Raw genomic sequence first — 57671 nt, 5'->3', positions numbered from 1 at the left:
TCAACTGCTGGACGATTACCGGCTCAACAGCATCAGCCGCGAATTGACGCACAACGGGTGCCCGATGCGCCCCGATTCGCTATATCGGCTGCTGGCTTCCGAATTCACTCCTCGCGTGGACCCGTTACACCAGTATTTTACTAGCCTAGGGCCGGCTCCAGCAACCGGTTTTATTGCTCAATTGGCAGCTACGGTAACGGTTGCGGACCCTGCCGTATTCGCTAATTACTTAACCAAGTGGCTTGTGGCTGTGGCGGCTAATGCCTTGACTGATAACGGCTGCCAAAACCATACATGTCTGGTGCTTACTGGTGGACAGGGCCAATTCAAAACCACATTTCTAGAACTGATATGCCCACCGGTTTTAGCCAAACAGTACTTGTTCACTGGGAAAATCCATGTTGAAAGTAAGGACACTCAGCTCTTGTTGTCGGAGTACCTGTTTATCAACATCGACGATCAGTTGCGCACGTTGAACAAGCAGGATGAGAACTCGCTCAAAACGCTGATTACGCAGCCCTCTGTGAAAGTGCGCCGGCCGTATGCTCGGCTGATTGCAGAGTTGCCACGCCGTGCTTCATTTATGGGCAGTGTAAATGGGGCCGATTTTCTGACGGACCCAACTGGCTCACGGCGCTTCCTGCCATTCGAGGTAGAGGCCATTGATATCAAAGCGGCTAAGCAGGTCGATATTGATGGGGTGTGGCGTGAGGCTTACCAACTCTGGAAAAATGATTACCAGTATTGGTTTGACGAAAGCGAGCTGGAAGTGGTGCACACCCGGAATCGTCAATTTCAGCACGATACGCCGGAATACGATTTGGTTGCTGCCCACTTCAAGCCGGGCGATACTTTCCTCACCCTGGCGCAGATTAAAGACCATCTGCAAGCACGCTCAACTACGCGTACCCTTCAGAATAAGGCTCTGGGTGAAGCACTAACTCGACTGGGGATGCCCCGAAAAGTCCAGCGCTTTGGTAAAGATCTCCGCGTTGGGGGATACCACGTGGAGGAACTGATGCAGGCCGAGTGGGCTCGCGCATCCTCCTCGGTTCTGCCATAGTCCGGCGAATACCCTTATTTCTTCTCGTGACAGCCGTGCCATTAGCGCACGCTAATCCTTATGCCCTTTTACGGCGGTGGATGGCATGTGTGTCATGTGCTAACCCAGACCTAGGATTGGGGCAAACGCGCTATCCAAGCTATGGCACGGCTGGCACGGGAAGAACCGATGAAATCATTGGAATTGCCAACACAGCACTTCTCCAACCATGCAACTTTAAAATCTCTGCCTTATGAAAACCCCAGCAAAAACCTGCGTCATCTGCGACTCTCCGCTGTATGGCCGCGCCGATAAAACCACCTGTAGCGATGCCTGCCGGGTAAGACTTCACCGCCAACGTCAAAATGAAGATATTCAGGAACCCAACGAAGAGGGCAATGGGCTATCTACTGGGCACGATGCCCCGTTGGATTTGCCTTGGCTAAGGAAGCAGCCTATTACCAGCACCGAACGCGATTACCTGAACCGAAGGGATGAGCCAGAAGACTATGAGGATGCTGCCGAGCAAAAGCGCTCCAACGAAGCGGCATTGGCTAAACAGCTGCAGGGGTATTACGTGAAAGTGGTAGAATCCTTCTTGCAAAAAGAACAGCAGCGCCTTCAGTCACGCCAATTGAGGCAAATGCTTAGAACGAGTATGGACGCTTATGAAAGTTATAAGCTCCATCCTCAGTTGACCCAGGCCGGTAGCATTGCCCAAAAGTGTCAGAAGGATTTGCGTGAGATTATCATAATAATCCAAGAAACGCATCAAGATGCGCAAGATGGCTGGCTTAGCCATACCAGCCAGTACGAGCTGACAAAGAAATGGAGAAGACAATTGCAGGAACGCCTGTTGGGATGAACTAATGCTGTTACAGTAACGGCTTTTGTCACGGTTATGTCTTGAATCGTTACGCATGTAACAGTTGGTAACACTTAACGGTAACATAACGAAGGCCGCCTAGCGATAGCTAGGTGGCCTTCTGTATTCCATAATCTGTATTCCATAACATGATGTCCTTTAAGATGAAGAATATTAATAATATAAGGAATATTGATTTTGTATTGAGAAGTTTTCAAAATTCCTTCCACATTATTGTTTTATATTGTCCCTCTCTTTTCCATTGTAAATACAGGTTCTACCAAGTATCATGAATGTTTTTACGCTTCATAAAAAATTAATATCTGAATATCAAGCCTATATCAAAGGCTTCATTAATATTAAGGATGAGGCAATCCGCAACCAGGTCACGGCTGCGCTATCTGAGAATAAGCTGTGGCCAGAGCCGCTGCTACAATTTAACCCGGCGTTTAAACCGGGACAATCAATTTCTTCGCTCTGTGACGAGGGTACATTACACCCGGCCATGGCGAAAGTCTTTCATGACTACTCGCTCTATGAACACCAGGTGCAGGCTATCAAGCGGGGTAGCGCGGGCAAAGGATTCATCGTGACCTCCGGCACGGGTTCCGGAAAGTCTCTGACCTACATGGCTACCATTTTCAACGACTTGTTGAAAAACCCACCCACGGAGCCAGGTATTCGAGCTATCATCGTGTACCCGATGAACGCGCTTATCAATTCCCAGCACGAGGAAATTAAGCGTTACGCCAAACAGTATACTGAGCAGACGGGCAACCCTTTTCCCATCAACTTCGCGCAATACACTGGCCAGGAGAAGACGGACGATAAAGAAAGCATCCGCAAAGAGCAGCCGCACATTCTGCTTACTAACTACATGATGCTGGAGCTGCTGCTGACAAGGTCGCAGGAACAGCCCATGCGCGAAAACCTCTACCGTAACCTTCGCTACCTGGTTTTTGACGAATTGCACACCTACCGTGGGCGCCAAGGGGCCGATGTATCCCTGCTGATTCGTCGCCTGCATGCTCATGCGCAGAACCCACTGATTTGCATTGGTACGTCAGCTACCATGGTTTCGGGCGACAACCTCACGCTTCTCGAGCAGCGAACCAAAGTGGCCGAAGTCGCTGAACAGATATTCGGTACTGCTTACTCAGAAGCTGATGTGGTGATGGAGCAGCTAGTGCCCTCTCTCAGCACGCTGGTAAAGGAAAGTACAGCCAGCGAGTTAGCGGATTCACTGCAAACCCCAATCACACCAGATGGCCAGGAGGAAAATCTGCGCTTGCATCCATTAGCAACGTGGTTAGAAGGCCGCGTGGCACTCGCCAAACAAGAAGGTGTTTGGGTACGCAACAAGCCTTCCAGCTTGGAGACAATTATTACCCAATTGCACGATGAAACGAACGTCTCTCGCAGTATCTGTGAAAGCCGCCTCGTAGAGGTTCTGGATTGGATTAACAACGTAAATACCGCCCGGCAAGCCCGGGAAGAGCGGGGTACTTATCTCCCGTTCAAGCTGCATCAGTTCATCTCCCAGACGGGCTCAGTCTACGTTAGCCTAACTCCCGGACCGGACCGCATCATCACTCTGGAACCCGGAGTACGCCGTGCCGACCCCACCACGCAGGAGCTGAAGCCCATCTATCCAGTGGTATTTAGCCGGCAATCTGGCCACGAATTCATCTGCGTTACCCTTCGGCAGGGTGTATCTAGGCTCGACCCCCGGGAGTTTCGCCAGAAGCCAGCGGGCGACCAAGGTGCCAAACCCGGCTACTTGTTGTTGGGTGCTGACATTTGGGACCCCATCAGAGATACCGAAGAGCTGCCTAGTGCTTGGTGGAAGCGCCGCAAGGATGATACTATCGTAGTCGAGAAGAAATACCAGGACCGAATGCCGCTCAAGCTGTGGTGCGATGAAGCCGGCAACTACTCCACAAATCCTGCTCCCCATCTGCCTCTGGAAGGGTGGTTTATGTCAGAAAAGCTACTTTTCGACCCAACCAGTGGTACTTTCTACGACCCTAAAACCAATGAGGGGACCAAACTTACCAATCTAGGCAGCGAGGGCCGTAGCACTTCCACGACGGTACTATCTTATGCCCTGCTCCAAAATTTGGGGGCTGTCGTAAAAACGCCGGCCGAACGAAAGCTATTGAGCTTTACTGACAACCGGCAAGATGCCGCCCTGCAGTCAGGGCACTTCAACGATTTTGTGCAGGTAGCCCAGCTTCGTGCAGGTATCTACCGTGCCGTAGCGCAGGAGCCATCGGCTCAACTAAGTCATAGCCAGTTGCCAGATGCTATTTTCAAAGCATTGGCCCTGCCCGCTAGCGCTTACGTCAATTCAGACATCGTGCCCACGTTCGCGGCCCAGATTAAAGGCTACCAGGAAGCACTGAAAGATTTCCTGATGTACCGTGCGCTTTACGACCTACGCCGTTCCTGGCGGGTCATAATGCCGAACCTAGAGCAGAGCGGGCTACTCCAAATTGAGTATGGGTATGTTGAGGAAAACTGTGCTGATGATGCAGCTTGGCAGGATACGCCCATCTTTAATCAACTCAAACCCAAACAACGCGAGAAGGTAACGCGGCAGCTTCTGGATTATTTCCGTAGCTCCTACGCCCTCTATAGCGACGAATACCTCACGCCCGACAGCATGCGCAGTAAGGGTACGGTCATTCGCGAAAAGCTGAAGAATCCATATCGCATCGAAAAGGACGAAATGGAGGAGCCGGCCTACATGTGCATTACGCCACCGCCCGCCGGCGGCCGCTTTTTCACCGTAAGCGCCGGCCGTCAAAGCGCTGTTGGTAAGTACCTCAATAGAATTGTTGGGAATCATTGTGAAGGCCTTGACATGAAGGCTGCTTCCTACAATGAGATAGCTAAAGCCCTGTTTGATAAGTTTTGCGAAGCTGGCTGGCTGCAACCAACATCAGTAGGAAAGGACGACCACGGCGATGCCATTTATGTCTACCAATTGCGCGCCGACCAATTGCTTTGGCAGGTAGCGGCTGGTACGCCTCGCCGTGACGAAGTGCGCTTGTATAGCTACAAGGAAGCCAGCGCCCCTCATCCGAGCGAGTTCTTTCGCGACCTCTACCAGACCAATTTCAGCGCCCAAAAGCAGTTGATTGGCTCAGAGCACACCGGCCAGCTCAATACCGAACAGCGCCAGGACCGTGAAACTAAGTTCCGTGCCGGGGATATTAGCGCCCTTTATTGCAGCCCTACCATGGAGTTGGGTATTGATATCTCGTCACTGAATGTTGTGCATATGCGCAACGTGCCCCCAAATCCGGCCAACTATACCCAGCGCAGCGGGCGGGCCGGCCGGAGCGGGCAAGCTGCCTTAGTCGTCACATACTGTTCTTTCTATTCACCTCACGACCGGCATTATTTTGCCCGGTCTACTGAAATGGTGGCCGGCCAAGTCGCCCCACCGCGCCTCGACCTCACGCAGGAAGAACTGCTCATATCCCACCTCAACGCCCTTTACTTGGCGGAAGTAGGGGCCCAGGCATTTGAAAACTCGCTGACGGATGTTATCGAAATGTCTAACCCGGAACTGCCTATTAAAGAAGCAGTCAAAGCATCTATGGAGGCTGCCGATGCGTCCAAATTGCGGATTAGAACGGCCTTTCAGCGCATCGTTCAGCGGCTGCCAGTGGCTGTTCATGCCAAGTATTCTCTCTCGTGGATTGACCTGCATATCGACCAGGTGCCCAGCAACCTCAATCGGGCACTCAACCGGTGGCGCCGGCTGTACCAGGCTGCCGAATTGCAGTTGCGCGACGCACAAAACATCATCAGCCAGAACATTTACAAAGACAACACCCCCGAGCGCAAGCGCGCTTTCCGCCTCGAGCGTCAAGCCACCAAGCAGCGCGACTTATTGCGGAATGACTTGGGCCGCCAAACCAATGCGGCTTCGGAGTTTTATCCATTCCGCTACCTGGCCTCCGAAGGGTTCTTGCCCGGATACAATTTCACTCGTCTACCCATCCGCACCTTCTTACCCAAAGGTGACTTCGACGGTGAATTCATCTCCCGGCCTCGTTTCGTGGCCTTGCGCGAATTTGGCCCCCGCAACATTGTCTACCACAACGGCAACAAGTTCCGCATCGACCAGCTCCAGATTTCGAACTTGGAGCAAAGCTTACAGTCCGCTCGGGTAAGCCGGGCCGCCGGCTATTTCCTCACCGGTGCCGAGTTGACCCGCAACGTCTGCCCGTTCAGCAACACTCCGCTCGATAATAACAGCTCGAAGGAGGAGTTCGGCGAGGTGCTGGTGGAGATGACCGAAACCCGTTGCGAGGAGATTGAACGCATTTCCTGTGAGGAAGAAGAGCGCCGTTCCGAAGGCTTCCAGATAGAAACATACTTCAACGTGCCCGGCGGCATGCACACCGTAGTGCGGGCCGAAGCACGCGCCGCTGAAGACCCCTTCCTACACATTCGCTACATTCCCTCCGCTCAGCTGGTTCAGGTTAACCGGAAGTGGCGTTCAGCTCGGGAGCAGGGTTTCCTGGTCGATATGGTTTTCGGTCAGTGGATGCGCGAAACGGCCGCCCAAATGCCTAACCCGGCTGCTAACCCCGGGCAGCCGGTGCCCCGCCGCATTCAGCTCTTCACCACCGACACTGCCGACGCGCTGTACCTGGAGCCAGTAGCCGCCCTGGCCCTGAACGATAATGGCGTAGTTACGCTCCAGTACGCCATCAAGCGGGCCATCGAAAATGTGTTCCAGGTCGAGTCTAACGAAATCGGCGTCACGTTGATGGGGGAGGGCCGCAACATCTTCCTGTATGAAAGCGCCGAGGGCAGCTTGGGTGTTTTATCGCAGTTCGTCCACGACAAAGACGTTTTCCATCAGGTAATGGTGGAAGCCTATCGACTCTGCCGATTTGATGACGATTCCTACAAAGAACCTGCTTCCTACAACGACCTGCTGAGTTACTACAATCAGCGCGACCACTTGCTTATCAATCGTTTCGATATCCGTGACGCGCTAGAAAAGCTCATCGCCGCCGATATCCACCTGCTCACCAATTCCGATTTCGATAGCTACGAGCAGCAGTTTGAGCATCTCTGGCAGGCCCACGACAAGAGTTCTAGCACGGAACGTAAATTCTTGGATTACCTCAAAAAGAACAAGCTTCGCTTACCCGACAAAGCCCAGCATCGGGTCGAGGGCATCTATTGTCAGCCTGACTTCTATTATGAACCCGGCATTTGGGTATTCTGCGATGGAACGCCCCACGATGAGCCCGGCCAAAAGGCCCATGACAAATTGCAGCGCGAAGCCATTGAAAATAGGGGAGAGGAAGTCTTTGTCTACCACTATTCCGAATCTCTGGAGGAGCTAACTGCTAAGCGTCCGGACATCTTCTTTGCCGTCAGCTAAACCCGCTGCATATCACCCAGCAACCCCGGCACACCGGTCCACCCAGCCTTTATAGTTCCTTCCTTTTTCTGCTATGAGCTACGCTCCAGGTTCCCTCGTTCATGTTCGCCACCGTGATTGGGTCGTTATGCCCTCTCCCGACGCTGATTTGCTGCTCATCCGCCCCTTGGGTGGCAGCGAAGAAGAAACTACTGGCATCTACCTGCCACTAGCCTTCGCCGAAGACAAACCAACTTCTGCCGAATTCCCCAAGCCCGTCCCCGCCGACCTCGGCGACTTCGCCTCGGCCCGCTTACTCTACAACGCCGCCCGGCTTTCGTTTCGCAGCGGAGCGGGACCGTTTAGGTCCCTGGCCAAGCTGTCCTTCCGGCCCCGGCCTTACCAGATGGTGCCCCTCATCATGGCGCTGCGCCAGGGCCCCGACCCGGTGCGCCTACTCGTAGCTGACGACGTGGGCGTTGGTAAAACCGTCGAAGCCATTCTGATTCTAAAAGAGCTGCTGGAGCGCCGCGAGATTGACCGGTTTGCCGTCATCTGCCTCCCGCACTTGTGCGAGCAGTGGCAGGCCGAGCTACGCGACAAAGCGGGCATTGAAGCCGTCATTATCCGCTCCAACACCCAGGCCCGGCTCGACCGCGAAGTGCCTGGCCACGTCACCAGCGTATATCAGCATTACCCTTATCAGGTCATTTCCATCGACTACATCAAGGGCGACCGCCGGGATGTGTTTCTGCGCGAGTGCCCCGAGTTCGTGATTGTCGATGAGGCTCACACTGCTACCAAGCCCGCCGGCGCGCAAAAAAGCCAACAGCAGCGCTACCACCTGCTGCATAAGCTGGCAGCTAATCCCAAGCAGCATTTGCTCCTGCTCACTGCTACGCCCCACAGCGGCAAAGCCGAAGAATTTAGCTCCCTGTTAGGCTTGGTAAAGTCTTCTTTCGAAACGCTCGACATTCCCAATGCCACCAAACCTCAGCGTGAAGAGCTAGCCCGCCATTTCGTGCAGCGTCGTCGCGCCGACGTGGAGCAATGGTTGGGTGAGGACACCCCATTCCCGACCCGCGAGCCCGACGAGCGCAGCTACTCGCTGGCACCGGCCTACCGCGAGGTGTATATCGCCGTTCTGGAGCTGGCCCGTCACCTCACCAAGTCAGCGCAGGGCCTCGGTGGTGGCCAACAGAAATTCCATTACTGGACTGCTCTTGCCCTGCTACGTGGCGTAATGTCCAGCCCTGCGGCCGGCGTTGAAATGCTGCGTAACCGCCAACGAAACGAGCGTCCAGCCGCTGTCGAATCTGAAGCCACCACGGTACCCGATGCCGACTTGGCCGCCGACCAAGCTAACCCTGTGCTGGACTCCGACTTCGGCTTCGAAGGAGATTACACCCCTACGCAAGTCATCAGCCGCACCGACTTCACCAGTTCGCAGCAGGTCAAGCTGCGGGAGCTGGTCGAAAAGCTCGAAGGCCTGCATGGCATCGCCAAAGACCAGAAGGCTGCCGAAACCGTCACGCTCATCACCCAGTGGTTGCGCGAAGGCTTTCACCCGGTCATTTTCTGCCGCTATATCGCCACCGCCAAGTACTTGGGTGATATTCTTCAAAAGCACCTCAGCAAGGTCGACCGCCTGCCGGTGCGCGTCGAAACCGTCACCAGCGAAGACCCCGACGAAGTGCGCCGCCTGCGCATTGCCGACATGGCCGATGCTCCTCTGCGTGTACTGGTGGCCACCGACTGCCTGAGCGAAGGCATCAACCTGCAGCACTTGTTTTCCGCAGTCCTGCACTACGACCTGCCCTGGAACCCCAACCGCCTTGAACAACGCGAAGGCCGCGTCGACCGCTATGGCCAGGCTGCTCCCCGCGTGAAGGCCTATTTGCTGTATGGCAAGGACAACCCCATCGACGGCGTTGTGCTGCGTGTCATCCTGCAAAAAGTCCGGGAAATCCGGAAGGCTACCGGCATCACGGTACCTTTCCCCGAAGACAGCAAGACGGTGATGGACGCCGTGCTCACCGCTGTGCTACTCAACCCCCAGCCGGCTTCGCCCACTGCCGTGCAGCTCGGCATCGACTTCGGCGAGTCCGACGTAGTGCGTCGCCAAGAGCAGAAGGTAGACAGCGAATACAAAGCCGCCGTTGAGCTCGAGAAAAAGTCCCGTTCCATTTTTGCGCAGAATGCCATCAAGCCCGACGAGGTAGCCGACGACCTGCGCCTGGCCGATGAGGCCATCGGCAACCCCGCCGCCGTCGAAGCCTTCGTCACCCAGGCCCTGCCGGCCCTGCTAGGAGCCCAGATTACTCCCCACGCAACCCGCACCGGTGAGGGCAAGGGTTACACGCTCTACACCACCAACCTACCCGTCGAACTGCAGGTGTACTTTCCTGGCCAAACGGCCGTGCCCGTAAGCTTTGTGTCGCCTACGCCCTCCGGACACCATTACTTGGGTCGTAACCATCCGTTTGTCGAGCAGCTGTGCCAGTCAATGCTGGCCAATGCTGTGTACCGCAAAGGCAAAGCTCCCGCTCGCGCCGCCGTATTGCGCACCGGTTCTGTAACCGTCAAAACCACCTTGCTGCTGTTCCGCGTCCGCAACGTCATTGCCGAGCGGGCCACGCGCCGCCAGCTGGTAGCCGAAGAAATGCTGCTGTGGGGTTACCGGGGCAGCCCTTCCGATGCCAATTTTCTCACGCACGACGAAGCCCGCGACCTCCTCTTCGAAGCCATTGCCGGCCGCGACCCCAGCTCCCCGGAGGCGCACGCCAATTTCCTCACCCGGGAGCTCGACCGCCTATCTGACCTGGAAACGGCCTTCAACCACGTAGCCGAAGAGCGCGCCGAAAACCTGGTGGCCGCCCACGACCGGTTTAGCCAGATGGTGAAAGGCAACCGCTACCAGATTGTTACGCCCGTCTTGCCAATGGATGTGATGGGCCTCTACATTCTGCTACCCTTGCTGCAAGGCGGCTAATGTTCATCCAATACCTTGTCATAGGCTCCCAGAGTTAGCTCGGTTTTAGTGTTTTGTACTTCCGCGCCCGCAGCCTGTTTCTCTCCCTTACTATTACTCGAAATAATCCCGCTAACTCCCATTTTAACCACCCTGGAGGCTAAACTACCTCTTGCTCTCCAGCGCAATGCGTTGAAGAAGGTGCTTAAAGTCTCTTGGGGCACGGCCGGAACCACCAGCATATGCGCTTTCCTACCATTCGCATCGAAGGGTCCATCCTCTCGGCCGACATTCTCGACAAGCTCGAAAACGCCGACCTGAGCGGCCAGCGTCCCACCGATTTTGGCCTACCCACCAACGCCAAGGTAAAAGATGAAATAGTCCGGGCCTGGACCGATGCCCAGGGCTTATGGCGCATGTTCAAGCGCCAGATGGAAAACGTGGCCCTCGACAAAACGGGTACCACCGAAACGCGCCGCTATTGGATGGTGCCCTTACTCGGCCTGCTCGGATACAACCCCGAGCTGCTGCGCGACACCCCGCGCATTGACGACAAAACCTACCCCATCAGCCACGCCGATACCAGCCGCGGCAACCTGCCCCTGCACATCATGGGCTTTCGGGATTCGCTTGACAAAAAGCGCGAAACCGGTGGCCCGCGTCTGTCGCCTCACGCCCTGGTGCAGGAATACATCAACCTGCACGAGCACCTCTACGGCTTGGTCACTAATGGCCTGCGCCTGCGCCTACTGCGCGACAGCAGCCGCCTAGTGCGCCTCAGCTTCGTGGAATTCGACCTCGAGCGCATGTTCGACGACGACCACTTCGCCGACTTCGCCGTGCTCTTCCGCCTTCTGCATGCCTCGCGTATGCCGGCCGCCGAAGCCGAAGGCGCCAGCTCGCTCATCGAGCACTACCACCAGGAAGCGCTGGAATCCGGCTCCCGCATCCGCGAAGGCCTCAGCAATGCCGTGTACCATTGCCTCAACGCTTTTGGCACCGGCTTTCTGCAACACCCCGACAACGAGGCCCTGCGCGAGCTAATAGAGCAGGAAAAGCTCAGCCCTAAGGAGTACCATCACGCCCTGCTGCGCCTCATCTACCGGCTGCTGTTCCTGCTGGTTACCGAAGAGCGCCACCTCTTGTTCCCGGCATTGCCCAAACCCGCCGACGAAGCCGCCCGCAAGGCCGCTGCCACCCAGCAAGCTCACGAACAGGTGTACCAGCAGTACTATAGCCTAGCCCGCCTGCGGCGCTTGTGCGAGCAGTCCCACGTATCCCACGACACCCGCTTTGCCGACCTCTGGCAGGGCCTCATGCGCACCTTCCGCCTGTTCGAGAGAGAAAGCCAGGGAGCTCCCCTCAGCATCAAGCCGCTGGCCGGTGAGCTATTCAGCTCCCGCGCCGTGGGCAGCCTCCCGGAGTGCCAGCTCGCCAACCATGTGCTGCTTAGCTGCATTAAGTCCCTCAACGAATTCCGCAACCCCAACACCAACCAAACCACCCGCGTTAACTACGGCGCCCTCGATGTCGAAGAGTTTGGCTCCGTGTACGAAGGCCTGCTCGACTACAACGCCGTCATTACCCAGGGCCCCGGCCGCTGGTCCTACAGCCTGCAAGCCGGCTCCGACCGCGCTTCCAGCGGCTCGCACTACACGCCCGAGCAACTGGTTCAGCCCCTCATCCGGCATTCCCTCGAGCACGTCATTGCCGACAAGCTAACCACTGCCAAAGCCACCGTGCTGGAAAAAGCCGGCCTAACCAAGTCCTCTGGCTCCTCCTCACTTTTGGAGCGAGGGTTGGGGGGCGAGGTGGCGCAGGCCCAGGCGGCCGCGCTACTGTCCATCCGCGTCTGCGATGTAGCCTGTGGCAGCGGCCACATGCTGCTTTCCGCCGCCCGCCGCTTGGCCGTGGAAGTAGCCCGCGTCCGTACCCAGGAAGACCAGCCCAGCCCCACAGCCCAGCGGCAAGCCATGCGCGATGTCATCAGCCAATGCATCTACGGGGTCGACTACAATCCTCTGGCCGTCGAACTATGCAAGGTGGCCCTTTGGCTCGAAGCCCACAACCCCGGCGAACCCCTCAACTTCCTCGACCACCACATTCGCTGCGGCAATGCCATCGTGGGCCTGGCCCGCGCCGAAGACCTGGAACGCGGCATCGCCGACGAAGCCTTCAAAAACCTGCCTAACGACGATAAAGCCGCTTCTGCCGCCCTGCGCAAACGCAACAAAGCCGAGAAGGCCATCCCCAACCAAACCAACCTTTTCCACGAGGCCACCAATGGCGACCTCTCCAACCTAGGCCGCGCCGCCGAGCAGGTGCGCCGCATGCCCGACCACTCCACCGCCGAAATCGAAGCCAAAGCAGCTGCCTACCAGCGCCTCTCCCGCGGGGCAGCCCGCCACCGTCTCGAGCAGCTGGCCAACCTGCAGGTTGCGCCATTCTTCATCCCCAAAACCCTCGCTACTGCCGACCACGTCCTCACTGATGCTGCCTACCGCCGCCACCTCACCGGTAAGCACGCCATCCAAGACCCAGCCGCCGCTTACGCTGCTGAAATAGCCACTGAGAAGCGGTTTTTCCATTGGTTTCTAGAGTTTCCTGATGTGATGGAAGTCAATGGGGGATTCGATTGTATCATAGGCAATCCACCCTTTTTGGGCGGCCTAAAACTGTCGACCAAATATGGCCATCAAATGCTTCATTGGCTTTATTCAGAATATGCGCCAATGGGAGGGACAGCCGATTTAGTTGGCTATTTTTTCCGCAGAGTATTTTCGCTACTTAAGCCTGGAGCATTTTTGTCGCTTATTTCAACAAAAACTATTTCACAAGGGGATACCCGTGTGGGCGCTTTAGAGGTAATTATTAATCAAGGAGGCACTATTAATCATGCTGTGCGCAGTATAAAATGGCCGGGAGAGGCAGCCGTTGATGTATCGTTACTTACAATTGTCAAGCGTACTTGGAACGGCCCTTTTATTTTAGACGAGAATGTTGTAGAAGAAATTACTCATCACTTAGATAGTGAGAGGGCAGCAAGTAGTCCACAACAGCTTCGATACAACGCGGGCAAAAGTTTTATTGGCTCATATGTATTGGGCAGCGGGTTTGTACTCACTCAGGCAGAAGTTGACGTTCTAATTAAACGTAATCATGCTAATGCTAACGTATTGCAACCTTATATAAATGGAGATGACTTAAATAATAATGCAGACCAGAGTCCCAGTCGTTGGGTAATTAATTTTCGGAATTGGCCATTACGCAGATATGATTATGCTGAGTGGAATGAATTAGATGCCAAGGAGCGCCAACGAATTGAGGAACGGTTAAAAGATGGAAGTTCAGAGGCTATTGCTCCGCCGGACTACGAGTTAGAAGTGGCTTCTGATTACCCCGACTGTTTATCTATCGTTGAAGAAAAAGTCAAGCCAGAAAGAACTAGACTAGGGGAGAATGGAGAGTATGCCCTACGTAAACCACTTCCACAGTTATGGTGGATTTACAGCGAAAAACGACCAGGTCTTTATTCTGCTCTAGCTAAACATGGCCATGCACTTGTAATAAATAGGTATTGTAAATACTTAGGGTTTTTTCCAAAATCCGAGGGGTTGGTTTTTACTGATTCTATAATTGTATTGACTGACATATCAGAAGAAGAAAATCTGATTTTAAATTCCACGTTTTTTGACAATTGGCTTTGGAAATATTGCTCAACAATGGGTTCGGTTACTTTGCGTTTTACTCCTACTTCTGGCTTTGAAACTTTCCCTTTTCTCTTGAATATCACAGATGAGAATCGGGTTGCTCTTCGGTCACTAAACAAAATATATATCGAGCACCGTCGTCAGCTTATGATAGACCTGAACCTCGGATTAACTAAAACCTATAACCTCTTACACACTTCCGACCTTTCGTTAACAGACATTACCAAAGCTGCCAAGCTTCCTGAGTTTTCTAACGTCGTAGACCTATACGAGCGGGTTTTGCACTTACGCGAGCTTCACCGCCAGATTGACGAAGCAGTAGCTGCTGCCTACGGCTGGTCGGACTTCGCCCTTGAACACGGCTTCCACGAACAGGAATACCTGCCCGAAAACGACCGGGTGCGCTATACCATCTCGCCTGCCGCCCGTCGTGAGGTGCTGCGCCGACTCCTGCAGCTCAACCACGAAATCCACGCCCGCGAAGTAGAAGAGCAGGCTGCCCTGGCCCTGGCCACCAAAGCCGCCAAGCCTGTACGTAAGAGCAAAGCCGGAGCTGTCCCCCAGTTGGCCCTTACTACCGCAACTCAGCATCTCGAAATCACTTCTGCTAAGCCTGCGGTAGAGAAGCCAGCCAAAGTCATCGACTTCTCCGATATTTTCCCCGATGAGGAGCTAGCAACTGCCACCCCCGTCGTTGCTTCGCCGCGCCCTTCGCGCCGCGCCGCGCCCTTCGAGCGCACCGTATTGGGCGGAGAAGTAATCCACCAGCTATATGGCTCCCCCGGCTTCGGCCACGTCAAGCTGATGAAAGCCATGGTGCTGCTCGACTTGCACGTCCTGCCCGAAGTAGACCTCGACACCCATTACTACCGCCAGGCCGCCGGCCCCTACGACAACGCCCTAATCCGCTCCCTCGACAGCCAGTTCGAGCAGCAGAAGTGGTACAAGGCCGTGCCCATCCCCGGTGGTGGCGCCCGCTACGATCGCCTCCCCAAAGCCGGCAGCCACCAGAAGTACTTCCCCGGCTATTGGGCCCCGCACCAACCCGAAATCAACCGCGTGCTCGACCTGCTGCGCCCGCTATCCATGCGCCAGTCCGAAATCGTCGCCACCCTCTACGTCGCCTGGAACGACCTGCTCCTCGATGGCAAAACCACCCCGCCCGACGCCCGCATCATCGAAGAGTCCACCACCGCCTGGAACGAAAGCAAACTAGGCATCAGCTCCGAAGAGTGGGAGTGGGGCTTCAACTTCATACGCCAAAACGACCTAGTTCCCCGCGGCCAGGGCCAGCACTCCCGCGTCGCCCCCGCCAAACGCTAATTCCATTTCTCGGTATGCCTACTCTTCCTAAAACTGCCTCCACTATTGTTACAGGCCATTCAGTCAAGCCCTACCTAAGCCTTGACCATATGGTAGCGTTTGCTTTAAGTGCTGCTTACAAGGCATTGCACGGCTGGTTACGTGGCCAACCTCATGATGAACTAGCGCTTCTCAATCGGCTGACGGAGGAACTTAGATATGGCACTTGCCCTGAATGGCCCGAAACAGCCAGGAGCCTAATTTATGACTTGCGACGACAGCTGTTTGTTTTGCACAAGAGAGGCGGTAAACAAAGTGGCGATGATGGGGGCACGGACGCTTACGGTGCAGACCTCGCCATAACTCTCAACATATTCAGCAGGCCTTTATCCATTGATGGGCCAGCCGGGCCCAGTGTATTTTCTAAGACAGCCTTATTTCAATTAAAAACGGATGAAAATTTCCGTACCAAGTTGGAGCGGAGACAATTACTGCAGCCGAGAGGGCTTGCTGGTCATAGCTTCGTGCTTTATGCTGATGAAACCAAAGCAGAATTTCGTGTACAAAGCACTAGGGAAACCATAAAACAGCTTGGACCTGAACCTGCAGAGTTAAAGGGAGAGAAGCCTCATGATGTTTTCACTCATGATTGGCAGACTTTAGCTGAATGGCTTGTCAGCTGGTTGACCTGCCAAGTAGGAGAATTCAGTACGGACGGGCAAAGACAAATTATCGAGCAGGCGCTGGACCGGTTTGGTATATGGAGAGAGGATGCCTCCTCACCATTAATTCGATTTAGACAAAATGCTAAGCGTCCAACTCCGGCAGATTATGAAAGCCTTGCAGGAGTTGGCAATACAGATTTGCCACTGACAGCGTCATGGCTAGTCATTGACATATACTCTTTTGCTTCGCCAAACGATTTCCAGTAATTGCACAATCTGATACATTTCCAGCATTTTTCTGTCAACACCTTCATTCTGCTAACCACTCGCTTCTTATATGGACATTTCGCCCGATAAACAAAATATTGACAAGGTTTTCTCTAACACAACCTACTACATTGATTTCTATCAGCGTCAGTACAAGTGGACAAAGGAGCCAGTGCTACGTTTGCTTGAGGATGTATATCACCGCTTCAGCGAAGAGTATAAGCGTCACGGTAATACATCAAATGATTTAGAAAAGGAGATTAGTAAATACGCTTGGTACTATCTCAATACCTATGTTACAAACAAGATTGATAACAAACTTTATGTAGTTGATGGCCAGCAGCGTCTCACCACGCTCACGCTTATTCTGATATACCTCCATCACCAAGCTGGCGAGTACAAATCGGTGCTACAGAATTGGCTGAGTAACAAAATCATTGGCCAGTCAGGGTTCAGTACTACCTTCTGGATGAATCATGAGGCGCACCTGTCTACCCTCAAAGCCCTCTATGACAAAAGTGCCCCTCTTGATAAGGTTGATGTAAGCTCGGGCATTACAGCTCGTAACCTAGTAGCCAACTACGAGGAAATAGAAAAGTGGCTGCGTCCGCGCTTAGAAAACCAGCACAAGTTCGAGCTATTCACGCTCTACTTCCTCCGCCGCCTGGTGCTCATCAACTTGGAAGTAGCCCAGACAGATGTACCGATGGTTTTTGAAGTTATCAATGACCGTGGCGTACGCCTGAAGCCTTATGAAATCCTGAAAGGGAAACTGTTGGGCCAGCTTGACAAAGAAGAGTTGGACCGCCTGGAATTGAATGAACTGTGGGAAGACCAAGTTGGCAAAATCAATGATTTTTGGGAAGATGCCATCGATGAATTCTTCTTCTATTACCTACGGTCAAAGCTGGCAAACACCATCGGCGAGGCGAAAAAATATGGCCAGGACGATTACCACCGGGTCATGTTTGAAGATGGTGCTGACCGATACTTTAAGCTCAGCCACAATCCCAAGGGTGTAACCGAATTTCTCCTTAAAGATTTTCAGTATTTCACCAATCTATTTGCTCGATTGCTGGAATACACAACAGAGTATAATGAGCAGCAGCCATACGTCTTCTTCAACAGCCTGAACGAAATTGATTCGCAATTTTTGCTCCTGATGTCTTCCTGCAGTCGCAACGACCCTGAAGAGGCAGCTAAAATTAAGGAAGTTTCTTATCAGACAGACCGATTGTTTTGCATGCTGCAACTCCAGCGGAGCTATGATAGCAATACTTGGGCACAGGCCACCTTCCGCATCAGCGCACGCATTAGGGAACAGCCGCTAGCAAGCATCCGGCCTGCTTTCGAGGATGAGCTGCGCGAGTTGCTCAGCACCAACCGCGGTGCGCCAGCTGATAATCTCTTCTCCTACGGCCTGTTCAAGGAAACTGGAATAGAGCTAAACAGGCGTTTCAAACGCTATTTTTTCGCTCGCATCGATGGCTTCATCGCCGACAATACCAATGTCAATATGAAGCACAATTACCAAGACCTAGTACTCAAAACTGGCTCGGTTAACGGCTTTCACATCGAGCACATTCTCTCCTACAATCGCCCAAACCAAGCCCTTTTCGGTAATGACGAAGAAGTGTTCGAGCGTGAGCGTAACCGCCTCGGTGGCCTTCTCCTATTAAAAGGCAAAGACAATATTTCGAGCAATAACGAGTCGTACACCAAGAAGCTCAAAAGCTACGCCAATACCCTCTATTGGAATGAGACGTTGCGCGAAGATGCCTACAAGTCGAAAAAGGATTTCCAGCATATGATGAGCACATATGGACTCAAATTCCAACCTCTCCCTGCCTTTGGCCCGGATGAATTGGAGGAACGACATAAACTGTTGTTTGACATCGCTTCTATAATCTGGAAGTAACCTGATTGGAAATTTGGATTACATCCTAACCACTTATTCAACATGAGCAAGCAAGCGTTTATCGACAGTCTCTTTACAAAGCGGGCCACTTACACCGACCCTGACCAGGCTGAAATGGCTGCTAATATGCTCGAAACACTTTCGAGTGATATTTATACCGAAAGCCAGCGCTTTGTCTTTGAGCTAATACAAAATGCAGACGATGCCGCGCACGAAGCCGGCAACGAGGTGCGCTTTGACTTTTTTGAGAACTACCTTCTCGTTTCGCACAATGGGTCTCCTTTCACTGTAACCGATATAGAGTCCATAACTGGAGCTGGTTCCAGCAGTAAGAAGAATGACCCCACCAAAACTGGCTACAAAGGCATTGGTTTTAAGTCTGTGTTCGGTAAGTCTGATTGGGTTGGCATTTTCTCCGATGGTTACCATTTTCGCTTTGAGAAGGAGTTTCATACCGCCCTCTTACCCTGGCAAGTCATTCCCATCTGGACGGAAGCCAGCGCCCTAGCTAGTGAGGTTCGTCGCTTTGTTGAAACCAGCGACTATCATGTCACTACAGCTATTCAACTGCCCGATGCAGCAGCCCTTGAACATGAATTAGCCGAATTGCTTCACAATGGCCAGATTCTGTTGTTTTTGCGCCAAGTCAATATAATCAAAGTTGCCCGGCAAGGACAGGTACAGTACACGATTTCCAAAACCGTAGAGCCGGCTACCTCCGCCTATCAGCCCACAACGCTGTGGAAGGACCGAAAAGTCACCAGCAATTGGCTAGTGCAACGCTTCGACCAGTTACCAGTTGATGCCGATACGCAAAAGGCATTGCGTGCCGATAAGAAAACCCCGGCGAAGCTCCGCAACTGTAGCCATACTGAACTCGCTTTTGCGGCCCGTGTCGATAGCGGCCGCATTCGGGCACTCACCGCCGAGGAGAGTTTGCTGTTTACCTACCTTCCGACCAAGGTTGCCGACTTCAGCTTTCCATTTCTGGTGAATGGCAGTTTCCTTACTAGTGCCGCCCGCGAAGGCCTACACGAAGACCGGGTATGGAACCAGTGGCTCTTGGGACTGGTAGCCGACAACCTATTCACCTGGCTGGCTCAGCTTGCGCAGACACCGCACCGATACGAGGTACTACACTTGCTGCCGACGCTATTTCCAACCTCCGGCAACGAGTTAAAGATAGCCTTTACCGAAAAAGCCAAGCAGGCAATTGCAACGTGCGCCTTCGTTCCAACCCAAAGCCAGACGCTGGCCCGCGTTAGCGAAGTGGTTATTGACGATACCGGCCTGGCGAGTCAGGCTTTCATCTCGAAGGAAGCCCTGGTAGAGTTCATGAATGCCAAAACAGGCAGCCATTTCTCCCCCTCATCTTTCGCTCACGTCGACCTACAACGCCCCCAGAAGCTGCAGGCCCTCGGGGCTACGCTGTTTGAAGCCAGCAACTTGGAAGAATTCTTTCTTTCTGATGTGTTTGCAGCCAGTCACCAGCTCGACCAGAACTATTCGCTGCTCGAATACTTCTTTCGCAAAGCCACCAAGTACGACACCACCGGCGAGTGGAAGCATAAGCTCAAGCTCATCCCATTCATTTACAGTTCCGACCAGCAGCTAAAAGCACCTGCTACTATCTGCTTCCCCTCACTTGCCTATAAAACAGAATCTGGCCAGACCGTTACTGTTATCCATCCCACCGTCTATGCCAAACTCAACCAGCACGCTGACCTCAAAAGCTGGCTCGAGTCTTTGGGAGTCAAAGAGCCGTCCGATGAAGCCTATCTAGAGAACGAAATCCTCGGCAACATTGAAAAGTGCATTACCCCTGAAAACTATCAGCAGCTTACTCGTTACCTTTTTAGTCAATTCAAGAAAGGAAAGCTGACTTCCATTCACTTGGAAAAGCTACAGGACTTACGCTTGCTCTGCTCAAACGGCAAAATGCTTGCGGCCAAAGAATGCTACCTGGCTGATGCGTATGAGCCCGTACTTAAGCTCCAGGAAAGAAATAAGTTGGGGGACTTCGTTGGTTTCGAATACAAGCAAGAAAAAGACTTAACCAGCGAATGGAAGTCATTTCTTATCAAACTTGGTGTAAGCGAAAATATCTCTTTGTCAAGCTTTAGATGCAAGAAAATTGTTACTAAAGGTATAGAGCCGGAATACTTTGATTTAGTGATAGAGCAAGCCAAGAAAAGCAATGGATATCCCCACCTTATAGGTGCTGATAACATAGTAATTCTTGATAAAATAAGGTTTTCGCAATTCGCCGTTAATTATCAATTTTCTAAGCTTTTTTGGGAACAAGCTTTTAGCAATATCAACCCCACAGACGCGAAAAAGTACGCCCGAATGCCGTGGGGTTATTATGGCAGTGCAGAAGCGGTAACCAACTACCTGCACTGGTACTTAGAAAACTGCACTGTTTTTCCAACCAGCCAGAAGACCTGCCGCAAAGCAGTTGATGTATTCTCCAACCGTAAGGATATTGCTGAAGTCGCTGGCGCACACCTACCGGTCTTCGACTATGATGAGCCAATTCCCGAAGTTTGGAAGTCACTCCTAAAGTTTCGGCAGCAATTGGAGGTAGAAGACTATCTGAAAGTCTTAGCAAGTATTGCGAAAACTTCTGTTGAACGAAATGGGGCAGTAAGCGACACTGAGCGTGGCCGGATTGGATTGGTTTATAATCAACTGGCCACACGAATGCCTCAGTTTTCGTCAACTGAGAAAGCTGCCTTGTTTACCTGGTCAGGTAATAACCGCTTGCTGGCCGCCAACGGTGGCTTCGAACCGGCCGGGGAGTTAAAATGGATTACTGAGGAAGGATTTAATTCCGTATCAGGGGGCAGCCTAAAAGCTCTCTACATTCCAAAAAACTGCCAGACGGACACCCCCGAGTTTGCCCAATTATTGGAAATGTTGCAGATACAGTGCATCCGGGAGTTTACGCCTCAAATTAAGGACCACAGCCCCAACCCTGCACTTAAAAACAAGCTGCTCCAGATTCTGCCCTATCTGGCACTTATCATTCACAAGCGGCAGTATAAGTCAGCCGAAGGCGAGTTCAATCGCATGAATAAGATTGTAGAAGCAACTACCTTCTACTCGGCATCCTCCATTTGTCTCTCCTTCACGTACCGGGGCGAAACGTTCAATGGGCAGCCCTTACCCATCTTCCGTGGTGCTGATAGCAGTTTCTACTTGAAAGGTAACTGGCGTAGTCCCCTCACTGCGTACCACCTACTCCGTGAGCTCAGCGCGTTGCTAGAGGTGAAGAAGACTGATAATGAGTTACGCTTACTTCTAGAACTGCCAAGCGCTGAGATAGAACAATGGCTGTTGGAGGATGTGGGTGTAGCGCCTGCTGATTTAAACGCCGCCCTCGATTGGTTACCCAAAGCGACTAGTCCGGAATCAGCCCCAGTTGTGCCAACCCCTGAGAGCCTTGCTTCGGTGCAGCCCAAAACCAGCCTCGATACGAATGGTTTTGAAGAATCGCCCGATAGTTCTGATTGGGGAGATGAGAGTTTTGAGCCCAGCGTCTCAGCTGATGAAATTGACCCGGCCTCGATTAGTGTTAGTAACCGAACCTTAACTGCAGCCACCATCACTCAGCAAGGCACCTACGGTACAATTAGCAACCCGGAAGTCCGGCTCAACATCGGGCGCTGGTGCGAAGAACTAGTTTATAAAATGCTGTGTGCCGCTTCAACTGAGTTTACTAACGTAAAGTGGATGAACCAGCACGCTGAGAGCAGTCTGCCGTATGACTTCAAAGTTATTCAGAAAGGACAAGAACGTTTTCTGGAAGTAAAAGGGACACCATCCCGTCTCAAAGACAGTATCTACCTTTCTCCCGCCGAGTGGCGCGTTATGTTTGACCAAGGAGTAAATTATTCTATATATCGGGTCCTAGGTGCCGGAAATTCTGATCCTACAGTTATAGTTACTGACCATCCCAGCATTCAAATTGAAAAAGGTCAACTTCTGCCTGCTAAAATTGAATTGATACTTTCCTAGTGATAAACGTCTAGCCCCACGCTTTATCCATCTGCTGTCTTTTCTGCTCATCGGCTACCTTTGCATAGCGCATTAATGTTTTGATATCCTTATGAGTAGTAAACTTCTGTACTACTTCCAGAGACATACCACGCTCCAAACTCTGGGTCACAAATGTGCGCCGTCCAGTATGGGAAGAGAGTAAGGTATATTTCGGTACCCGCTTTTCAATCCGTTTGCTGCCTTGATAGTGTACCACAAGCGTTGATTTATCGATTCCGCAGTACTGGCCGAGTTCTTTTACATACTCGTTAAGCTTCTGTTGGGATAACTTTGGCAACCCATCGGGATATCGCTCCAAGATAGTGCGAGAGTATTGGTTCAGATCCACTCGGAGCCAATCCCCAGTTTTGACAGTACGTAACACGAGTTGGTCGTTATCAATGCTTTCGGGATGTATTTTACTGAAATCAGAATGGCGTAGGCCAGTGGTGCACCCTAAGACGAACAGGTCCCGCACTTTGGATAATTTTGGCTTAGTAGACAAATCAGCCTCGAAGAGCGTTTGTAATTCACTTTGAGTTAGGTAAGTAATATCTGCTTCCGTATGCTTTAGGAGCTTAAACTTCCGGAATGTGGTATTTTCCGTCAGGCCCTTGTCTAGCGCATAGCTCATAACCACTTTGACCCGTTTGATTTGGTTGTTAGCGGTGCCATTTGTTAGCTCTAATTCCTTAGTCAGAAACTTCACCCAATCGTGGTAAAAGTTGGTATCCAGCTGAGCTAAGGTCAGATTAAGGCTTCTTGCTGCTGCGTATGCTTTAAGATGATTTAACGTGCTCTTATAATGCTTGACTGTTCCGTGCGCTTTGGAAGCACTGGTAGCGTCAATATATTCTGCGAACAGCTGGAGAAAGTCTTTCTGTATGTGCTGTTCCGACTTTGTCAATTCAGGCGTCTGTTCAGCGGAAGGAAGGAGTTTTTTCAGCCGTTCTTCGACAAGGGCAAAAGAAGGATCCTCGCCAGCTAGGATAGCCGCTTGGGCAATCTTGTCTATGCGCCCTTTGATAACCTGTAGCCGGGTATAGAACTCTTGTATTTCTTTGGTGTTACCAATCGGTTTGCCTGCGGCACTATTCCAGCGTTCAGGTTCAATACTGAAACCAGTGCTAAATTTCTTTTTAGCGCTCTTATGAGTGTACTGAACGTAAATCGTAGTCTTATCAAAGTTTTTCCGGTCGCTGCGGATAACCAGTTTTGTAGAGGCCATGGGTGGGGGATATCATGCTTTTTTGATGGGCTAATCAAAGGTAAGTAAAAATTTGAGTGGGGCCGCTAGTGGGACCGTGAACTTAAATAAAAGGAGGTAAAGTATAATAAACGGCTTCTGATAATGTTGTTTTAGGGCCTGCTGAGAAGGTTTAATAGATAAATTGAAGTAATATCATGTGATTCCAGCGGGATCACAGCAAAAAGCCCCATTCTGGAAACAGGATGGGGCTTTTTCATTGGCGTTGGTCCAGTTGCGGCTGCTTTGGGGGTGTGGGATTCCCTACGTGTGGGAACGATACGAAAAGGCCCATAGCCATTAGCGTTGAGCTAATAACCATAGGCCTTTACTTGGACTAATAACAGATTGCCGCGCAGCGGGGAACCGTTTTCTCCACAATATCTACCGCTTGCTGAGGCATTCCTGCTACTTTAGCAGCTCGTGCAGCACGGTTTGCATGGAAATAGTGCGGTTGCCGGCTTCCTGGATGATGAGCGAACCAGGCGCGTCGAGCACGGCGTCGGATACCTCCACGTTGCGGCGCACGGGCAGGCAGTGCAGGAATTTGGCACCGTCGGTGAGGGCCATGTGCTCGGGGGTGAGCATCCAAGAGGGGTCGTTCCCGAGTACCTGACCGTAATTGAGGTAGCTGCTCCAGTTTTTGGCCTGCACGTAGTCGGCCCCTTCGAGAGCTTTCTTTTGGTCGTATTCGATGCGGGCGCCTTTGGTGAATTTGGGTTCCAGCTCGTAGCCCTCGGGGTGGGTGATGACGAAATCAATCCAGTCGATTTCCGAAAACCAATCGCAGAAGGAATTGGGCACGCACTGGGGCAAGGCGCGCACGTGCGGGGCCCAGGTGAGCACCACTTTCACGCGCTCCTTCTGCTTGGTTTCGGCTACCGTGATGAGGTCGGCGAACGACTGCAGGGGGTGCAGCGTGGCGCTTTCCAGGCTGATGACGGGCACGGTGGCGTATTGCAGAATCTTGTTGAACACGACTTCGCCGTAGTCCTCGGCCTTGTCCTTGAGGGTGGGGAAGGTGCGCACGCCCAGCACGTCGCAGTACTGGCTCATCACCGCAATGGCGTCCTTGATGTGTTCCTGGGTGCCGCCGTTCATCACCGCGCCGTCGGCCATTTCCAGCGTCCAGGAGTCGGCACCGGCGTTGAGCACCCAGGCTTGCGCGCCCAGGTTGTAGGCCGCCTTCACCGAGCTGAGCCGGGTGCGCAGGCTGGGGTTGAAGAAAATGAGCCCGACGGTTTTGTTGCGCCCAATGTGCTGGTAGCCGTAGGGGTTGGCCTTGATATCCAAGGCTTGCTGCAACAGGGCTTTGTAGTCGCCCGCATCAGCGAAGGAGGTGAAGTTTTTCATAGGAGTTTAGTGTCAAAAAGAACGTCATGCTGAGCGAAGTCGAAGCATCTCTACTGCGCAAGTAATTTGATTTACTACTGCAGTAGAGATGCTTCGACTTCGCTCAGCATGACGTTCTATATAAAATGACGTTCTATATAAAAGTTGCTTTTGCTGTGATTCTGCTGAGCTACATCGCCTTATACTCGTTCCAGCTCTTAATCTTCAAGTCCTTCATTTCCAGCGTGCAGAAGGCTTGGATAAACGCCTTCGCCAGCCGCGCATTCGTTAGCAGCGGGATGCCAAAATCCACGGCCGTGCGGCGGATTTTGTAGTCGTTGTCCAACTCGCCTTTCGACAGGTTTTTGGGGATATTAATAACCAGGTCAATTTTCTTCTCCTTCAAATACGTCAGCACGTTGGGCTCCACGTGGTCGTCGGGCCAGAAGAGGAGGCTGCTGGGCACGTTGTTTTCGGCGAAGAATCGGTGCGTGCCTTGGGTGGCGTAAATCTGGTAGCCCTTTTTCACGAGTAGCTCCACGGCCGATAGCAGGGCCAATTTCGACTTAATGGGGCCGCCGGAAATGAGCACTGATTTTTGCGGGATTTTGTAGCCCACGCTCAGCATCGATTTCAGCAGGGCCTCCTCGGCGGTGTCGCCCAGGCAGCCTACTTCGCCGGTGCTCACCATGTCCACGCGCATCACCGGGTCGGCACCGGGCAGGCGGGTGAAGGAGAACTGCGGGGCCTTCACGCCCACGAAGGGCAGGTCGTAGACTCGCTCGCTCTCGTCACGCTCCACTTTCTTGCCCAGCAGGATTTGCGTGGCTTTTTTGATGAGGTTGTTGCCCGATATTTTCGACACGAAGGGGTAGCTACGCGAGGCGCGCAAGTTGCACTCAATCACGCGGATGACACCGTTTTTTTCCAGGAACTGGATGTTGAACGGGCCGCTGATTTCGTAGCGCTTGGCAATCTTTTCGGCGATGATTTTCAGCTTGCGGATGGTGCCTACGTACACCCGTTGAGGCGGGTAATACATGGTGGCGTCGCCAGAGTGCACGCCGGCAAACTCCACGTGCTCGGAAATGGCGTAGCTCACGATTTCGCCGTGGTCGGCCACCGCATCCAGCTCAATCTCCTTGGCTTCCTGGATGAACTCGGATACCACTACCGGGTATTCGTCGCTCACTTCGGCGGCGGTTTGCAGAAATAATTCCAGCTCGAAGTTGTTGGAAACCACATTCATGGCCGCGCCCGACAGTACGTAGCTAGGACGAATGAGCACCGGAAAACCAACTTCCTTCACGAACTCCTGCATGGCGGCCAGCGAGGTCAGCTCCTTCCAGCGCGGCTGGGCAATGCCCAACTCGTCCATGATGCTGCTGAATTTGTGACGGTTCTCGGCCTCGTCGATGCGGGCGGCCGAAGTGCCTAGGATGGGCGCGTGGGCTTCTTCGAGGCGGGTGGCGAGGTTGTTGGGAATCTGGCCGCCAGTACTCAGAATCACGCCGCCGGGCTGCTCAAAATCCAGGATGTCCATCACCCGCTCGAAGCTCAACTCCTCGAAATACAGCCGGTCCGACACATCGTAGTCGGTCGAAACGGTTTCGGGATTGTAGTTGATAATGATGGTTTTGTAGCCCTCAGCCGCTGCCGTTTGCACGGCCTGCACGCCGCACCAGTCAAACTCCACCGACGAGCCGATGCGGTATACGCCCGAGCCCAGCACCACCACTGACTTCTCGGTTTCGCGCGCCAGGTCGTTTTCGGTGCCGTGGTAAGTGGTGTAGAGGTAGTTGGTTTTGGCCGGAAACTCGGCCGCCAGCGTGTCAATCTGCTTCACCACGGGCAGCACGCCCAAGGCCTTACGGCGGGCGCGCACCAGTAGCTCGTCGGCCTTCACGTCGCCCTCGCCCAACAGCTTCACGGCAATCTGCTGGTCGGAGAAACCGGCCTTCTTTACGTCGCGCAGGAGCTTGGTTTCCAGGCCATCAATACCGGTCGCACGACCGGCGGCCAGCTGCTTGCCCAGCTCGAAAATGGTGTGCAAACGCTGCAAAAACCAGTGGTCAATCTTAGTCAGCTCATGCACCTGCTCCAGCGTGTAGCCGGCTTCAAACGCGCTGTTGATGGCGAAGATGCGCTCCTCGTTCGGCTCGCTCAGGAGCTGGTCGATGGCGGCGTTGTCCAGCTCGTCCTCGGGCCGGTTGGCCACGAAGCCGCGCTTGCCGGTGTCCAGCATCCGCAGGCCTTTCTGGATGGCTTCCTCGAAGGATTTGCCGATGGCCATGACCTCGCCTACGCTCTTCATGGCGCTGCCAATCTGGCGGTTAACGCCCGCAAACTTGCCCAAATCCCAGCGCGGCAGCTTCACCACCACGTAGTCGAGCGCCGGCTCGAAGAAGGCCGAAGTCGTCTGCGTCACGCTGTTTTTCAGCTCGGCCAGCGAGTAGCCCAGGCTCAGCTTGGCGGCCACGAAGGCCAGCGGGTAGCCCGTGGCCTTGGAGGCCAGCGCCGAGGAGCGCGACAGGCGCGCGTTCACCTCAATCACGCGGTAATCCTCCGACACGGGGTCCAGCGCGTACTGAATGTTGCACTCGCCCACGATGCCCAGGTGGCGAATGGTCTTGATGCCGATGCTGCGCAGCTTGTGGTACTCGCGGTTGCTCAGCGTCTGCGACGGGGCTACCACGATGCTCTCACCGGTATGAATGCCGATGGGGTCGAAGTTCTCCATGTTGCAGACCGTGATGCAGTTATCATAAGCATCGCGCACCACTTCGTACTCCACTTCCTTCCAGCCCTTCAGCGATTCTTCCACCAGAATCTGGTCGGACGTAGTGAAGGATTTTTGGGCCAGCGCCCGCAGCTCGTCTATGTTGTTGGCGAAGCCGCTGCCCAGTCCGCCCAGCGCAAACGCCGCCCGCACGATGATGGGGAAACCGATTTTTTCGGCCGCCGCCAGTGCGTCGTCCATGGTCGTCACGGCCACGCTGCGGGCCGAGAGCACGCCAATCTGCTCCAGCTTCTCCTTGAAAATATCCCGGTCCTCGGTGTCGATGATGCTCTGCACGGGCGTGCCCAGCACCTTCACGTTATACTTCTCGAACACGCCGGCGCGGTACAGGGCCACGGCGCAGTTCAGCGCCGTCTGGCCGCCGAAGGCCACCAGAATGCCATCGGGCTGCTCTTTTTTGATGACTTCCTCCACGAAGTAGGGCGTCACGGGCAGGAAGTACACGTCGTCGGCAATGTTGTCCGACGTCTGCACGGTGGCAATATTGGGGTTAATGAGGATGGTGCGGATGCCTTCCTCCTTCAGCGCCTTGAGGGCCTGCGAGCCGGAATAATCGAACTCCCCGGCCTCGCCAATTTTCAGCGCGCCGGAACCAAGGATGAGAACTTTGTTGGGTTTGTTCATTCTAAAGGGTGTGTTCTTTTTATGCTCTGGCGGAATAGAAAGCCCGTCATGTTGAGCGAAGCGCAGCGAAGTCGAAACATCTCTACTGCTTCGTTACTTTTTCAAATAAATCGACCCAAATACTACGCGGGTCTTCTTTGGTTTCAACTAGCTTTTCTCCAGGCAACAAATCAGTTTGATTTGGGTAGATGAGGAGATGTCGCTGACATTCTTTAATGTTGTAAAAGCGTGTGTTTCCTGGAAAATAAACTCCGATGAAGTACGCCATGCCATGCGAAGGCGCGCTATCTGGAATTTCCATTTTGGGTAAGTCAGCAATCCGCTGTTTTCGATAGAATGAAAACAGCGTATCAGCGTGTGGATATTTTACCGAAATGGACGGTTTGCAATTTTGAAGGGACTTAGAATAGGTCTTGCCTGATGCTTGCCAAAATACTGTTGCAGACTCTGGTACTCCATTGTCGTAGTAGTATTGAAACGTCATGACAGCATCTGCTTTGTGTTGCAGGGAAGCCAGTATTTGCTTTAGTGAATCGGCTAAACAAAAATTAGAGCCGACGGCTACTTTTTTCAAATGCCGAGTGTTTTGACCTACACAAGTATAGGCCGAACAAACAATCAGCGAGAGAAGCAATAGCTGCTTAAGTTTCATGGAGAATCAGGCTTAAAAGTCGTTAACGACAAGACGCAATTATGCGTCTCTACTTCGCCTTATACTCCGCCACCGCTTTCAAAAAGTCGTCAAACAGGAACCCTGTATCCTCCGGACCGCCTGCGGCTTCGGGATGGAATTGCGTTGAGAAGAACGGCTTGGTTTTGTGCTTGATGCCTTCGCAGGTGCCGTCATTCAGGTTTTCAAACAACATTTCCCACTCAGCGGGCAGCGTGGCGGTGTCTACTGCGAAGCCGTGGTTTTGGCTGGTGATGTAGCAGTGCTGCGTGCCGGTGAGCTTCACGGGCTGGTTGTGGCTGCGGTGGCCATATTTCAGCTTGAAGGTGTCGCCGCCCGCGGCCAGGCCCATGAGCTGGCTGCCCAGGCAGATGCCGAAAATTGGCTTGTCCTGCTGAAGGGCTTTTTTCAGATGGGCGATGGTGGCCTCGCACATTTTGGGGTCGCCGGGGCCGTTGCTCAGGAACAGGCCGTCGTAGTCCAGAGTCGTGAAATCGTAGTCCCAGGGCACCCGAATCAGCTCCACGTCGCGCTCCAGGAAGCAGCGGATGATGTTGGTTTTGGTGCCGCAGTCTACCAGTGCGATTTTATACTTGCCGTGGCCATAGTGCTGCACCCCGGGCTGGCTCACCTGGGCCACCAGATTGTCGAGGTTAGGGTCGTGCAGGGGCACGTCGGTTTCGGCCACGATTTTGCCCAGCATGGCGCCTTTCTCGCGCAGCTTCTTGGTGAGCATGCGGGTATCGACGCCGAAAATGCCGGGGATGTTGTACTCCTTAAGCCAGTCGCCGAGGCTTTTGGCGGCGTTCCAGTGGCTGTGCTCCTCGGAGTAATAGTTCACCACCAGCCCGGCAATGTGAATTTTGTCGGACTCGAAAATGGTGGAAATCGACTCGTACAATTCTTCGCCGGGCACGCCGTAGTTGCCCACCATGGGGTAGGTGAGCACCAGAATCTGGCCGGCGAAGGACGGGTCGGTGAGGTTTTCGGGATAGCCGGTCATGGCCGTGCTGAATACCACTTCGCCCGCCGATGAGGTGAACGCGCCGAAGGAAGTGCCCTCGATTTCGGTGCCGTCTTCGAGGATGAGTTTGACCTGTTTCGTATTTTCCAAGGTAGGGTTTATATTAAAAAAACGGCTGAATGCGAAGCGCTTCAGCCGTTTTCCTATTGTTGATATTTTACTGACCGTACGCTGTCGTTAAGCAGCTTTACTAGTATCATGCTGCCATCGGTATCAGGCAGCTGATAGGCCATTACCAGCAAGGAATCGGCCTTTGATTTTTCCCAATAGGTAGAATCAGGCGTTGATAGCGTATTCAAAACTTGCTGCCGCGTCATGCCTTTTTTAGCTTGGCTCACCCGGCTTATGCGATTGAACGTGTTGTAAGCCCCGACGAAGTATTTCAAATAAAGCCCGTATCCGACCGACAAGCAGCAGCAGATAATGATGACCATAGTTGAAGGTTTCATCGGGGCAGGTGGCTAAGTCAGATTCGACTTCGCACCACAAAGATGCGGCGGCGCAGCAAAAAAATTAGTCGAGTGCTGAGGCTTGTTGGATAATTTCTACCGATTTTTCCGTCAGCGCATACAGCGCCTGCAGGAACCGGTCGACCTCTACCTTGCTGATATTCAGCGGTGGTAGCAGTCGCAGTACGGTGGGGTCGGAGGCGTTGCCCACGAAAATGTGGTGTTCCAAGAGCAGCTTGTCGCGCACCTCCTTGATGGGGAAGTCGTACTTGATGCCCACCATCAGGCCGCGGCCGCGGATTTCCTCGGCGCCGGCGTGGGCCAGCAGCTCGGTGCGGAGGTAGTCGCCCATTTCGGCGGCGTGGGCCAGCAGGTTTTCCTGCTCAATGACTTCAAGCACGGCCAGAGCGGCGGCGCAGGCCAAGTGGTTGCCGCCGAAGGTGGTGCCCAGCAGGCCGTAGGAGGCTTTCAGCTCCGGCGCAATCAGGATGCCGCCGATGGGGAAGCCGTTGCCCATGCCCTTGGCCACGGAAATGATATCGGGCCTGATGCCGGCGTGCTGGTGGGCGAAAAACTTGCCGCTACGGCCGTAGCCGCTCTGCACCTCATCGGCAATCAGGATGACGCCGTACTGCTTGCACAGCGTCGCCAGCCCCTGCAGGAACTCATCGGAAGGCATGATGATGCCGCCCACGCCCTGAATTGGCTCGATGATGACGGCGCACACGTCGCCGCCTTGAAGCGTGGTTTTTACCGCCGCCAAGTCGTATTCCAGGAAGCTGATAGCGTGGCCCGCGTTGAAGGGCGCGACGATTTTCGGGTTATCCGTGGCGGCCACCGCACCCGAGGTGCGGCCGTGAAACGCACCTTTAAACGCCACCACGCGGGTTTTGCCGGTGTGGAAGGAGGCCAGCTTCAGCGCATTCTCGTTGGCCTCGGCCCCCGAGTTGCACAGAAACAGTGCGTAGTCCTCGTAGCCCGATACCTGGCCCAGCTTGTGCGCCAGCTGCGTCTGAATCGGAATCTGCACCGAGTTGGAATAGAAGCCGATGTTTTGCAGTTGCTCGGTGAGGCGCTGCACGTAATGCGGGTGGCTGTGGCCGATGGAAATAACGGCGTGGCCGCCGTAGAAATCCAGGTATTCCTGGCCCTGGTCGTCCCACAGCTTGGCGCCGAGCGCCTTTACTGGCGTGATGTTGACGAGCGGATAAACGTTGAAAAGCTCCATTAGAAAAGCACCGATTTGAGGTTGAGGCCTGTTGTTTCGGGCAGGCCAAAAATCAGGTTCATATTCTGCACTGCCTGGCCCGAAGCGCCCTTTACCAGATTATCAATAACCGAGGTAATGAGCAGTTGCTTGCCTTGCTTCTGCACGTGCAGCAAGCATTTGTTGGTATTCACCACCTGCTTGAGGTGAATTTCCTTATCCGAAACCGTGGTAAACGGTGCGTCAGCATAAAATTGCTTATAAAGTTCCCGCGCCTCGTCCTGCGTTAAATCCGAGGGCGTGTAGACGCTGGCGAAAATGCCCCGCGAGAAATTGCCGCGGTATGGGATGAAATGAATCTCGGCTTCCGACTGCGGCTGCAGTTGCACCAGGCTCTCGCCGATTTCGCCGAGGTGCTGGTGCGTGAAGGGCTTGTAGATGGACACGTTGTTGGTGCGCCACGAGAAATGCACCGTTTCCGACAGGCTCTGGCCCGCGCCGGTCGAGCCGGTGATAGCGGAGACGTGGATGTCGTCAGTGAGCTTGCCGGCCTTGGCCAGCGGCAGCAGTGCCAACTGGATGGCTGTGGCGAAGCAGCCGGGATTGGCAATGCTCTGGGCCTGCTGGATGCGGCTTTTGTTCAACTCGGGCAGGCCGTACACGAACTCGCGGCCTTCGAACTCGGTATCCGCGTTCAGGCGGAAATCGTTGCTCAGGTCGATGATGTGCGTGGTTTCTGGCAGGGAGTTTTTTTGCAGCCAGGCTTTAGAATTGCCGTGGCCCAGGCACAGAAACACTACGTCTTCATCGCCGGCTAGCTCCGATGTGAAAGCCAAGTCGGTTTCGCCCACCAAATCGTCGTGCACTTGGTGCACGGGGTTGCCCGCGTTCGAGGAGCTGACAATGCCGCCCAATTCCACGAACTCGTGGTGCAGCAGAATGCGGATGAGCTCGCCGGCCGTGTAGCCGGCCCCGCCCACGATGCCGGCCTTAATTTTCATCGTGCAGGCTGGCGCTAATTTTCAGCTGGTTGCCGAAAATCTTGATGAAACCACGGGCGTCGCGGGCATCCCAGGCGTTGTTTTCCTCGCCGTAGGTCGCCACTTTCGACTGCATCATATCATACTTGGACTCGATGCCGAGCAGGTCGAATTGATAAGGCTTGAGCTGCACGAACACCTTGCCCGAAACGTGGTTCTGAGACGATTCCAAGAAGGCTTCCATGTCGCGCATAACCGGGTCGAGGTATTGAGCTTCATGGAGCAAGGTGCCGTACCAATTGGCGATGTAATCCTTGTGCAGCAGCTGCCAGCGGGTGCTGGTGTGCTTTTCCAGCAAGTGGTGTGCTTTGATAAGAATAAGCGGCGCGGGGGCCTCGAAACCCACGCGGCCCTTGATGCCCAGAATGGTATCGCCCACATGTATGTCGCGGCCGATGGCGAAGGCCGAGCCCAACTCGTTCAGCTTCTGAATCAGGGCCACCGGTTCCAGCGTTTCACCATTCAGGGCCACCGGCTCGCCTTTTTCGAAGGTGATTTCCACGCGTTCCGAATCCTGCCGCTGCAATTGCGAGGGGTATGCGCTTTCGGGCAGGGCTTCGTGCGAAGTCAGCGTTTCGACGCCGCCCACGCTGGTGCCCCAGATGCCTTTATTGATGGAATATTTTGCCTTTTCCCAGCTCATTTCGAATCCCTGTTTTTGCAGGTATTCAATCTCGGCCTGGCGCGAGAGTTTCAGGTCGCGGATGGGCGTCAGAATCTCCGTTTTGGGGGCAATAACCGAAAAAGCCACGTCGAAACGCACCTGGTCGTTGCCGGCACCGGTGCTGCCGTGCACGATGTAATCGGCTTCGTTGGCGCGGGCGTATTCGGCAATGGCCAGTGACTGGAACATGCGCTCGGCGCTGACGCTCAGCGGGTAGGTGTCGTTTTTCAGCACGTTGCCGAACAGCAGGTAGCGCAGGCAGTCGTGGTAGAAACGCGTGGTCACGTCAATCACCTCGTGCTTCACCGAACCCAATTCGTAGGCGCGCTTCTCGATGGCGGCCAGTTCCTCGGCCGTAAAGCCGCCGGAATTGACGATTACCGTGTGCACTTCCAAATCAAGGTCGCGCGACAAATACACGGCGCAAAACGAGGTGTCGAGGCCGCCGCTATAGGCGAGAATGGCTTTTTTCTTCATTATTACAGTGCAGAATCGGTTTCAGTAGCGGGGTTTTGGGGCAGGGGCAGAGTAGGAGTGAGGGCGGCAAAATCAGGAACCTGGACCTGTACCAACTGCTTCTCGGGCGTATCGTAAAGCATGCCGGTACAGAGGCACATTTTGCGCTCGTTCTCCATCAGGATGCTGTAGTTTTTGCAGCTTTTGCAGCCTTTCCAGAAGTCTTCGCTGGTCGTGAGCTCCGAGAAAGTAACGGGCTCATAGCCCAGGTCCGTGTTGATTTTCATCACGGCCAGGCTGGTTGTGATGCCGAAAATCTTGGCCTGCGGGTACTTGGTGCGCGACAGGTCAAATACGGCCTGCTTGATGGCCCGGCCCACGCCACCCTTGCGGATTTCAGCGTTCACAATCAGACCCGAGTTGACGACAAAGGTCTTGTCATCAAAGGTTTCGATATAGCAAAAGCCCGCCAACTCGCCATCAACGAAAGCAATGATGCCGTCGCCACTGGCCATTTTTTTGGCCACGTAGGCTGGCTCACGCTTGGCGATACCCGTCCCGCGCGTTTTGGCCGACTCGACGTACCATTGGCATAATTGTTCAGCGTACTGAGCGTCCGCTTCCGTTGCAACCCGAATTGTCATTGATTATAAGATACTTAGGGATAGATGCGTGGCTGTCCGGAAAATCCGTTCGTAGTTTATACGTGGAATTCCTGCTAAAGCCCAAACCTGTCTGTAGGTTGAGCGGATACTAGCCCGGCTCAATAGGGGCTGGCCAAGGGGCCAACATGCGGCTGCTGAAGCCGCTAGGGTCGTCGCACCAGAGCGCACGTCGTTTGGCACACGCCGGCCACCGCTGGCCGATTGGCCAGAGCGAGCATCGAAGACGTGGAAACGGGGAGGGGCATGGCGGAAACTAAGTTGATTCGGCGCTTTAACGAAGCAGCGAACCAAGTGGTTCAATTCTGCCGCAAAGGTAAAAGCCCCTACTTTTGCCTGCAACATTTTCCGTGGTTTTTTTGAAATAGCGCTGGCCCTACTCCTGGGTTTGCGCGTATGTGAAGCAGTGATGAAGCCCGAGTTAAAAATATTTAAAATAGGCGGTGGTATAATTGACAGCGAGGCTGACTTGCTGGAATTCGTGCGGCTATTTTCCGAAGTAAGCGGACCCAAAATCCTCGTACATGGCGGCGGAAAAGGAGCCAGCGAAATGATGGCCAATCTGGGCATTGCGCCGCGCATGATAAATGGCCGCCGAATCACAGATGCCGCGACGCTGGAAATTGTAACCATGTTTTACGCGGGCAAAACCAACAAACAGCTGGTGGCCGCGCTGCAAAGCCGGGATGTCAACGCTCTGGGCCTCAGCGGAGCCGATGGCAATGTGATTCAGGCCACGAAACGCCCCGTGCGCGATGTGGACTATGGCTTCGTGGGCGATTTGAGCGAGGCCAGTGTTAATTCGACGCTGATTCATCAGTTCCTGGAGATGGGTTTGACGCCGGTTTTCTGCGCGATTAACCACGATGGCCACGGGCAATTATTAAATACGAATGCTGATACTATTGCGGCATCTGTAGCCAAAGCGTTGAGTGCTAAATATGCGGTGGCGCTGCATTTTTGCTTCGAGAAAAGAGGTGTGCTAACGGATGTGACTGACGATAAATCAGTAATTGCTAAAATTAATCTGGCAGATTATGCCGAATTAAAGGAAAGCGGAATTATTGCCGATGGGATGCTGCCGAAACTCGAAAATGCGTTCGATGCCTTGCAGTTTGGCGTTGATAAAGTCATTATCGAGCACGCACTGTATATCAATGAAGTATTGAAAACGACGCTATGTCTGAATTAGTAGAGCAGCTGAGCAATGATGCCGTTGATTTATTAATCCGGTTAATTAAAACGCCTTCATTTTCGAGGGAAGAAGCCGGGACGGCGACGTTGATTCAGGAGTTTCTGATAGCTCATGGTATAGCCGCGCAACGCCAACAGAATAACGTGTGGGCCGTTTCCTCGCATTTTGATGCTGATAAACCGACGATTCTGCTCAACTCTCACCACGACACTGTGAAAGCCGGTGCCGGGTGGAATTACGACCCATTTGGTGCGGTGCTGGAAGGCGATAAATTGACTGGCTTAGGGAGTAATGATGCGGGAGCTTCGGCGGTTAGTTTGCTGGCTGCGTTCCTGTATTTTCAGGGTAAAGCGAATGCGTTTAATTTGATTTGCGCGATTACGGCAGAAGAAGAAGTTTCAGGTGCGAATGGAATCCGAAGCGTGCTGCCGGAATTTGGTAAAATAGATTTGGGAATTGTGGGCGAGCCTACGGGAATGAATCTGGCAATCGCCGAAAAAGGCTTGATTGTGCTGGATGCTACTGCCCACGGCAAAACTGGCCATGCTGCCCGTGAGGAAGGCGAAAATGCCCTTTACAAGGCAGTGGATGATATTCAGTGGCTGCGGCAGTTCCAGTTTCCGGAGGTGTCGCCGCTGCTGGGGCCGGTGAAGATGACAGTGACCCAGATAAGCGCCGGCACGCAGCACAATGTGGTGCCCGACCGCTGCCAATTTGTAGTTGACGTGCGGACAAACGAGCTGTACCAAAACCAGGAAATAGTTGATTTTTTGCGTTCGAAATTGCAGTCGGAAATTGTGCCGCGCTCCACGCATTTAAATTCCTCGCGCATCAGCGAAAATCATCCGTTAATTAGGAAAGGCGTGGCAATGGGGAAGACAATTTATGGCTCTCCCACGCTGTCGGACCAGTCGATGATGCCGTTTGAAACCCTAAAAATGGGGCCGGGCGAAAGTGCCCGCTCGCATACGCCGGATGAATTTATTCTCGTGAGTGAAATACGAGCGGGTATTCGGGATTACATTGAGTTGCTGACTGATTTTAGATTTTAATTACCGGAGTACGCTATGAAAATTTGGGAAAAAGGATTTTCGGTCAACGATACCATCGAAAAATTCACCGTGGGCCAGGACCGGGTGCTGGATATGTACCTCGCGCCGTTCGATATGCGGGCCTCGAAAGCCCAGGCCAATATGCTGGCCAAAGTGGGGCTGATTTCGGAAGCAGAACGGCAGCAGCTGATTACCGGCCTGGATGAACTGTTGGCGCAGGTGGCGGCGGGTACTTTTCAGATTGAGGAGGATTTTGAGGATGTGCACTCCAAAATAGAGTCTTACCTGACGGAAAAATTTGGCGACGCGGGCAAAAAAATCCACACGGCGCGCTCGCGCAATGACCAGGTTTTGACGGCCATTCAGCTTTTTCTGAAGGACTATACCGAGCAGATTTCGGCCAAAATGCTGGCGCTGACGGAGGTGCTGCTGCAAAAGGCCGAGGCGCACAAAAATGACCTACTGCCGGGCTACACGCACTTTCAGGCAGCCATGCCGAGCAGCTTCGGGCTGTGGTTTTCGGCATATGCCGAGCATTTGCTGCTGGATTTGGCCCTGTTTGAGGCAGCGCATAAGGTGGCCGACCAGAACCCGCTGGGCTCGGGCGCGGGCTTCGGCAGCAGCTTCCCGATTGACCGCGAGATGACGACCCGGGAAATGGGGTTCGGCAGCGTGGCGGTGAGCAGCGTGGGCGCGCAGATGCTGCGCGGCAAAACCGAGAAAACGCTGGCCTTTGCCATCGCCGGCGCGGCGGGTACGCTGGGCAAGCTGGCGTATGATTTGGTGATGTACAACAGCCAGGATTTGGGCTTTGTGACGCTGCCGAAGGAGTTCACGACGGGCTCCAGCATCATGCCGCACAAGAAAAACCCCGACGTGTTTGAGCTGGTGCGCGGCCACGCCAACCGCCTCCAGGCCCTGCCCAATGATATTATGCTGGCCACCAGCAACCTGCCCAGCGGCTACCACCGCGACTTCCAGTTGCTGAAAGAGCTGCTGTTTGGGCCGATGATGCAGTTTGCCGATTTGCTGGACATGCTGCTGTTTGCGCTGCCCGAAATCAAGATTAAGCCCGGTGTAATTGAGCAGGCGAAATACGACCCGATTTTCTCGGTCGAAAATATTAACCAGCTTATTATTGCCGGCGTGCCGTTCCGGGATGCGTACCAGCAGGTGGGGCGGGCCGTGGAAGACGGCAGCTACGTGCCGCACCGTGAGTTTCAGACCACGCACTTAGGCAGCATTCACAACCTGGGGCTGGCCGAAATTACGGCCAAAGTGCGGCAGTGGCAGGAGGGCAGCGAGCTGTTTGGGAAGTAGAAAGCGGTTGCTTGCAAGACTTTATTAGATTGGGAATTAGCTGTTGCTACCCTGTACTTTTACAGGCTAAGTAACTACGAGTTTTTCTATGCCCTTTCGTTATTGGCCTTGTGCCGGCCGCGTTTTTCTTCTGGGAGTGATGGGCGGGCTGCTGCCAAAATTGGCGTGGGCCCAGCATCCGGCCCCGCCGGTTATGTTGCGCGACACACTAAGCGAAGAAGTGCTGGTGACGGCCACCCGTACCAATTCGCGCATCGACGACCTGCCTACGCGGGTGGAGGTGCTGGGGGCCGAGGAAATGGAGGAGGAAAGCAGCATCAAGCCGGCCAGCATCGCCAGCTTGTTTGGCGACATCGCGGGGACGCAGATTCAGCCTACTTCGCCCACCACCGGCAATCTGGATTTGCGCCTGCAAGGCCTGCCGGGCCAGTACACGCAGATTTTGCGCGACGGCGTGCCGCTCTACGGCGGTTTTGCGGGCTCATTCGGGCTGCTCACGGTGCCGCCGCTCGATTTGCGCCAAGTGGAATTAATTAAGGGCTCGAACTCGACGCTGTACGGTGGTGGGGCCATTGCCGGGCTGGTGAACCTAGTGAGCAAAACGCCCACGCTGGGCACGCCGCAGTACGCCGCCAGCCTCAACCAGACCACTTTGCGCGAGACGGATTTGAACGGTTTCGCGGCCCGGCGGGGGCGGCGCTGGGGCTATTCGGCCTTTGTGGGGCTCGTCAATCAGAAGGAAAAGGACGTGGACGGCGACGGCTTCGTGGACGTGCCCCGCGTGCGCAATCTCAACCTGCATCCGCGCCTGTTTTTCTACCCCAATGCCCACAGCCAGGTGGCGCTGGGCTACACCGGCACCCTGGAAAGCCGCCGGGCCGGCGATTTGGAAGTTCTCAAAAAAGGCTTCGACCCCGTGGGCGGCCACGTATTCTACGTCGACAACACCAGCCTGCGCAATACCGCCGACCTGCTTTACACCAACGACGAGCTGGCCGGCGGCCGCCTCACCGTCAAGGGTACCATCACGGATTTTGTGCGCGATGTGAATACCAATTCCGATGCCTTCACCGCCTACCAAACCACCTATTATACGGAGGCCAGCTATCTGCACGCGGCCGGCCCGCGCCACACCCTGGTAGTGGGCCTGAACGCCAACGGCGAGCAGCTGGCGTCCTTCAACCGCAGCGCTACGCCGCTGCGCAGCCCCTATACTTACCACACGCTGGGCGCGTTTGCGCAGGACGACTGGCGCGTGCTGCCTCGTCTGAGCCTGCAAGCCGGTTTGCGCCTCGACCACCACAATCAGTATGGCAGTTTCCTGCTGCCGCGCCTCGCACTGCTGTACCGGGCCAGTGCGGCCGTTACGGCCCGCCTCAGCAGCGGCCTGGGCTACCGCGCCCCGGTGCCCTACATCAATAGCCTCGACGAGCGGGATTACCCCCTCGTGAAGGCCCTGCAAGGCGTGAGCGCCGAAACCTCTTTTGGCCTGAACGGCGACGTGAACTACCAGCACACATTTGAGGGAGGAGATGAGCCACTGGTGCTGAGCTTGAACCAGTCGTTTTTCTATACACACCTCAGCAATCCGTTGGTGTTGAGTGGGCTGGGTTTTACCGGGCCCTTTCAGGCCAACTACCTCAGCTGGCAAAATGCGGCCGCCCCGCTCTCCACGCGCGGCCTCGAAACCTACGTGCGCCTGCGGGCCGATGAAACTGAGCTTTACCTGGGTTACGTGTTCACCGATGCCCGCCGGCAGTACGATGCTGCCAACCCGCACCTGCCGCTGGCCGCCCGGCACAAGTTTGCGGCGGTGGGACTGGTTGAATTCACGGATGCGTTCAGTGCCGGCCTTGAGGCTTCCTACATTGGCCAGCAATACCTGACCAATGGCCGCCCCACGCCCGGCTACCCGCTGTTTGCCGCGCTGCTGCGCTACCACGCGGGCAATTTCACGTTGGCGCTGAATGGCGAAAACCTGCTTGACTATCGCCAAACGCGCCAGGAAAAAGTGGTGCTGGCCCCGTTCGATAACCCGGTCTTCCGCGAGCTGTGGGCACCCGTGGAAGGCCGGGTCTTCAACTTGTCGCTGACGTGGCGCTGGGCCAAAGCCTAAAGGCCGTTCTCGCCCGAAAGCTCAAACGGCCTATTTTCTGGTCAATTGCTGGATAGCTATTGCGAAATGCGTTGGCTAAACGAACCCGCCGCGGTAATCAGCCGCACCACGTATACACCCGTGGGCAGCGAGCGGAGGCTCAGTACCCACTGGCCGGGCCGGGCCGCATCGGCAGCGCAGGGCACTGGCAGCAGGCGCCCCAGCGCATCGAATACCCGCACGGTGGCGGGGCCCTGCGCCAGGGTTTCGGCGGGTAGCGAAGTGCTGACCACCCATTCCTGGGCTGCGCGGCCCGGGTACACGGCCAGGCTGCTGCCCAAACGGTCTACCTTCACGGCCCGCACCGGCGAGAAGGAATAGGTGCCGTCCAAATCTATCTGCCGCAGGCGGTAATAGCTCGTGGCCGGTAGCGGCCGCTCGTCAGTAGTATGGTATGTGGTCTGGTACTGGGTGGTGCCGGCGGCAGCTACGGAACTCAGCTCACGGAAGACTTTGCCGTCCGACGAGCGTTCTACTACAAAGGCACGGCTGTTTTTTTCCGATGCCGTAACCCAGTTCAGGTCCACCTGCTGGTTCTCCAGAACCTGCGCGTTGAAAAGCGTCAGTTCAACCGGAAGGGCTGTGCAACGGATGCTGGGCGCTTCCGCATCGCAATTGGCCTCGTTGGTATTGGCCGCTGCCAGCGCCGCCCCGCACCCAGCCGAAGGCGTGCGTTTTACGCAGACCGATATGGCCGCCGCTGCGCAGTTATTCAATAAGTGCGTAGTGGCCCCATTGCCCCCATACACGCACCCGGCCACTGTCAGGGAGCCGGAGAATTTGTTGCTGCTGCCGCACAGGGTATTATTCGCGCCGCCCACGGATAGGTCGAGGTTGCCACCAATATTCACGGCACCGTCGGAAACAATGTTGGAGCTGAGCAGAATTAGGTTGCAGACAGTAGTGAGCGAGCCACCGGCAGCAATGCTTACGGTCGCTTTGTCAACGGTCATTTTGTCGACCCGGACACTGCTACCCGCGCCTACGATGAGGTTGGTCGCCCTTAGCGAGCTGGTGCCGTCGCCCAGGGTGAAAGCAGCATTGCCATCAATAGTGCCCCCATTGGACACATTAAGCGCTGCCCGGCTCGATACGGTGATGGTGCCGCCTACCGCTACGCTAATGGAGCCGCCGTTGAGAATGGTTAGCACCCCATCATCCACCGAAATGCTTCCCCCATTGCCCACCGAGTAGGCACTTGATAGCGTCACGTTATGGTTGCCAATAACGATTCTGGCGTTGCTTCCCGGCGTTGGCAGGGCCGGGCAGCCCGAGCCCGTGCTTTGTGCTGCAAAAGTGTTAGGGTCACTTAAGGAGCCGTCCTGAGATACTCGATACACGCATTGGGCCATTGCCAGTATCGGTACTCCTGAAAATAATCCACTGACAATCAGTGTTACAAGTAATAAATTTTTCATGGCGCATAAGAAAAGCGTGTGATGAACTTCAAGACACTACTAAATATACGCAAATCAATGATAAATAAAAAATATAATATAAAAAATACAATTTTGCTAAAAGCTTAGCCCGGGTCTTCATTCGAATGAATTATCAGCATTTATGAAAATTTTTTGTGTGTACAAAATATTGTTAATGAGATTTTTACATCGAAATAATCAGGTGAGCTACGCGTTGAGCGTATCTGAAATCGATAGCGCTTGGTGCGCCCTGAACGCAGTGTTCGGTATTTGGGGAATCGCTACGGTTGTGTTTATATAATAAAAATACTTTATTTATTTATATTATATGACTATAAAAGTCACTAAAATCCGATGGATTGGCTGCGTCCTTAGGCCATTTCTTGCTGGCTCAGGCCCATACCAGAACTACTGTTCCGGCTAGAATCAACCCCGCGCCCAGCGCCCCTTTCAGGCTGATGGTTTCGCCCAGAAACGCTACTGCCAGCAGCAGCGACAGCGCCACGCTCAACTTGTCGACCGGGGCCACCTTTGCCACTGGCCCCAGCTTCAGGGCGCGGAAGTAGCATAGCCACGACGCTCCGGTAGCCACCCCCGACAGCACCAGAAACAGCCACGTGCGCCCCGTGAGGGCTGGCAGCCCAGCCGTGGCCCCCCGCGCAATGGCAATGCCCCAGGCCAGCAGCAAAATCACCACCGTGCGGATGGCCGTGGCCAAATCCGAGTCGACGCCCTTGATGCCGATTTTGGCAAAAATGGCGGTGAGGGCCGCAAACAGGGCCGAAAGCAGGGCGTAGGGAATCCAGGAAGCCATAACGTTAAGAGGGGAGAAGGTGCCGCCAACAGGTCGGAAATAACCGCCGGTTTCAAGGGTACGTAAGCCGACGCACCAGCGCTGATGGCCAAGCAAAATTGCCGGTCGGTGAAGCCATTTCGCGGAATTTCCTGTTACCTTTTCGACCCATCCCGAATCCTGTGCCCAAATCTGCCCCTGACTTCCGCCGGCCCGACCTGCTGCGCCTCGACTACGATACCTACCGCGCCTTGCCGGCCATTGCCAATTCCGACCTCTCGCGCCTGCGCGATGCCCTCGATGGCCGCGCGCCCCGCCCCCAAACCAGTGCCAACGAAGGCGCGCTGAACTTCGGCACGGCCTTCCACACCGCCCTGCTGGAGCCCGCCGACTACGTGGCCGGCCTGCCTGGTCTGAACGATACGCTGGTGTGGTGGCTGGTGGAAGGCGTGAAACTCAACACCCACCTGGCCGGGCTGCTGGAGCGCGGCACTCCCGAAGTGAGCGTGCTCTTCACCGAGCCCGCCACTGATACGCTCTGCAAGCTGCGGGCCGACCTCGTGGTGGCCCACCCCGACGAGCCGTTCACCATCATCGACTTCAAAACCACCAGCGCCCGCGACGCCGACCATTTCCTCTGGCAGTGCTCGGCCTATGACTACGACCGGCAGGCCGCTTTCTACACCGATGCCCTCAGCGCCGAACGGTTCCTATTAGTAGGGGTGCAAAAAAATGAGCCCTTCGGCGTGTTCACCATCGAAGTGAGCGAGCAGATGCTGGCCGAGGGCCGCCAGAAATACCATCGCCTGCTGCGCCTCCTGAAAGCCCCCGGTACCGCGCCCGCCTACCGCGCCGAAGCCGTGCAGGCCGCCGTGGATGCGCTGGGGCAACCTTCGGACGACGAATAAGCCGGCGCAAAACCAATTTATACAAGCATCCCCGCCCAATTCAGGCGGGGATTTTTTTGTTCAAAAACCAATAAATTAACACTTACTTACTAGTTAGTAAGTAAAGAAATTGTATATTTGTCCCACCATGCTAACGCCGCCTCCAACCCCTACGCTGCCTCCCGATACCCGCACTCGCATCCTCGACCTGGCGGAAGAGCTGCTGCTGGAGCGCGGCTTCAACGCCTTCAGCTACCAGCATTTGGCCAAGGAATTGGGGGTGAAACCGGCGGCTATTCATTATCACTACCCGAGCAAGGACGACCTGGGTACGGCCATTGTGGCCCGGCAGCTACGCCGCCTGCGCAAGTGGCGCGACCTGCCCCGCGTAGCCGACCTGCCGCCGGCCGCCCAGTTCGAAGCCCTGCTGGCGGTGTATGACACGCACCTCGGCCACGAGCGCCGCGTGTGCCTGTTCGGCGCGCTGGCCGCCGATTTCCGGACCCTGCCCGCGCCCATGCAGGCCGAGCTCCGCACCTTCAACCGCGAGCTGACCGAGTGGCTGGCCCAGGTGCTGGCCGTGGGCCGGGCCACGGGCACTCTGCGCTTCGTGGGCAGCCCGGCGGCCAAGGCGGCGCAGGTGCTCACCACCCTGGCCGGGGCGCTGCAAGTGGCCCGCGTGCACGACGAAACGCCCTTTCAGGTGATAGTGGGCCAGCTTCGGCTGGAGCTGCTGCCTTAGCGGGAAGGCTTTTTCTGCCACTTGACCCGCAGTTATTTCCATCCATCACTTGCTACCGGAAAAGCCTCTGCTTGCACCAATCCACGCTTCCCATGACCAATACCTATTCGCCCGCTTATTCTTTGTGTGCTGATGAAACGCCTGCTGCGCCGCCGGTGGTGACCATGCGCTACCCCGAGCCGGCGGGCCTGCGGTGGCTCCGCTGGCAGCTGGGGGCGCTGTGGGCAGTGGCTCCGGCGCTGGGCTTCCGGCAGGCCTGGCAGGTATTCACCACGCCGCGCCGCCTGCCCATCAAAGCCTGGGAAGCGCCCGCCTTGGCCGAAGCCCGCCGCCACACCGTGGCCGCCGCCACCGGCCCCATTGCTGTGTACGAATGGGGGCCGGCTGCCGCGCCCGCCGTGCTGCTCGTGCATGGCTGGGAGCACCGGGCCAGCTTCTGGCGGGCCTGGTTGGGGCCGTTGTTGGCGGCCGGCTACCGCGTAGTGGCCTTGGATGGCCCGGCACACGGGGCTTCGGCCGGCCGGCGCACCACGCTCCCCGATTTTGGCGGGGCCGTGCAGGCAGTGGTGGATACTATCGGGGAGGTGCGTGCCATTGTGGCGCACTCGTTTGGGGCGGCGTCGGTGGCGGGGCTGCCGGTGCGGCTGCCGGCCGGGGTAGCGTTGCCGCGCCTGGTGCTCGTCAGTGCGCCATTGGGGCCACGGCCGGTGGCCGAGCGGTTTGCCGATTTCTTGCATTTGCCCGCCGATTTGGTGCGGCGCTTTGCCGAACACATCGAGCGCCGCACCGGCCGGCCGGTCGACTCGTTCGCCGTGGCCACCGCGGGCCCGGGCACTGGGGCCGAGCAAGTGCTGGTGCTGCACGACGAAGAAGACGAAATCATCCCCTTCGCCGAAGGCCAGCAGATAGCCGCGGCCTGGCCCGGTACCCGGCTACACGCCACGCGCGGCCTGGGCCACAACCGCATTCTGCGCGATGCCGGCGTGGTGCAGCTGGCAGTAGATTTTATTGGCTGAGCCCGGCTCAGATAGTTTCCAGGCCTTCGGCGGCCAGCTGCCGCAGCACTTCGCGCAGCCCGTCGGTGTCCAGCAGCAGCCGGCCGATGTGCGCTACGTACTCTGCCTCGGCCCGCAGGTCGCGCTTGAGCTGGCGCAATTCCAGCTCCTGCTTTTTGCCTGAGGTGGTGACGAAGCCGTTGGGGCCGTATTTCAGCTCGTTCATTTCCTGCTTTAGCTGGGTTTGCTGCTGGAGCAGGGCGCGGGTGTAGCGGGCCAGCACGTCGTCGGCCGCCGCGTCGGCGGGGCCGGATTCGGCCAGCAGCTGGAGCAGGGTGTAGAGGTCGTCGGCCTCGTAGGCCTCGGTGATGCGCTGCATCTGGGCAGTTTTGTCGGCTTGCTTTTCGGGGTCGCGCTCCAGGTCGGGGTGGTGGGTGCGGGCCAGCTGGCGGTAGATGGTTTTGGCGTTGGTTTCGAGCTGCTTCTGGTCGGCCTGCGCGGCGGCTTCCTGCTGGCGCTGGGCCTTGGTTTTGCGGCGGGCGCGGGCGGCGGCGGCAGCCTGCTCGTGCGGCGGCAGGGTAGGGTCGGGGATGAATTCCGGGGCCGAATCCTCGCTTTTTTTGCGCTCGGCGGCATTTTTAGCCGTTGCGGAGCGGTGCCCGGCCGGGGCGTATTTGCGGATAATAGCCGCTTCATCTTCCCCAAACCGGTCTTCCAGCGTGCGGGCGTTGCCCAGAATCACGCCCGTAATCTGGGCTTCTTCCAGGCGGCTGAAGTAGCTCAGCAGCAGCGCTTCTTCCAGCGGCGCATACAGCGCGTGGCGGGCCGCTACCACGGCAGTGGCCGCCGGCCCCACCTGCTGCCAGTAGCGCCGCCGGGCCTCGGCCTGCTCGGCGCGGAGGTCGCGCAGCCGCTCGCGCAGATTTTCCACGTCGAGAATGGCTTGCCGGAATGCTTGCTGCGCGAGCGTGCCCGTGGGCTGCTCATTGGTTAGCACGGGAACAGTAATGCGGTCGGGATGCGCGGAATCGGCTTTTTTCATTGGATAGCAAAGGTACGGCCCGTCTTTACGGCCACAGCTCAAACGCCACCCGGAACGTGTTGCAATGCGCGTTCACGATGTCGGCCAGCTTTTCGGAATATCCCCCGCCCATGCTTACGGCCACTGGCAGGTTCCGCGCCCGGCACAAGCCCAGTACCAGCTCATCGCGTTGCCGGCAGCCAGCGGGCGTGAGCGCCAGCTTGCCCAGCTTATCGGTTGCCAGCACATCCACGCCGGCTTGGTAGAAAATGAAATCGGGCCTCACATGCTCCACCAGCGGCTCCAGCGTAGCTAATACCTGCGCCAGATAATTCGCATCATCGGTGCCCAGCGCCAGCGGAATATCCAGGTCCGACTGTTCCTTGCGCAGCGGGTAGTTAGCCCCGGCGTGCATCGAAAACGTGAACACGCGCGGCTCATCGCGGAAAATGGCGGCCGTACCATCGCCCTGATGCACATCGAGGTCCACAATCAAAATCTGCCGCGCTAGCCCGTGCGTCAGCAGATAAGCGGCGGCAATGGCCTGGTCGTTCAGCACGCAGAAGCCTTCGCCCCGGTCGGCAAAGGCGTGGTGGGTGCCGCCGGCCAGGTTCAGGCCAATGCCATCGCGCAGCGCATTCAGGGCCGATTGCAGCGTGCCTGCACTGCTGCTCAGCGAGCGGCGCACCAGCTGCGGGCTTTGGGGCAGGCCCAGGTTGCGCACCTCGCGGGGCGAGAGCTGGAGGTCGCGCACGCGGTGCCAATAGTTGGTGGTATGCACGCGCAGTACATCTTCCTCGGCGCACAGGCCGGGCTCGTAGAAATCGGCCGGCTCGGCTATGCCCTGCCACAGCAGCTGCTCCCGAATCAGCGCGTATTTGGCGATGGGGAATCGGTGGCCGTCTGGCAGAGTGAGGGTGTAATGATCGGAAGTAGCGAGGCGGGGCATAAATAGCAAAGTGCGGGCAGTGGCTGGTTGTAACTAGCAAAGCCTGCCCAGTGCGTACGCAATTATGGCCCCAATAGTGCCTGTTCTGTTGCTGCGGGCTAATAGTAGCTAGTCAATTGAAGGAATTTATTGCTTTATAAAAAGCCGTTAATTTCTGCTGAATTAAACTTTGTAGAAATATTTGATAATTATTTTCAAAAATAATTTGCGCAATTAAAATTAATATCTAACCTTTGTCGCACCAAAAGCAAACAACCATGTACCGCCACTTCACATTCACCAGTAATTCGGATAAGATGCAGCCAGAACGGCTGTCTCCGCTCGGTACGTTTGCCTGATTTCAGCTCCCGCTGAAAACCCGCCACGCCCGAGCCCACAAGCTCGGGTTTTTTGTTGCTAATCGGTTTGTCAACCGTTTACCCATTCAATCCATGCCCCTCATCCGTCCCAATTACCAGCCAGAGCCGAAACAATTCCGGTCCGATTGCGGCCAGGATAAACGGTGTGGTCGTGCTTTTCTTCTTTGTTGGATGCGTCGATAACTTCGGCGTAAATCATGCGAAATAGAAAAGCCCGGCCCGCAAAAGCCGGGCTTTTTCGTGTTATTAATTCCCAAATAAAAACGTGTTTTTATTTGCCTGGAAGAGGTGCGCCTAATTCAAATTCAAATTAATTAGCCGAGATAATAATTGGCCATTAATTAATTTTTGAATTAATCAACCTGTTCAATCCATTCCTTTCCACTTTCCAAAATTCCCCAATATGCGCTTCAACTTCTTCTCCCGAAACAGCGCGCCCACCGTCAACCACGAGGGGGCGCCCGCCTTCACCCTCACGCCTCAGGTAGAGCTGTACGCCGCCGTGGCAACGGCCGCGCTCAGTGACCAATTTTACGAAACGGCTGACACTCGTTTGCATCGTTTGCGCGACTTGGTGGCGAAAAACGAGCCCCGATTCGTGGCGCAATTGGCAGTGTACGCCCGTGAGAGCCTGAATTTGCGCTCGGTGCCGCTGGTGCTGTGCGTGGAGCTGGCCCGCCTGCACCGCGGCGACAGCCTCGTGAGCCGCCTGGTGGCCCGTGTGGTGCAGCGCCCCGACGAAATCACGGAACTGCTGGCCTTCTACGCCCAGGCCAACGCCCGGGGCGGGACCAAAATCCTCAACCGCCTCTCCAAGCAACTGCAAAAAGGCCTGGCCCTCAGCTTCAACCGTTTCGACGGCTACCAGCTGGCCAAGTACGACCGTGAGGGTGCGGTGCGCCTGCGCGATGCCCTCTTCCTCGTTCACCCGAACGCGAAAGATGAGGCCCAGCAAGCGCTGTTCAACCAATTGGTGCGCGGCGAATTGCCCACGCCCTACACCTGGGAAACCGAGTTGTCGGCAGTGGGGCAGGAGACTTACGCCACGGATGCGGACCGGCAAACGGCCGTCCGCACCACCTGGGAAACGCTGATTGGCAGCGGTAAGCTGGGCTACATGGCCTTGCTCCGCAACCTGCGCAACATCCTCGAAGCCAATGTATCGGCCGCCACGATGGAGAAAGTGTGCGACACGCTGGCCGACCGGTTTGCGGTGGCGCGCAGCAAGCAACTGCCGTTCCGTTTCCTGGCGGCTTACCGGGAGGTGAAAGCCTTGCCCAGTGGCCATGTGGCCAGCGTATTGGCCGCTCTGGAAACAGCCATTGCGCACAGCGCTGTGAACCTGCGCGGTTTCGGGCACGATACCCGTGTGGTGCTGGCCTGCGACGTGTCGGGCTCGATGCAGCAACCCATTTCGGCGCGCAGCAAAGTGCTGCTCTACGACGTGGGCCTGGTGCTGAGCATGTTGCTCCAGAGCCGCTGCCAGAACGTGATTACCGGCATGTTCGGCAACGTCTGGAAGCGCATCAGCCTACCCCGTGGCCCGGTGCTGCGCAACGTGGACGAGCTCTACCAGCGCGAAGGCGAAGTGGGCTACTCCACCAACGGCCACCTGGTAGTGCAGGAGCTGTTGCTGCGCCGCGAGGTGGTGGATAAGGTGATGATTTTCACCGACTGTCAGCTCTGGAACAGCACCGGCGATAGCGGCGTGTTTGGCCGAATCTGGGCCGACTACCGCCGCACCGTGGGCCCCAATGCCCGCCTCTACCTCTTCGACCTGGCCGGGCACGGCACCGCGCCGCTGGAGGTGCGCCCCGAAACGGGCGTGGCCCTCATCGCCGGCTGGTCCGATAAAGTTTTCGACGTGCTGAGCGCGCTGGATAACGGCGGCTCGGCCCTCACCGAAATCGAGAAAATTGACTTGTAAAACCTGATGCAAAAATGGCCGGGCAATAAAGCGGAACCCCCGGCCGCGCGGTGTAAGGTGGCGTAGGCGTGGCCTACTTCGGGGGTGCTGGGTGGCCGCTTTGGCGGCGAGGGTTCGAGTCCCTTCACTTACGTAGCCCGCCGCTGATTCCCCTTGCTTATGCGCATTTGCAATAAAAACGACATGAATTACGTTTAAAAACTGCTGACATGAGGAAGACGGCTGCCCACTTGGGGCAGTCGCCGACCGGGATGCCGCCTTTCGCTTGCGAGGGCGCATCCCACCTCGGCCAGCTCCGTTATGGTTCGGGTGCCGTAGGCGGGCGTTACTTCGCTGGTGAAAGGGGGCTTCTTCGGAGGCTCCGCTTAGGGTTCGACTCCCCTTCCGTGGCCTCGGCTGCGGTTGACACGCCTGCCGCCTGTTGCCCCGAATTTTCGGAGAAAGCCGAATGGTAAACAAACTGCCGGATGCCGTAGTCTCGCGCTACTTCGACCTGTCACGTCGGCCCCCTGGGCCAATACGCGGGACGCCTGTTGCTCTGGTTTTTTGCTGATAAAACGGGCTGGTGCCGTAGCACCGCCATACTTCGCTATGGGACTATGGGGTCGCCGGTTCGAGGCCGGCCTGTGCGCTTCGGCTTGCAGTAGCTCAGTTGGTTAGAGCACATAATGCAGGCGATGCGCCCTGTTGCCCAGCCCCGTTTTATTTTTCTTTTCATTAACAACGAGGACGGCCCGAATAAGCGCCGCCACCTCGTGCAAAAACCATTTTTATGGCCAACATTTTACGCGGCAACGACCTTCGCGCCCTCGGGTTTCCCGAAGGTCGGGCCATCGGGCTTGCGCTGGCTCAATTGCAGCGCAAGCACCTCAAAAAACTCTCTCAAACCGACCAGCTGGTTTTGCTAGGTCAACTTATTGCCAATCCCAACGACTACCTCACCCACCTCGACTGGAGCCATACGGCGGCCGCATTGCTGCCACCGCCCAACCGCCACATCGCCCTGGTCGAGCGCAAGGAATACGCCGTATTCGGGGCCGAGCACATTGAGCCCGGTGCCATTCACCAGATGGAAACGGCCATGAAACTGCCCGTGACCGTGGCTGGTGCACTCATGCCCGACGCCCACCACGGCTACGGCCTGCCCATCGGCGGCGTGCTGGCGACGGACAACGCGGTGATTCCCTACGCCGTGGGCGTGGACATCGGCTGCCGGATGGCGTTGTCGGTGTTCGATTTACCACCCAAATACCTATCTCAGCGCACCCAGGAGTTGCGCAGCCTGCTGCTCGAAAACACCCGTTTCGGCAGCGGCCGGGGCTTCGAGCGCGGTCAGCGGATGGACCACGCCGTGCTCGACCGGGCCGAATTTCAGGAAATCCCTTTTCTGAAAAACAAGCTCGATAAAGCCGCTGAGCAAGTCGGGACTTCCGGCTCCGGCAACCACTTCGTGGAGTTCGGCATTGTCGAAATCACCGACGTGGAAAACGAGCTGGGCGTGCCGGTGGGCCAGTACTTGGGCGTGCTCTCGCACTCCGGTTCGCGGGGGCTGGGCGCGGGCATTGCCGAGCGCTACACCAAGCTCGCCAAGGACGTTTGCCAACTGCCCGGCGAAGCCCAGCACCTCGCCTGGCTCGGCCTCGACACCGAAGCCGGCCAAGAGTACTGGGCCGCCATGACGCTGGCCGGCGACTATGCCTCGGCCTGCCACGACCAGATTCACCGCCGCCTGGCCCGCGCCCTCGGCGAAAAGCCCCTGGCGAAAGTGGAAAACCACCACAACTTCGCCTGGAAGGAGCGGCTGGCCAATGGCCGCGAGGTCATCACCCACCGCAAGGGGGCCACGCCGGCCGGTGCGGGCGTGCTCGGCATCATCCCCGGTTCGATGACGGCTCCCGGCTTCATCGTGCGGGGGCGGGGTGTGGCCGAGTCGTTGGCTTCGGCTTCGCACGGGGCGGGGCGATTGATGTCGCGCACCCGTGCCAAGGCCGAACTGGGCGAAGCGCAGGTGCGCAAGTACCTCGCCGACCACGGCATCGAGCTCATCGGCGGCGGGCTCGATGAAGCGCCGATGGCTTACAAAGACATCCGCACCGTGATGGCCAGCCAACGCGAGCTGGTGGACGTGCTGGGCTCCTTCACCCCCAAAATTGTGCGGATGGATGGGGCCTAATTAATGCCGCTAGTCAATCCAAACCCCCGATGCCTCACGTACATAAATGAGTGTCTCTTACAGGGGACAGTTGTTTTCATAGCTTGGAAAGCCTCTCGCCTTTGGCGGGAGGTTTTTTAATTCGGGGAAGAAGGGTTGCCCCAAACACAAAGCCCCGGCCATTACGGCCGGGGCTTTGTGTTTTTTATTCCTGAAAAAGCCGTGGACCTATTGCACTACCAGGCGCTTGGCCACGAGGCCAGCGGCTGTGCGGGCCTGCACCGAATAGATGCCGGGAGCCAGGCCGGCCAGCGGCAGGTCCAGGGTTTCGGTGGTGCCGGCGGCCAGGGTGCGCGTGAGCACCGTGCGGCCCAGGTTGTCGACTACCGATACGGCCGTGGCGGCCGTGCCGCGCAGGGCCACCGGCAGCAGCAGCGTGGCCGAGCCGTGGGCCGGGTTGGGGTACACGCTGGCCAGGCGGGCCAGGGCGGCGGGTGCGGTAGCCAGCACGCGGGCCTGCGTGCTGAAGAGCACGGCGTAGCGGCCGGCAGCGGCGGCATTGGCCGACAGCGTCAGGTTGATGACGGGCGTGGTGGCCAGGTCGGTGTAGGTGCCGGTGAGGGCATCGCGCAGGTAGGCGTGGTAGCCAGTGGGCAGGTTGGCGAGATTATCGACGCCGAGCGTGTACGTGCCGGCGGTGGCCGCGCTCAGGTACAGCGGTAGCACCACATCGGCGGTGCCGGCCAGGGTGGGCATCCCGTTGATGGAGGCCGTCTGGCCACTGGCATCGGTGGCCAGGGTCAGGCCATTGGAAGAGGGCAGGGCCACGGCATCGAAGGCGGCATCAAACCCGGTTGTCGCGCCCTGGTCGAAATAAATGGCCGTTTGGGTGGCGGCGGTGGCGTTACGCAGGCTCATTGTGAGCTGGGTGCGGGTGTCGGCGGTGCCACGCTGGAAGGGCGTGTTGTTGTTGGTCGTGAGGCGCTCGGTGTTGGTGAAGGCGATGCTGCCCACCTGCCCGGCTGCAATGGTGCGCACGACAAAGCCCTGCGACGACGGCAAAATATTGGTGCCGCCATTTGCAGTCACGCCGTTGATGTAGCTGGCATACGTGCCGGTGTACTGGCCATTGCTCTTGAACACGTACAGCGCATTTTCCATATTCGTCAGGCGGCCGGCCGTTACCATGGCCTGCCAGTCGAGCGGGGCGGGGTAGGGGTTGCCCCGGAAGTGCCAGCCGGCATCGGTGTACGGGCCGCGGGTGAGGTTGCTGGCCGTGTAGTTACCGTTGTTGAGCGTGCCCACAAAGTCCACGTTGGCCGCCGCCGAGATGTTCACGGTGTAGCCCTGCGTGGGGTTGAGCGCATCCGAGAGCGAGCCGGGCGAGAGGTAGCCCTTGTCAAAATCAATGGAGCCGCCGCTGCCGCTGCTGTTCACGCGCGTCTCGTCGTAGCTAAACACCGTGGGGAAGGGCCGCACCGATTTGCCCACTGTATTAAAAGCCGGATTGATAACCGGCGTGTAGCCGGCCGTGGTCAGGTCATTCAAGTTGCTGCCGCTCACGGGAGGCGAGTAGTGGCGGTAGCCCGTCCCGTTGAAGGTGGGCGTGATGTAGCGCTGCACCGTGGCCGTACCCACCACTGCACCGCCCGTATTATCAACCAGTGCCGTGCCGGCTGCCGACGACAGCAGCGTCAGCGTGCGGCCGCCGGTGTTCAGGTTGCCGCTTTGCAGGCGCACCACGCCGGCCACGGCCACGGCCTGGGTCAACGTCACGTTTGCGGTGTTCAGCACGCCCAGGTTCAGCACCTGCGCGGGCAGGCCCGTACCGGTTGCCTGGGCCACGGTGCCGTTGTAGAGGTAGCTGGCCTGCGGGCTAAAACTGCGCGAGCCCGTTACCTGCACCGCGCCCACGGCACCGCTGGTCGCAATCCCGGCTGCGTCGCAGATGGCAATGGCGCCACCGGCTTGCAGGTCGAAATTACCTCCACCGGTAATCGGCTGGCAGTTCTGAATGAGCGAGCCGCCCGCCTGCACGGCCAGCATGCCGCTCACGGTTAGCGGGCCGCTCAGCGTAGCAACGCCGTTGGGACCCACAATGGTTACGTTGCGGTAGCTGCCCTGCACGGCCTGCGGCGTGCTCACCACCAAATCCTGCGAAGTGCCCTGGCCGCTGAAGTTGATAACGTAGGGGTTATTCGCCTGACTGTTGTTGGCAATGCTCACTGAGCCGGTGTTGGTGCCGGTAGCCGTGGGCGAGAACGTGACGCTGAACGTGGCCGTGCCGCCCGGGGCCACGCTGGTCGGGGCCGCACCGCTCAGGGCATACGGCCCGCTGAAGGTGAAAGCCCCCAGCGTAAGGGCATCCGTGGTGCTGCCGTTGCTGATGGTGAACGTAACCGGGGCCGACGTGCTGCCCTGCTGCGTGCTGGCAAACCCTGTAAAGTTGCCGCCGTTGGCAATGCCGGTCCCGCCCTGGCTTACGGCAATCTGCGGGTTGGGGGTGGCGGCCTGGCCGTTGCCGGTCAGGTTCACGGTGTAAGTGGCGCCGTTGGTGGCGTTGGAATTAATGACCAGCGTGCCCGTGCGGGTGCCGGTCACCGTGGGCGTGAAGGTCACGTTCACAGTGGCCGTACCGCCAGCGGGCACCGTGGTCGGGGCCGTGCCACTTACGGCGAAGTTGCCGGTGGTGGTGATGCTGCTGATGGCCAGCGGGTCGGTGCCGCCATTGGTGAGGGTGAAGGATACGGCCGGGCTGGTCGTGTTCACCGTCTGGTTGCCGAAGCTGTAAGCCGTGCCGCCGCTGGGGTAGCTGGTGGCACCCTGGCTCACGGCCAGCGTGGCGGCCGCCGTGCTGGTGGTGAAGGTGACGGTAGCTGGGCCGGTGGTGCCGCTCGGGCAGGTGGTGGTGATGCTGACCGTGTAGCTGGTATTAGGCGTCAGGCCCGTGAGGGTTGCCGAAGTAGCTGTAGCAGGCAGGGTTTGCGTGGTGGTGGTCGGCGAGGTCGTCACGGTGTAGCTCGTGGCCGAGCCGTTGCCAGTGAACGACACCGTGGCCGAGCTGCTGGTAATGCTGCCCGCCGTCAGGTTGGTCGGCGCCGCGCAGGTAGGCGTCACCGTAAACGTGGCCGGGGCCGAGGGCGGCGTGCTCGGGAAAGGCGGGTTGGTAACGGTCACGTTGTAAGCACCCACCGTGGCCAGGTCGGCAGCCGTCAACACCGCCGTCAGCTGCGTGGCCGATACGTAGGTGGCCGTCCGGTCCGAACCGTTGAACTGCACCGTGGTCGAGTTCACGAAGCCCGTGCCGTTAATAGTCAGCGTCAGGCCGGGGGTGCCCACCTCGGCCGAGGGAGGCGATAGGCTGGTGATGGCGGGCGTGGGGGCCACGGCAATCGACAGCAGATTGAACGGCGTCAGGAAGTTGGCGGGCACCAGGGTGCGCTTGTTGCTGCCGTAGCCGACCGGGTTGGCGTTGGTGGGGTCGGGGGGGCTGGTTGCGCTGGCCGGCAGCGACAAATCGTAGAGGTTGCTGCTCGAATAGCCCGAACCGTTAGGAGCCGTTAGTTCCAGCAAGTAGCCCTTGTTGTAAGTTCCGGCCCAGAAAATGTCAATGTTGATGCGGGCAGTCGCGTCGATGCCATAGAACGGGCCGCTGCCCGAGCCCAGTCTGATATCGGCTTGCGTATTAAGCGTGCCATCATTAGGCGGCGACTGCGTTGACAAAATGCCGGAAGGAGCAGACAGGTCGTATTTGTTCTCGGCATCGTAGAGAATGGTGCTGGTCGCGCCGGCAAACGAATTGGTGTAGGCCGCGCCCCCCACCCGCGGGTTGAGCCCGGCGTTGGGGTCGCCGGCAGCGTAGGCCAGCGGCCCATCAACACCGCCGGTGGTTACGACTAGGCCCGTTACCGGGCTAATCCGGTAGTTGGCATCGTTGGAGCTCACCACCCGCACCAGGTCGGCCACTGGGTTGAAGTTGAAGCCAATGCGCTCCGTAGCGTCGCCCAGCGTCAGGGAAATCGGCGAGGCGCTCACGGCCATGGCCACCCCGGTTCTGGGGTTAAGGGTATAAAGCTGGGCGTTGTTGGTTGTCAGGGCCGGGTCGTAGCCTAAAGCATAGAGCTGCCCCGTCAGGGGGCGAAAATCAATGCCTACCAGTTTCTGGTTGCCCACCACGCCCGTGATTAAGAACAAGTTGTTGTTGGGGCCTCCGGTTGCCGGGTCGAATGCCGCTATGCCCTGCGAGCCCGCCGTGGCACCGGCCGGATAAATGGGCGAGTAGGCAAAAGTATGGGTGACCGTGCCGATGCCGTAAATGGTGGTTTGCGCCTGAGCCACCAAGCCAGTCAGCAATAGCACCGCACTCAGGGCAAGACGCAGAAAGCGACTTAGTCGCTGGCCCGAAGCAGACCGCGAAAGTAGGAGTTTGGACATAGTATAAGAGAAAATGGAGGGGTTAAAACCAACAAGAACAGGCTGGCCACGCCGCCGTTGGCGGCACATACGATTGCGGCCCGGTGCCCGGATGAAAATGAGTTTAAAAAGTATGCCTGAGCCGTTTGCCTAATGCCTGCGACGCACTTAAAAATAAGAAAATATTCGTGGGAATCAACTCACCACGCGCACCACATCGCCCACCCGGATGATGCCGCCCTGCGCAATGTGCGCCGTGAGGCCGCCGTGCCCGCGCATGGCGTTGTAGCCGCCGGGGCCCAGCTCTTCCTCCATGCGCGAGCAGGGGTGGCACTCGCCGGTAATATCGAGAATTACGTCCTCGCCGATGCGAATCTGGCGGTTTTTCAGGGCCAGCAGGTTCAGGCCGCGCACCACCAGGTTGCGGCGCAGGCGGGCCGGGTCCAGCGGTGCATCCAGGCCCAGGTATCCGGCCACGGCCGCCAGATGCTCCTGCTGAATGAGCGTGACCTGCCGCTTGCCGCCCGTCTTGGGCCGGGCGTGGTCGCCGAGCATGTGGGAGTCGGTTTTCAACTCCGCTTCGGGCACTGATACGAGCGGCTCGCGGCGCACCGGGCGCTGGCCAATCCAGTCCAGGGTGCCGGTTTGGGGCAGCGTGGCCAGCAGGCGCGCCACGGTCGATTTATCGTCGCCAAAAAAGGGAAAGGGCATGCGGAAGGGCTAGGGGATTGATTTTGGGGAATTATAACTCGTCGGCCGTACCAAAACCTTCGCGGATTTCGGTGTGTCGAATCAGGCCGCCGAGGTTGCCGGCCCGGGCCAGCAGGCCGAAACTGAGTACGGCCACCGCCAGCGTCAGTAGGGTTACTAAGCGGGCTTTGGGTGAATTGTTCTTCAGCAGCAGCAGCCCGAACAGCGCCAGTGCCGCCGCTGCTTCCAGCACCCAGAAACCCAGCTCCGCCGCTTCTTCGTGGTTGTGGATGAGGGCGCGGCTCACGCGGGGCAGATTTTGGGCGATGGCGGCCGCGCCCTCTCCGGTGAGCTGGGCCGGCAGGCACAGTAGGCCGGCAGCCAGCACGGCCACCAGGCCGGCTTTGGTCAGGTCGAGGTTATGCCTCAGCACGCCCGCCCCCAGCAGCACGGCGGCAAAAAGGCTGCCCACAATGGGCACATGGTTGACAATGAGGTGCAGGTGGGCTTGGTTCATCAAGGCAAAACGGGAAAATGGGCCGGGCTACGGCGGCCGGGGCGCAAAGCTACTCCGGCCCATTGCGGTGCCGGAATCACGCAACCCTTTTTGCCCGGCCACGACTCTCGTTTAATGAACTGCCAGCGGGGCAAAATCGTTATTTCAACAGCCAGCTCCCATGCTTTTGAGCGGGCTGTAGGCAACGATAAAGCAATAAAAAACAGCGCTGCCGTTGCTTGATTACCAGCTCAATTCCTGTTGCGCTAAAATTGATTTACTGCCGTAGCTCCCCCGGTTGCAAACAGGCACTGCAGTTGGTTTTTTGCCCGAAAAGCTGGCATTGCGCTTGCCTTTAGGTTTGAATTAACAGTCATTTCCCTTCTCCTCCTTCGATATGGCTTTCCTCCCTCGTTTCATCAGCCGCTTGGCGGCCCCGCTGCTGCTCGCGCTGCCGCTGGCCCTGGCGGCTCCCGCACAGGCCCAAACCGCCCCCGCGCCCACCGACGTTATCCGCGAAATCACCGATGCTGTGGGCCTCAAAGCCCGTTTCCAGCTGCGGGCCACGCGAGAAGTCGACAACGCCGCCGCCGTGGTCTATGACGGCCAGCGCTACCTGCTCTACAACCCCGATTTCCTGAACGCCGTGAACCGCGCCGGCCACACCGACTGGGCCGGCATCAGTATTCTGGCCCACGAAATGGGCCATCACCTCAACGGCCACACCCTGCGCGCCGGTGGCTCGCAGCCCGCCGAT

Annotated in this window: 35 protein-coding genes (2 of these 35 running past the window's edge); 18 read left to right on the top strand and 17 right to left on the bottom strand. The window is 56.6% G+C overall.

The features are described from left to right. The 8 genes from AAFH49_RS01495 to AAFH49_RS01460 form a co-directional block, all read left to right on the top strand. Positions 1–1063: the 3' portion of a VapE domain-containing protein gene (locus AAFH49_RS01495; RefSeq protein WP_342295452.1), read on the top strand. Its footprint begins 164 nt before the window's first position; only the last 1063 of its 1227 coding nucleotides appear in the window; its start codon lies off the left edge, out of view; its stop codon occupies positions 1061–1063. A 232-nt stretch (positions 1064–1295) separates the two neighbouring features. Then, positions 1296–1907 carry a hypothetical protein gene (locus tag AAFH49_RS01490; protein ID WP_342295450.1) on the top strand — a complete coding sequence of 204 codons (612 nt, stop codon included), beginning with the start codon at positions 1296–1298 and terminating at the stop codon, positions 1905–1907. A 289-nt stretch (positions 1908–2196) separates the two neighbouring features. After that, positions 2197–7323, top strand: coding sequence for a DEAD/DEAH box helicase (locus tag AAFH49_RS01485; protein ID WP_342295449.1), 5127 nt, complete (start codon positions 2197–2199; stop codon positions 7321–7323). Between the two features lie 127 nt (positions 7324–7450). Further along, on the top strand, positions 7451–10294 hold the full coding sequence (locus AAFH49_RS01480; RefSeq protein WP_342295448.1) for a helicase-related protein: 2844 nt from the start codon (positions 7451–7453) through the stop codon (positions 10292–10294). A 221-nt stretch (positions 10295–10515) separates the two neighbouring features. Then, a complete protein-coding gene (locus tag AAFH49_RS01475; RefSeq protein WP_342295447.1) occupies positions 10516–15306 on the top strand; it encodes an Eco57I restriction-modification methylase domain-containing protein in 4791 nt (1596 codons plus the stop codon). A 14-nt stretch (positions 15307–15320) separates the two neighbouring features. Beyond that, positions 15321–16217: a hypothetical protein gene (locus AAFH49_RS01470; RefSeq protein ID WP_342295445.1), complete on the top strand. Its 897-nt coding sequence runs from the start codon at positions 15321–15323 to the stop codon at positions 16215–16217. 70 nt (positions 16218–16287) lie between these two features. Continuing rightward, positions 16288–18135, top strand: a complete 1848-nt coding sequence (locus tag AAFH49_RS01465; protein ID WP_342295443.1) for a DUF262 domain-containing protein — start codon at positions 16288–16290, stop codon at positions 18133–18135. Between the two features lie 42 nt (positions 18136–18177). Next, positions 18178–22155 carry a sacsin N-terminal ATP-binding-like domain-containing protein gene (locus tag AAFH49_RS01460; protein ID WP_342295441.1) on the top strand — a complete coding sequence of 1326 codons (3978 nt, stop codon included), beginning with the start codon at positions 18178–18180 and terminating at the stop codon, positions 22153–22155. 10 nt (positions 22156–22165) lie between these two features. Here AAFH49_RS01460 and AAFH49_RS01455 read toward each other — a convergent pair whose 3' ends face one another. The 10 genes from AAFH49_RS01455 to AAFH49_RS01410 form a co-directional block, all read right to left on the bottom strand. After that, positions 22166–23404 carry a phage integrase SAM-like domain-containing protein gene (locus AAFH49_RS01455; RefSeq protein WP_342295439.1) on the bottom strand — a complete coding sequence of 413 codons (1239 nt, stop codon included), beginning with the start codon at positions 23402–23404 and terminating at the stop codon, positions 22166–22168. Positions 23405–23830: 426 nt separating this feature from the next. Further along, a complete protein-coding gene (locus AAFH49_RS01450; RefSeq protein WP_342295438.1) occupies positions 23831–24775 on the bottom strand; it encodes a Rossmann-fold NAD(P)-binding domain-containing protein in 945 nt (314 codons plus the stop codon). Between the two features lie 169 nt (positions 24776–24944). Beyond that, positions 24945–28178, bottom strand: coding sequence for a carbamoyl-phosphate synthase (glutamine-hydrolyzing) large subunit (gene carB / locus AAFH49_RS01445; protein ID WP_342295436.1), 3234 nt, complete (start codon positions 28176–28178; stop codon positions 24945–24947). 82 nt (positions 28179–28260) lie between these two features. After that, complete coding sequence (locus tag AAFH49_RS01440; RefSeq protein ID WP_342295435.1) at positions 28261–28830, bottom strand: hypothetical protein; 570 nt, start codon at positions 28828–28830, stop codon at positions 28261–28263. Between the two features lie 49 nt (positions 28831–28879). Next, on the bottom strand, positions 28880–29962 hold the full coding sequence (gene carA, locus AAFH49_RS01435) for a glutamine-hydrolyzing carbamoyl-phosphate synthase small subunit (RefSeq protein ID WP_342295433.1): 1083 nt from the start codon (positions 29960–29962) through the stop codon (positions 28880–28882). Between the two features lie 53 nt (positions 29963–30015). Beyond that, a complete protein-coding gene (locus tag AAFH49_RS01430; protein ID WP_342295431.1) occupies positions 30016–30321 on the bottom strand; it encodes a hypothetical protein in 306 nt (101 codons plus the stop codon). Positions 30322–30385: 64 nt separating this feature from the next. Further along, positions 30386–31549: an aspartate aminotransferase family protein gene (locus tag AAFH49_RS01425; protein ID WP_342295429.1), complete on the bottom strand. Its 1164-nt coding sequence runs from the start codon at positions 31547–31549 to the stop codon at positions 30386–30388. Next, positions 31549–32529 carry an N-acetyl-gamma-glutamyl-phosphate reductase gene (gene argC, locus AAFH49_RS01420; protein ID WP_342295428.1) on the bottom strand — a complete coding sequence of 327 codons (981 nt, stop codon included), beginning with the start codon at positions 32527–32529 and terminating at the stop codon, positions 31549–31551. The genes AAFH49_RS01425 and argC overlap by 1 nt, the downstream gene beginning before the upstream one ends. Next, positions 32519–33709 carry an argininosuccinate synthase gene (gene argG, locus AAFH49_RS01415; protein ID WP_342295426.1) on the bottom strand — a complete coding sequence of 397 codons (1191 nt, stop codon included), beginning with the start codon at positions 33707–33709 and terminating at the stop codon, positions 32519–32521. The genes argC and argG overlap by 11 nt, the downstream gene beginning before the upstream one ends. Before the next feature lie 2 nt (positions 33710–33711). Next, on the bottom strand, positions 33712–34332 hold the full coding sequence (locus AAFH49_RS01410) for a GNAT family N-acetyltransferase (protein WP_342295424.1): 621 nt from the start codon (positions 34330–34332) through the stop codon (positions 33712–33714). A 427-nt stretch (positions 34333–34759) separates the two neighbouring features. Between AAFH49_RS01410 and argB the strand changes: the two genes are divergently transcribed. The 4 genes from argB to AAFH49_RS01390 all read left to right on the top strand — a co-directional run bounded on the left by argB (position 34760) and on the right by AAFH49_RS01390 (position 40033). Then, entirely contained in the window at positions 34760–35542 is a 783-nt protein-coding gene (argB, locus tag AAFH49_RS01405; RefSeq protein WP_342295423.1) for an acetylglutamate kinase, read from the top strand. Further along, positions 35530–36597, top strand: a complete 1068-nt coding sequence (locus AAFH49_RS01400; protein WP_342295422.1) for a M20 family metallo-hydrolase — start codon at positions 35530–35532, stop codon at positions 36595–36597. Before argB ends, AAFH49_RS01400 begins: the two co-directional genes overlap by 13 nt. A gap of 15 nt (positions 36598–36612) precedes the next feature. Further along, complete coding sequence (gene argH / locus AAFH49_RS01395; RefSeq protein ID WP_342295421.1) at positions 36613–37917, top strand: argininosuccinate lyase; 1305 nt, start codon at positions 36613–36615, stop codon at positions 37915–37917. A gap of 193 nt (positions 37918–38110) precedes the next feature. Further along, positions 38111–40033 carry a TonB-dependent receptor plug domain-containing protein gene (locus tag AAFH49_RS01390; RefSeq protein WP_342295420.1) on the top strand — a complete coding sequence of 641 codons (1923 nt, stop codon included), beginning with the start codon at positions 38111–38113 and terminating at the stop codon, positions 40031–40033. Positions 40034–40089: 56 nt separating this feature from the next. Here the strand turns inward: AAFH49_RS01390 and AAFH49_RS01385 are convergent, their stop codons facing one another. Together AAFH49_RS01385 and AAFH49_RS01380 are read right to left on the bottom strand one after the other, a co-directional pair. Continuing rightward, positions 40090–41283: a T9SS type A sorting domain-containing protein gene (locus AAFH49_RS01385; RefSeq protein WP_342295418.1), complete on the bottom strand. Its 1194-nt coding sequence runs from the start codon at positions 41281–41283 to the stop codon at positions 40090–40092. Between the two features lie 598 nt (positions 41284–41881). Beyond that, complete coding sequence (locus AAFH49_RS01380; RefSeq protein ID WP_342295416.1) at positions 41882–42304, bottom strand: EamA family transporter; 423 nt, start codon at positions 42302–42304, stop codon at positions 41882–41884. 161 nt (positions 42305–42465) lie between these two features. On the opposite strand from AAFH49_RS01380, the gene AAFH49_RS01375 reads away from it, so the two are divergent. The 3 genes from AAFH49_RS01375 to AAFH49_RS01365 all read left to right on the top strand — a co-directional run bounded on the left by AAFH49_RS01375 (position 42466) and on the right by AAFH49_RS01365 (position 44928). Continuing rightward, on the top strand, positions 42466–43191 hold the full coding sequence (locus AAFH49_RS01375; RefSeq protein WP_342295414.1) for a PD-(D/E)XK nuclease-like domain-containing protein: 726 nt from the start codon (positions 42466–42468) through the stop codon (positions 43189–43191). Between the two features lie 127 nt (positions 43192–43318). Next, positions 43319–43912, top strand: coding sequence for a TetR/AcrR family transcriptional regulator (locus tag AAFH49_RS01370; RefSeq protein ID WP_342295413.1), 594 nt, complete (start codon positions 43319–43321; stop codon positions 43910–43912). 92 nt (positions 43913–44004) lie between these two features. Beyond that, positions 44005–44928, top strand: coding sequence for an alpha/beta fold hydrolase (locus AAFH49_RS01365; RefSeq protein WP_342295412.1), 924 nt, complete (start codon positions 44005–44007; stop codon positions 44926–44928). A 7-nt stretch (positions 44929–44935) separates the two neighbouring features. Here AAFH49_RS01365 and AAFH49_RS01360 read toward each other — a convergent pair whose 3' ends face one another. Both AAFH49_RS01360 and AAFH49_RS01355 read right to left on the bottom strand, forming a co-directional pair. Beyond that, positions 44936–45949: a J domain-containing protein gene (locus tag AAFH49_RS01360; protein WP_342295411.1), complete on the bottom strand. Its 1014-nt coding sequence runs from the start codon at positions 45947–45949 to the stop codon at positions 44936–44938. Positions 45950–45974: 25 nt separating this feature from the next. Continuing rightward, on the bottom strand, positions 45975–46877 hold the full coding sequence (locus tag AAFH49_RS01355; protein WP_342295409.1) for a histone deacetylase family protein: 903 nt from the start codon (positions 46875–46877) through the stop codon (positions 45975–45977). 762 nt (positions 46878–47639) lie between these two features. Here AAFH49_RS01355 and AAFH49_RS01350 point away from each other — a divergent pair. Together AAFH49_RS01350 and AAFH49_RS01345 are read left to right on the top strand one after the other, a co-directional pair. After that, positions 47640–49163, top strand: coding sequence for a TROVE domain-containing protein (locus tag AAFH49_RS01350; RefSeq protein WP_342295408.1), 1524 nt, complete (start codon positions 47640–47642; stop codon positions 49161–49163). A gap of 772 nt (positions 49164–49935) precedes the next feature. Then, positions 49936–51336 carry an RtcB family protein gene (locus AAFH49_RS01345; protein ID WP_342295406.1) on the top strand — a complete coding sequence of 467 codons (1401 nt, stop codon included), beginning with the start codon at positions 49936–49938 and terminating at the stop codon, positions 51334–51336. A 207-nt stretch (positions 51337–51543) separates the two neighbouring features. Here AAFH49_RS01345 and AAFH49_RS01340 read toward each other — a convergent pair whose 3' ends face one another. From AAFH49_RS01340 to AAFH49_RS01330, 3 genes are all read right to left on the bottom strand, one after another. Then, on the bottom strand, positions 51544–55749 hold the full coding sequence (locus AAFH49_RS01340) for a DUF4394 domain-containing protein (RefSeq protein ID WP_342295405.1): 4206 nt from the start codon (positions 55747–55749) through the stop codon (positions 51544–51546). 174 nt (positions 55750–55923) lie between these two features. Then, the gene (locus tag AAFH49_RS01335; protein WP_342295404.1) at positions 55924–56439 is read right to left on the bottom strand and encodes an MOSC domain-containing protein; all 516 of its coding nucleotides are present in this window, start codon (positions 56437–56439) and stop codon (positions 55924–55926) included. 31 nt (positions 56440–56470) lie between these two features. Continuing rightward, the gene (locus AAFH49_RS01330; protein ID WP_342295403.1) at positions 56471–56935 is read right to left on the bottom strand and encodes a hypothetical protein; all 465 of its coding nucleotides are present in this window, start codon (positions 56933–56935) and stop codon (positions 56471–56473) included. Positions 56936–57311: 376 nt separating this feature from the next. Between AAFH49_RS01330 and AAFH49_RS01325 the strand changes: the two genes are divergently transcribed. Continuing rightward, on the top strand, positions 57312–57671 hold the 5' end (the start) of the coding sequence (locus AAFH49_RS01325) for a M48 family metalloprotease (protein WP_342295402.1). The gene runs 600 nt beyond the window's last position; the window shows 360 of its 960 coding nt (coding positions 1–360); the start codon lies at positions 57312–57314; the stop codon falls past the right edge of the window.

This window comes from Hymenobacter segetis, from assembly GCF_038448715.1.
In the GTDB taxonomy this organism is placed as follows: Bacteria; Bacteroidota; Bacteroidia; order Cytophagales; family Hymenobacteraceae; genus Hymenobacter; species Hymenobacter segetis.
Note: the sequence above shows the minus strand (reverse complement) of the source record. Positions and strands in the feature narration are given on the sequence as shown.

Bases quoted from the DNA above. Each gene is read 5' to 3' on its own strand.
- AAFH49_RS01490 (WP_342295450.1), top strand. From the start codon at position 1,296: ATGAAAACCCCAGCAAAAACCTGCGTCATCTGCGACTCTCCGCTGTAT.
- AAFH49_RS01485 (WP_342295449.1), top strand. From the start codon at position 2,197: ATGAATGTTTTTACGCTTCATAAAAAATTAATATCTGAATATCAAGCC.
- AAFH49_RS01480 (WP_342295448.1), top strand. From the start codon at position 7,451: ATGCCCTCTCCCGACGCTGATTTGCTGCTCATCCGCCCCTTGGGTGGC.
- AAFH49_RS01475 (WP_342295447.1), top strand. From the start codon at position 10,516: ATGCGCTTTCCTACCATTCGCATCGAAGGGTCCATCCTCTCGGCCGAC.
- AAFH49_RS01470 (WP_342295445.1), top strand. From the start codon at position 15,321: ATGCCTACTCTTCCTAAAACTGCCTCCACTATTGTTACAGGCCATTCA.
- AAFH49_RS01465 (WP_342295443.1), top strand. From the start codon at position 16,288: ATGGACATTTCGCCCGATAAACAAAATATTGACAAGGTTTTCTCTAAC.
- AAFH49_RS01460 (WP_342295441.1), top strand. From the start codon at position 18,178: ATGAGCAAGCAAGCGTTTATCGACAGTCTCTTTACAAAGCGGGCCACT.
- AAFH49_RS01455 (WP_342295439.1), bottom strand. From the start codon at position 23,404: ATGGCCTCTACAAAACTGGTTATCCGCAGCGACCGGAAAAACTTTGAT.
- AAFH49_RS01450 (WP_342295438.1), bottom strand. From the start codon at position 24,775: ATGAAAAACTTCACCTCCTTCGCTGATGCGGGCGACTACAAAGCCCTG.
- carB (WP_342295436.1), bottom strand. From the start codon at position 28,178: ATGAACAAACCCAACAAAGTTCTCATCCTTGGTTCCGGCGCGCTGAAA.
- AAFH49_RS01440 (WP_342295435.1), bottom strand. From the start codon at position 28,830: ATGAAACTTAAGCAGCTATTGCTTCTCTCGCTGATTGTTTGTTCGGCC.
- AAFH49_RS01430 (WP_342295431.1), bottom strand. From the start codon at position 30,321: ATGAAACCTTCAACTATGGTCATCATTATCTGCTGCTGCTTGTCGGTC.
- AAFH49_RS01425 (WP_342295429.1), bottom strand. From the start codon at position 31,549: ATGGAGCTTTTCAACGTTTATCCGCTCGTCAACATCACGCCAGTAAAG.
- argC (WP_342295428.1), bottom strand. From the start codon at position 32,529: ATGAAAATTAAGGCCGGCATCGTGGGCGGGGCCGGCTACACGGCCGGC.
- argG (WP_342295426.1), bottom strand. From the start codon at position 33,709: ATGAAGAAAAAAGCCATTCTCGCCTATAGCGGCGGCCTCGACACCTCG.
- AAFH49_RS01410 (WP_342295424.1), bottom strand. From the start codon at position 34,332: ATGACAATTCGGGTTGCAACGGAAGCGGACGCTCAGTACGCTGAACAA.
- argB (WP_342295423.1), top strand. From the start codon at position 34,760: ATGAAGCCCGAGTTAAAAATATTTAAAATAGGCGGTGGTATAATTGAC.
- AAFH49_RS01400 (WP_342295422.1), top strand. From the start codon at position 35,530: ATGTCTGAATTAGTAGAGCAGCTGAGCAATGATGCCGTTGATTTATTA.
- argH (WP_342295421.1), top strand. From the start codon at position 36,613: ATGAAAATTTGGGAAAAAGGATTTTCGGTCAACGATACCATCGAAAAA.
- AAFH49_RS01390 (WP_342295420.1), top strand. From the start codon at position 38,111: ATGTTGCGCGACACACTAAGCGAAGAAGTGCTGGTGACGGCCACCCGT.
- AAFH49_RS01380 (WP_342295416.1), bottom strand. From the start codon at position 42,304: ATGGCTTCCTGGATTCCCTACGCCCTGCTTTCGGCCCTGTTTGCGGCC.
- AAFH49_RS01370 (WP_342295413.1), top strand. From the start codon at position 43,319: ATGCTAACGCCGCCTCCAACCCCTACGCTGCCTCCCGATACCCGCACT.
- AAFH49_RS01365 (WP_342295412.1), top strand. From the start codon at position 44,005: ATGACCAATACCTATTCGCCCGCTTATTCTTTGTGTGCTGATGAAACG.
- AAFH49_RS01360 (WP_342295411.1), bottom strand. From the start codon at position 45,949: ATGAAAAAAGCCGATTCCGCGCATCCCGACCGCATTACTGTTCCCGTG.
- AAFH49_RS01355 (WP_342295409.1), bottom strand. From the start codon at position 46,877: ATGCCCCGCCTCGCTACTTCCGATCATTACACCCTCACTCTGCCAGAC.
- AAFH49_RS01350 (WP_342295408.1), top strand. From the start codon at position 47,640: ATGCGCTTCAACTTCTTCTCCCGAAACAGCGCGCCCACCGTCAACCAC.
- AAFH49_RS01345 (WP_342295406.1), top strand. From the start codon at position 49,936: ATGGCCAACATTTTACGCGGCAACGACCTTCGCGCCCTCGGGTTTCCC.
- AAFH49_RS01340 (WP_342295405.1), bottom strand. From the start codon at position 55,749: ATGTCCAAACTCCTACTTTCGCGGTCTGCTTCGGGCCAGCGACTAAGT.
- AAFH49_RS01335 (WP_342295404.1), bottom strand. From the start codon at position 56,439: ATGCCCTTTCCCTTTTTTGGCGACGATAAATCGACCGTGGCGCGCCTG.
- AAFH49_RS01330 (WP_342295403.1), bottom strand. From the start codon at position 56,935: ATGAACCAAGCCCACCTGCACCTCATTGTCAACCATGTGCCCATTGTG.